The sequence below is a fragment of the Pseudoalteromonas sp. APAL1 genome, from assembly GCF_021532475.1.
Taxonomy (GTDB): domain Bacteria; phylum Pseudomonadota; class Gammaproteobacteria; order Enterobacterales; family Alteromonadaceae; genus Pseudoalteromonas; species Pseudoalteromonas lipolytica_C.
On record NZ_JAKGAW010000032.1, the window covers coordinates 1 to 53,714 of the forward strand.

Consider the following 53,714-nt stretch of genomic DNA (forward strand, 5'->3'; position numbering starts at 1 on the left):
GGTAAATGCGGTGCAGATAAAAAAGCAGCTAAAGAAGGTAAGTGCGGCGAAGGTAAATGCGGTGCAGACAAAAAAGCAGCTAAAGAAGGTAAGTGCGGCGAAGGTAAATGCGGTGCAGACAAAAAAGCAGCTAAAGAAGGTAAGTGCGGCGAAGGTAAATGTGGCGCAGACAAAAAAGCAGCTAAAGAAGGTAAGTGTGGCGAAGGTAAATGTGGCTCTAACCACTAAGCGCTCATTTAGCTTTTAAAAGGGCCGTAAAGGCCCTTTTTAGTAGGAGGTAGTATGTTAAAAGAATCAGTAGCTGATTTTGGGCAGGTTGGTTTAGGTTTGCGCCGAGAAATGCTTGATGAAATGCTCATTGATGTTCCAAAACCCATTGAGTTTTTAGAAGTTGCACCAGAAAATTGGCTCAAGCTAGGCGGGCGTTTTGGTAAACAATTTAAACAGCTTACCGAACAACATGCCTTTGTATGCCATGGTTTATCGTTATCAATTGGCTCACCTGCAGCACTTGATATTGACTTTGTGCAATCGCTAAAAGCTTTCTTTAAAGAGCATAATATTCGTTTGTTTAGTGAGCACTTAAGCTACTGTTCGGGCGAAGGGCACATGTACGATTTGATGCCTATTCCGTTTACTGAAGATGCAATTAAGCATGTCTCCTCGCGGATCAGACAAGTACAAGATATTCTTGAACAGCCAATTGCTATTGAAAATGTATCTTACTACGGTGCCCCTGGGCAGCAAATGACTGAACTTGAGTTTACTAATGCAGTTTTAGAGGAAGCTGATTGCCAACTATTGCTTGATGTAAACAATATCTATGTAAACTCTATTAATCATGGTTATGATGCTGAGCAATTCTTAGCAGCATTACCAACTAAACGTATCGCTTATGGTCATGTTGCGGGCCATTACACTGAGGCTGAAGATTTACTCGTTGATACCCATGGTGCGCCAGTCATCGATCCTGTTTGGCAATTGCTTGAAAAAGCCTACGCAGTTCATGGAGTTTTTCCTACTTTGTTAGAGCGTGACTTTAATATTCCACCTATGGCTGAGTTATTAGCTGAGCTGAAAACTATTGAAGCCTTGCAGCACGCAGCCAATAAGCAAAACCAAGTAACGGTGAAACACAGTGCATAATCATTTTACGCAAGTACAACAAGCGTTTATGGCGCATATTCGCGACCCTGAGAATAATGCTAAGCCTAGTGATGTTGAAGAGCGTCGCATGGCGATTTACCGAGATTTATTTTTTAATAATGTGGATGGTTTTGTCAGCTCTGCATATCCAGTACTTAAAAGTTTATATTCAGAGCAAGCTTGGCACAGACTCGTTAGGCAATTTTTCAGTCAGCACAACTGTAAATCTCCTTATTTTTTAGATATAGCAGGCGAGTTTTTGGCCTTTCTTGCTAATGACTATGAAATGCAAAGTGATGATCCTGCGTTCATGTTAGAACTGGCGCATTATGAGTGGGTTGAGCTCGATGTGTCGGTTGCGAAGGAGCTGGAAAACGAAACGAACTTATCGGCTCATCAAGTCACCAGTTCTGCATTGTATTTAAGCTCCCTTGCTCGCAATTTGAGTTATCGTTTTCCAGTTCATACCATCAGTGTCGATAACCAGCCGAGTGAGCCCGCAGCTGAGGCAAGCTACTTTGTGGTATATCGGGATGGCGATGACGAAGTGCAGTTTTTATCAACAAATGCGATGACCGCATTACTACTTAATATTATTGAATCTCAGCCAGGTATAAACTTAAATGATGTATGCCAAGTAGTTGCAGAGCATGCTCCTCAATTTAGCCAAGAGCAGCTTTATCAGGGAGCGCTCAATACCTTAAGTGCCATGGTAGAGCGTGGTATCGTAGTTACTAATACATTGGTTTAAAAATCGGCTAAACCCCTTTATTGATGAGGACAGTTCGACTATTATGTCCGCCTTATTTTGTCGTGCTTAAATAAAGGTAGTAACTATGTCGAATGATAAAGACTTTAAAGATCCGTTCAATGCAACTTATTTCATTGCGTTTTTAGCTGTATTCGGTGGCATTGGCTGTCTTAACGCTATTCTGGGTTGGATCACATCTTTATCTTAATCTGCGTAAGCAAATTTAAGACACTAGGCTGCACCATGCAGCCTTTTTTGTTGTAGTTAGGTGATTAATTTCGAAACTTGCTACCGACTTTCCACTAAGGTGATGTTATACTCTCGAGCTTTGTTAGATAAACTTTTTGAGCAGTATAATTATGACTCAAGCAACTTCAACGCTCATCAAACAGAGCATTGCAACGATCGCTGATTACCCTAAGCCGGGCATTATGTTCCGCGATGTAACAACTTTAATGGCTAACGCTGAGGCATTTAAAGCAACGATAGACAGCTTTATTGCGGCATATAAAGACCAAGGTTTTACTAAAATCATTGGTACTGAATCTCGTGGTTTTATTTTTGGTGCGCCACTTTCTTATGCTCTTGGTATTCCATTTATTCCAGTTCGTAAACCAGGCAAACTTCCTCGCGAAGTGATTTCACAAAACTACCAATTAGAATATGGTGAAGATACGCTTGAACTTCATACAGACGCTATCGTTTCTGGTGATAAAGTGTTATTAGTAGACGACTTACTTGCCACAGGTGGCACAATTGAAGCAACAGCAAAATTAGTTGCAAAACTGGGTGGTAATGCAACGGATGCCGCATTCGTTGTATCTTTACCTGAGCTTGGTGGTGAACAACGTGTTGCTGATATGGGCATCAAAATCTTAAAGTTGGTTGAATTCGAAGGCGAATAATTAATGAGTTATCAGGTTCTAGCAAGGAAATGGCGACCACAAACCTTTCACGAGTTAGTGGGGCAGTCTCATGTTAAACAGGCATTGGTTAATGCATTAACACAAAATAGACTCCATCATGCCTATCTCTTTACTGGAACTCGTGGGGTGGGTAAAACAACCATCGCACGAATATTCGCAAAAAGCCTCAACTGCGATAAGGGTATCTCTGCTGAGCCGTGTGGCCAATGTTCAAGCTGTACTGACATTGAAGCTGGCCGCTATATTGATTTGTTAGAAATCGATGCGGCATCACGTACCAAAGTAGAAGATACCCGCGAAATCCTTGATAACGTTCAATACGCGCCAACACGTGGTCGTTACAAGGTATACCTAATCGACGAAGTTCACATGCTGTCAAAGCATAGTTTCAATGCATTACTAAAAACATTGGAAGAGCCACCAGAGCATGTGAAGTTTTTATTAGCGACAACCGATCCGCAAAAACTGCCCGTGACGATTTTATCGCGTTGCTTACAGTTTAATTTAAATGCATTGTCGCAATCAGAAATTCATGATCAGCTTGCCCATGTTCTTAATCAAGAACAGCTAAGTTTTGATGATAAATCGCTGTCAATTTTAGCGAAAGCAGCTGATGGTAGTATGCGTGACGCACTGAGTCTTACAGACCAAGCAATTGCGCAAACCAATGGCAATATTAATCATCAAGCAGTGCAAACTATGCTTGGCTTAATGGATACCCAATATAGCCAAACCATGTTAGCAGCGTTACTATGCCAAGATGGCGATGCATTACTTCAAGAAGTAAAAGCAGTGGTTAGCCGAAACCCTAACTTTGTAGCCTTGCTCGACGATTTAATCGCCCTGACGCACCTTATTCAGCTTGTGCAACTCGTGCCTAGTGCTGCGGCACTTGATGAGACTAACCGTGAATTTATTGAGCAGGTGGCACAAACAACTGATGCACAGCAAATGCAGGTGTATTACCAGTTGCTATTAAATGGTAAAAAGGATTTGCAATGGGCACCCGATGCTAAACTTGGTTTTGAAATGATCATGTTGCGACTGCTCGCATTTCAACCAACGCAATTTGCACAAAACCAAACACCCACGAATACCCAGCAGCAGGTTAAACCAAGTGGTGCCGGAGCACTACGTGATATTTTAAAAAAATCAACGGCGCAACGTGAGCAAGCAGCTTCAGAGCAAGCATCAGTAGCACAAAGTTCAGTGCATACAACTTCTGTGCCTTCAGAGCCTCAGCCAACACAAGTTGAAGCTGAGCCTATTCAAGCAGCCAAAGCAGAAACAGCACATAGCCATGAGCCTGCCCAGCAAGTTGAAGCAACAGCAGTAGAGCAGCCTAATGCTAATCAACAGCCTCAGCAATCCGCTCAGCCAGCTGAAACTGAAGTCAAACCAGCGCCACAACAGCAGAGTAGCTCAGAGCACATTCCAGCAGCTGATTGTTCTTCACCAGAGTACTCTACATCTGACTATTCTTCGCAAGACTATATGGATGAGTACGATGCACAAATGGATTCATCACTTGCTGCGCAATATGATGATGTGATGAATAGCGCTTATGATCAGGGCTTTAGCGCAAATGAAGCACCTGCGCCTCAGCAACAGCAAACTGCACCCGCACAATTGCAACAACAGCAAAGTCAGGCGCAATCGGCCATTGCTCGTATTTTACAAGACCGCAATATCTCAGGTGCTGGTCGCTTAAGTGGTGCGGCAACGCAAACGAATGTTAAAGCAGAACAACAGCCTGAAGCTAAGCCAACATTAGAACCGCCAGCGCAACAAAGCACAGCCACGACCAATACTCAGCCTCAGCAGCAAGCAATGGCTGCTGAAGTAAAAAAGCCCATCCCCCAGCAAACGGGGGAGAGCAGCAATAAAGTAAAAAAAGTCGATTTTCGAGAAAAGCATCAAACAATCACTGAAAACCTAGCGCCTGAATTGCTTGAGCAAATTAACCCGCAAAAAGCGCCAGAGCCAGTAGCTGAAGAAGCCAGTATTCCGGTTCCAGATGATTTTGAAAGCCCGATCAGCAGTATTAAATTTGCACACGAACAAGACGAGTGGGCGTATTTAATAAAGCGTATGGGACTTGGTGGCCGCATGCGCCAATTTGCGCTGCATTCGATCTTTACCAAGCAGAATAATCAGTTACATATTGAAGTTGACTCATCACAGCGCCATTTAGACAGCGCAGTGCTTAGACAAAAGCTCAATGCTGCATTAAGTGAAATTTATGGTCATAATGTAGAGCTTAGTATCGAGTTTGCTGATGGCGTAATTGATTCACCGTATTTGATTCAACAAAAAATTGATGCGGGTCGTCATCAACAAGCGATTGATGTAATAAATAGCGATGAAAATATAGTGCAATTTCAGCAGTTATTTAGCGCTATAATCGATGAAAACAGTATTCAGGCATTGTAATTAGTTGCAATAGCCCTTATCTTCATGCCAATTAAAGTAGTTTAGAAAGAGAGACAGTTATGTTTAAAGGTGGAATGGGTAACATGATGAAGCAAGCGCAGCAAATGCAAGAGCGCATGCAAAAAGCCCAAGAAGAAATCGCAAACCTTGAAGTTGTAGGTGAAGCAGGTGCAGGCCTAGTTAAAGTAACTATGCTTGGTAACCACAATGTACGTCGTGTTGAATTAGATGAAAGCCTAATGGAAGACGACAAAGACATGATCGAAGATTTACTAGCGGCAGCGTGTAACGATGCAGTACGTCGTGTTGCAGAAGAAACACAAGAGCGCATGAGTAAAGTAACTGGCGGTATGCAATTACCACCAGGTATGAAAATGCCATTCTAAGTGATCTTGTATGCAACTATCTCCTAGTTTAACACAACTAATTGAAGCGCTAAGATGCCAGCCGGGCATAGGCCCAAAGTCGGCACAGCGTATCGCTTTTCATTTGCTTGAGCGTGACCGTCAAGGTGGTAAGCAACTTGGCCATGCATTAACCAAAGCAATGGATGAAGTAGGGCATTGTCAATCTTGTCGCACTTTCACAGAGCAAGCTGTGTGCGATATTTGTTCAAGTGTTAAACGCCAAGATAGTGGTTTACTGTGTGTGGTTGAATCACCAACCGACGTACTCGCTATTGAGCAAACTGGTCAATATCAAGGACTTTACTTTGTTTTAATGGGTCACTTGTCGCCAATTGATGGTATAGGACCAAAAGAAATTGGCCTTGATATTCTTGAAAGCAAGTTGCAACAAGGCGGTATTAATGAGGTGATCCTCGCAACCAATCCAAGTGTTGAAGGTGAAACCACTGCTCACTACATTGCTGAGCTTTGTCATAAGTATCAGGTAGGCGCATCTCGTATTGCGCACGGTGTCCCTGTCGGTGGAGAGCTCGACTTGCTCGATGGTATGACATTGATGCACGCATTTAGCGGACGACGCGCCGTAAACCAAAACTAATACCGAAAATGGTATCAAAAGCCTGCTTTAAGCAGGCTTTTTTGTGTTTGGCTCATCATGCACTTCAATAGGTAATTTTGAACATACGAGCTTCATAGGCACTCAGATGAACTATTCAAAAAGGCCTCGAGGGTAATTAGCGAATGGGAGCAGGATATTATTAAGGATATCTATGTAAAGATGGGTGATGTTGCGTAGGTTATGAATTTAAAATTAAAAATAATCACATTTTCATAGAAAAAATCATTACTCTTTGATATCAATTAAGGTGACTAAGTAATTATGGATAAAGTACATGGAACAGAAGCACCGGATCGTATATGGTTGTTATTCAGATGTTTGGCAGTACGGGCAACATGATAAAGAGCAATTAAAGGCTTTATCTGTAGAAGTTATACCTGAGGAGTTCAGTCCTCAAATGAAAGGTAAAACTTTTTGTCCTATCTGCGCTACGCCACTTTCAAGAACTCCTGACGCAGATGCTATTAGCAAGAATAATATCACTGCTCATTATAAGCACGGATCTAAGAAAAAGTATCCAGATAGCATTAAATGTGAGTGGAGAGTCAATGCTAAGCCTGGTCTTAATTATGAATCAGAGGAGATAGCAGCAAAAGCCATAGAGAATAAAGAGTTAGCTATAATTCACTCTTGGAAATCGACACCCCCTTCAGGCGATGGTAACGACATTGACGATACAGGGGAGTTCGATAGAACTGCAATTGAAGATGAAAACGGTCCTAATACCGAAGTGCCAATAGCTAGGCATAATGGTAAAAGCTTCAGCTTACCTTCTAATATCTCAACTGTTATGGCTCTTTGTATGAACTTTCCTGCAAATTTGTCCCGAGGTTTTTATTTTCCTAACTCTCAATACCCAATGTTGCTGAGCGATCAACTTTATTCAACAAGTAAATTAACTGATGATTTACCCAAGAAAGAAACTTTGTTCTTTGGAAAAATAATAGGTTTTAGAGAATTATCAGCTCGAAATGTAATTGAAGTAGAGTCAAGTAATGATTTAGTAAAGATATATACTGATAAGTCTTATGATGAGAGAAAGCATATATCGAAAAAATCAAAAGGAAGTTATTTACTTTTCTCTGCTAAATTATATTCAGAAAGTGACTCAGTTTATGCTTGCAAAGTATTGAACTGGGGTGCTTATAGTGTCCTCCCTAAAAAATACGATAAATATATTGAGGCTTTGCGCTAGTGCGCATTTGAAAGCTTATCAAGTTACTGATTTAATTTGGTTATCTATAAAATTCTAATTTACATTGCGCACAAAATGCGATTAATCGCGCAGATAATTATGTGTAAGTGGATTCTCTTGCATGAATTAAGGAGATTAGCATGCAGCAAAAACTCACCAACATAAAAGTACAGCCAGTAGGATTTGGCGATTACTGTAATTTCACATTAGCTCTAGATATCGATAATCAACATTTAGAGGCTTATTTCAATAAGAATGATACCAAAGCGACGATTGCGTATAAGCTTCGAGCGCTTTCAGAAAAAATTGAAGGGAAATCTAATGGATAAGTTTGGCAGATGGTTCCAATGTATTACCGTTGCGTACTTAATAATAATATTTATTACACTATTGGTATATGGCTGCTCAGTTAAAGGTGGAACTTGGGGTAGCTTTAGCGACGTTGTTATTGCGATTTTCACTATTTTAATATCATATTCAACAACTTTATTGTTAATAGCTGCATACCTGACTGCATCAAGTTGGATTCATGAAAAAAGATATGATTTTTCTTGGGAGCTTATTAAGAAGCTGTCAGAACTATATTTTTTGATGCACTCAAAAAAATCTACGCAAAATAAAATTGAGGTTTTAAAAGGTTTGGAAAGTACTCGACTACAAGATAAAGCAAATGTAATTCCTGAAGTAAGGGGGTTGCTCAGCAATTTAGGCTTAGATATAGACTGGAGAAATGACCAGTTTAGTGACGCTGAGTTGACTATTTACAAAAAGCAGCTTTCCGCTTACCGAAATCAATTGATTAATAAGAGCAGGACTATATATCAGAAGCAAGAAAATTTGAAGTTTGAAGTGCTAGCTGCTGCAAATATCCTCAACAATGAATTAGTAGATGGTGGGATAGATATTATGCAAGAAGTTTCCAATTTAATTAATCTTCAGGAAGATTATCACCAATTTGGATCTAAACTATTTTCCAATGTATCTAAAGCGCTAGGTTTAAAAGAACATAAAATTGTTCACATAGGAGAGCCTGCGAGTGAATATCCGCCAGTAAGAAACGCGAGCAATGATGGAAAGTAACTTTAACAAAGCCAATGACTTTAAAGATTTGCCAATTGGAGTCGCCGGTTTAATCGAGAAGAACAAAGATGCCACCTTTTATGGCATTGCTAGCGGCCGGTCAATGGAAGGAGTAGGAATTTTTGACGGTGACTTGCTAATCATTGACCGCAGCGTTGATGTTAAGCTAGGTGATGTTATTGTTGCAGCTTATAATGGCTTGTTCGTTTGCAAGATTGCAGACTTGAAGAATAATTTGCTGCTTTCAGCAAGCGAGGAATACCCACCAGTGAAAGTTACTAAGCATGATGAGTACCTTTTTGAGGGGATTGTTATAAGCTCTGTGCGAATGCATAGAGGAAGTGTCAAAAGTGTTGTTTAAGGGTTAGTTTATGGAAAATCTGGGCTTAGTTAGTAAGCACAAGAACTATCAAGAAAATGAATATGAAAAGTGGAGGTTTAGGTTTGAAATTTCTCTTTCGTTAACTTGGATTTTACCGTTACTGCTATTAGGTGCTCAGTTTGCACTTGTTGGAAATCAAATCGACTATGATGTAATGAAGTTATCTAATTGGGTAGGCATGGAGGCTGCGTTTGCATTACCCATTAGACTTTTTGTATTAATGGTAACTATAACAACGTTATTGGGTTTATACGCTAGAAGTTTGCAGTTTTCCGAGCAGCTAAGATTATCAAAGATGCAGCAAAATTTAGCTTTTGAACAATTAAAGATAGCTCAAAAACAGTCTGATAGACTTGAGAGTCAATTGTCACTTTACATGAAAAAAGAAAGTTTCTTGCTTTATCATGAGCATATACAAAGGTTTAAGGATAAATTAGATAATTTGTTAACGTTAAGTAAGAAAATGTTTAGGTATAATTCTAAAGTTGAAGGGGAGAGCTTGTTAATTTTATCTGAAAGGCTATACAAGCATGCTTTTCCTGAGAACACTCATCTCGAAATTCAAAATGCTAATTTGAAATCTATTAATGTCATCTTTAATAAAGACAACCCCATAGTAAGCTTTGATAGATTAAGCCAGTTGGATACTTCAGCATAAGGCGTTGTTTTAGAAGAGCAGCTAAGAATTGTAACTGAAAACTTTATGTTTATTGGGATACATATAAAATTACACTCAAACTCTGGTACGGATTTTGATATAGCGTTGTTTGCAATTGATTTGCAGAGGGCGTTATTTTTGATAAATATGCTAGGCTTGATGAGCGATGAACATTTCGATGAAGTCTTTTCTAAGTCTCTACCTTATTTCAAACCATTTTTTGTTGAGTCAGAAAATGACGACTCTAACTTGCAACCCCCCCAATCCTGATATAGTATTTTCCATGTTGAAGAAATCCGCTTAGTTTATGACTGAGCGGATTTTTTTGTTTTTATATTCCCACAAAGCTTTGCATGTTAATCTGACACCTATAACGCTTAAAAAGGAGAAAGCATGCAGAAGTTTAATAAAATGATTGTCTTAGCAGTTATATTGATCTTCTTAGCTGGCGTGATAATTGGTCAGGGCTTCTCACTAGAAGTAAAATTGAGTGATTTGATAGCTACTGCAGTGGCATTAATTACTTTTTTATTTGCTTGGATAGGTCTAAAGCATAACGAAAGACAGTACCTTAATTCGATTAAGCCTCTTTTGTATATTCATAAATATGAAGATCATGAAGATAAAACAGTTAAAAGAATAATAAAAAATTGCGGCACCGGTCCCGCTGTAGAAACATCTTATAAACTTTATTATGCTAAAGTTTCTATGAGTAGTGTGTCATTCAATAACATTGTTTGTAAAACGTGTCCTGGCGCAGAGGTTCAAGTCTCTACCCCTGAGGGTTATGCGCCATCGGAAAGTTTGATATTTCTTGAAATTAACTTGCCAAAAGAGTCATCAAAGTTAGAGTTTCAACAACTGCGAGAAATGATGAAAAAGGTGGAGATTGAAATAACTTACTTTTCTGTTCAGCAAGACAAATTTGTAGTTAATAGTATTAGAAAATGAATCGAAAAAAATATTGAAACTCGCACCATGCGGGTTTTTTTATACCTAAAATTTGAGAGCAAACTATGAAAGCAGGAAAACTTATAGCGCTGGGGTTTTCCGGCATTCTTGCGGCTGCAGGTGTAACAGTCGCTACTTTCGAGGGCCAAGAGTTAACTGGATATGTTGACCCTGTTGGCATTGCAACCACTTGCTACGGACAGACTGAAATAGCTTTTGTTGGCAAAGAGCACACAGGAGAAGAGAGTTTTATTTTTTAGCACCCGAAATGAACAGCAATGAGTACAATCTATATAAAACTGAGCTAAGGTGAGCACAATACTTATTTATCATTGCAATATATTGTTATAGCAATACAAACTGGCTGAGAAGTAATTATCCGTTTCACTACTTTTAATAGATCTTAAATGTCATAGGGCTCCCAAAAGCTTGCGATTTTACCTGCTAATTTAAATTTTTGCCTTGAAGTTCAAAAAGCCTACCCCATATATGAGTCATAGTGCAGATTAGACACTTTGTTAATTGGAGATTTACACAATGACTGCAGCACAAAAAGAAACATTAGGCTTTCAAACAGAAGTCAAACAACTATTAAACCTGATGATTCATTCTCTTTATTCAAATAAAGAGATATTCCTACGTGAGCTGGTATCAAACGCGTCAGATGCAGCAGATAAATTACGTTTCCTAGCGCTTTCTAATGGCGATTTATACGAAAACGATGCAGATCTAAAAGTACGTATCAGTGCCGATAAAGAAGCAAACACGGTAACCATTACTGATAACGGTATTGGTATGAGCCGTGAAGATGTGATCAATTCACTGGGTACCATTGCAAAATCAGGCACCGCAGAATTTTTCCAAAACCTAACAGGCGACCAAAGCAAAGATTCACAATTGATTGGTCAATTTGGTGTTGGTTTTTACTCTGCATTTATCGTTGCAGATAAAGTAACCGTGCGTACTCGTAAAGCAGGTGAAAGCCAAGGTATTGAATGGCAATCTGCAGGTGAGGGCGAGTACACATTACAAGAGATTGACAAGCCAACACGCGGTACCGAAATCATTCTACACTTACGTGAAGATGAGAAAGAATTTGCTGATGAGTACCGTTTACGTAGCATCGTAACTAAATACTCAGACCATATTTCTATTCCAGTTGAAATGTATAAAGCAGAAGTACCTGAATCTGAAGGCCCTGATGGTGAGAAAATCCCAGCGCAGCCGGGCGAGTGGGAAGGTATTAACCGCGCAACTGCACTTTGGACTCGCGATAAGTCAGAAGTAACAGATGAAGAGTACAAAGAGTTTTATAAGCACATTGGTCATGACTGGGAAGAGCCATTAAGCTGGGCTCACAACAAGGTTGAAGGTAAAACTGAATACACAAGCTTGTTATACATCCCGATAAAAGCACCATTCGATTTATGGAATCGTGACCGTCAAACTGGTTTAAAACTGTATGTGCAACGTGTTTTCATCATGGATGACGCAGAGCAGTTTATGCCAAGTTACTTACGCTTTGTGAAAGGTTTACTCGACTCAAACGACTTACCACTTAACGTGTCGCGTGAAATTTTACAAGACAACAAAGTAACGCAAGCGATCCGTAAAGGTTGTACATCACGCGTACTTAAAATGCTTGAGCGTATGGCGAAAAACCGTGAAGAAGATTACCAAACGTTCTGGAACGAGTTTGGTCAGGTGTTAAAAGAAGGTCCAGCTGAGGATATGGCAAATAAAGAAGCCATTGCTAAGCTACTGCGTTTCTCTTCTACACATACTGACGAAAGCACGCAAAATGTATCGCTTGAACAATACATCGAACGTATGAAGCCAGAGCAGGATAAGATCTACTATGTGGTTGCTGACTCATTTGCTGCAGCGAAAAACTCACCACACTTAGAAATCTTCCGTAAGAAAGGCATCGAAGTATTGCTATTAAGCGACCGTGTTGATGAGTGGATGATGAGCTACTTAACAGAGTTCAACGAAAAATCATTCCAGTCAATCACCCGTGGTGACTTAGATTTAGGCAACATGGATGACGAAGAAACCAAAAAAGCGCAAGAAGAGTCAGAAAAAGAAGTAGCTGGTCTAGTTGAACGTATTAAGTCAGCACTTGGCGACAGCGTGAAAGATGTGCGCTTTACGCACCGTCTAACTGATTCTCCAGCATGTGTTGTTGCCGATGAACACGATATGAGTTCACAAATGCAAAAGTTAATGGAATCTGTTGGTCAAACTGTGCCTGAGCAAAAGCCTATTTTTGAGCTTAACCCAGAGCATCAGCTTGTTAAACACTTAAACGTTGAGCAAGATGAAGACAAGTTCAGCCAGTGGTCACATGTCCTGCTTGACCAAGCATTATTAGCAGAGCGCGGTACTCTAAAAGACCCTGCTGGCTTTGTAACTCGCTTGAACAAGCTTATGCTAGATTTAAGCAAATAAGTGTTTTAGCGCAATGAGTTGGAAAAGGGAGCAGTGCTCCCTTTTTTATTGCTGCTAATATAGGCAATTGGTATAAGTTACTTGAGGTATAGCCTCAGTTGTGGAAGAATTCAGGCTCTAAGAACAAAACTCCACTGATCGACCATAATTTAAGATTAGTATCACACAGAGGACAATGATATGCGCATTATTCTTTTGGGCGCGCCGGGTGCAGGTAAAGGTACTCAAGCTCAGTTTTTGATGGACAAATACGGTATTCCACAAATTTCTACGGGCGATATGCTGCGTGCAGCAATCAAAGAAGGTACACCACTTGGTCTTGAAGCTAAAAAAGTAATGGATGCAGGTCAATTAGTATCTGATGAAATTATTATTGGTCTAGTTAAAGAGCGTATCGCTAAACCAGATTGCGAAAAAGGTTTCTTACTAGATGGTTTCCCGCGTACTATTCCTCAAGCTGATGCAATGAAAGAGAATGGTGTGGTGGTTGATCACGTTATTGAATTTGACGTTGCTGACGAAATTATCGTTGAGCGTATGGGCGGCCGTCGTGTACACCCAGGTTCTGGTCGTGTTTATCACGTAGTTTATAACCCACCTAAAGTTGATGGTAAAGATGACATCACTGGTGAAGACCTAATCATTCGTGATGACGATACTGAAGAAACAGTACGTAAGCGTTTAGGTATCTACCACGACCAAACTAAGCCATTAGTTGATTATTACCAAGCTGAAGCAAAAGCAGGCAACACTCAGTACCATAAACTAGACGGTACCCAAGCTGTTGAAGCTGTTAGCCAACAACTTGGTGAGCTATTAGGTTAATTAACCTTTTAGATTCATTAATAAAAAAACCGCCTCAGGGCGGTTTTTTTGTATCTGTTTAACTGTTTTCTGATTTTACAGTTTCTTCAATGCGGCAATAGCACCGTCATAATCAGGCTCTTTTGAGAGGTTATCGACTAGTTGCTTGTAAACGATGTTATGTTCTTTATCGAGCACAAATACTGCACGAGTTAATAAGCCCATATCTTTGATAATCAAGCCGTAGTTCTTACCAAAGTCACGCCATACAGAATCAGATAAGGTGACGACTTTGTCGATATTTTCTGCTTTACAAAAACGTTTTTGTGCAAACGGTAAATCAGCACTTAATGTGAGCATAGCTATATTCGGGTACTCAGCAGCTACTTTTTCATTAAAGTGTTTGGTTTGAATGCTACATACCCCTGTATCCAGGCTTGGTACAACGCTGAGCAAAACAGCTTGACCTTGATAATTGTCTAGTGTGACAGGTGTAAAGCTATCATCTACTACTTTAAAATTAGGTGCTTTTTGACCGACTTCAACCCCTTGTCCTAGTAGGGTAACAGGCTTTGACTGAGCTGATACCTTACCAGCATCAAGACTATTTTCTGGTAAGTCATTTGCGTAACTAAACGTACAAACTGCACTGAGTGCAAAAATAAGTGGGCGTAACATAATATAATTCCTTCAAATTAACGCATTTAAGCTGAGTGTATTATACTCATCTAATTGCTCCAAGGTTTACTCTAATTTAAAATTGTAAAAAACGAGCAGTTTGATTAACATGTGTCCGTGCCGCTATTTTTTATGAATTAAAATAAGAATAAAGTTAGCACTCTTAAAGATGGCTAGTAAAAAAGTGTGGGTTTAGAGAGAGTATATGTCAACATCGGTATTAGTTTGTGATGATTCAAAGTTAGCTCGTCGGCAATTAGCGCGCTCTTTACCCGATGATTGGGATATTAAAATTGAGTTTGCTGAAGACGGTGTGCACTGTATTGAGCAAATCAAAAAAATTCAGCCTGAAATACTATTCCTTGATTTAAATATGCCTGAGATGGATGGCTATGAAGTACTTCAAGCCATTCAAGACCAAGATCTTCATGTGCTTACCGTGGTTGTTTCAGGTGATATCCAACCTAATGCTCATCAACGTGTGCTTGAGTTAGGCGCCATTGATTTTATTCAAAAACCTTGCTCTGCAGAAAAGCTTGCTAATATCATTGAACATCATGGTATTAAAGACAAAGCCATGCGTGAGCGTCTATCACACCGGCTGGGCGAACAAGTTGACCCCGATGTACGTGATATCTATCAAGAGCTTACCAATGTTGCAATGGGACAAGCAGGGGACTTGCTTGCACGCTTACTGAATGTGTTTGTAAAGTTGCCTATCCCGAATGTTAATATCCTAGAAGTTAATGAACTAGACATGGCACTGCGTTCTATTGATGCCAATGCGACTACCTCTGGAGTTTGCCAAGGCTTTATAGGCGGCGGTGTTTCTGGTGAAGCTTTGCTGCTGTTAAATGACTCAAGCTTTAAAGAAATTGCGTCACTTATGAATTACGAAGGTGAGCTTAACAACAAGATTGAGCTTGAGTTGCTAATGGATGTGAGCAATATTCTGATCGGGGCTATTTTAAGTGGTCTTTCAAAGCAGCTTGATATGCGCTTTAGTCAAGGGCACCCTGTGGTTCTGGGTCAACATTGTGATGTGTCTGATTTGGTAAAGGCTAATAAATCTCGCTGGCAACGAACGCTGGCGATTGAGATCAGCTATGGCATCGAAAATCATAATATTAATTGTGATTTAATGCTGCTATTTACTGAGGATTCGCTCAAAACCTTAAAATACAAAGTCGCTTATTTACTAGAAGATTAAACTATGCCTGCATCTGATTTTAATATGAATGAACTCCATTGGTTAATGGATATGTTTAATACTGTTGATGTAGGTCTTGTGGTGCTTGATAGAGACTACAAAGTCTGCATTTGGAATGGGTTTATGGAAAACCATTCAGGCTTGTTACCAAGTGCCGTGAAAGACAAAGATTTGTTTGATTTGTTTCCATCAATAGACGAAAAATGGTTCCGTAGCAAATCAGAGTCAGTGTTCATTTTAAATAATCGCTCTTTTACTATCTGGGAGCAGCAGCCTTATATTTTCCGCTTTAAAAATTACCGCCCAATTACTGGTAAAGCGGATCATATGTATCAAAATGCCACCTTTATTCCTTTAACCACGACCACTGGTGAAGTGTCTCATATCTGTATCATTATTTATGATGTAACCGATGAAGCGGTAAATAAAAAAGAGCTAGAAGAAGCCAATAGTAAGCTTGAGCAAATGAGTCGAACTGATGCCCTTACAAAATTAACGAATAGGGGATATTGGGAAGAAAAACTGCGTAAAGAGTATATGCGTATCGTACGCAGTGGCGGCTGCAGTACCTTATTAATGTTTGACATTGACCACTTTAAAAAGGTCAATGATGAACACGGTCACCGTGGCGGTGATGAAGCGCTGCGTCACATTGCTGATTTACTTAGAAAAACATTACGTGAAACTGATTTGGCAGGTCGCTATGGTGGCGAAGAGTTTGCAGTAACTTTACTGGATACTGATCTCGATGGTGCGCATATTTTTGCTGAACGTCTGCGTTCAATGATTGAGAACTCGTCAATTTATTTTGGTGAAAAACAAATTCAGTTAACCGTCAGTATTGGTTTTGCTTGTTTTGACGAAAAGTTCGATCGTTATGAAAAGTGGGTTGAAGCTGCAGATAAAGCTTTATATCACTCTAAAGAAAACGGCCGTAATAAAGTTACAGCGTATTCAGATTTATAACTTAACGGAAAAGGGCGAAACTTCGCCCTTTTTTACACTCCAATTGGTGGTAATACGAGAATATCTGTTTTTAACAGTTTCATGACCTTCTCAGCGGTATTACCGATTAAATGCCCTTTTATGCCCGTGTTACCCACTGACCCCATAATTACTAAATCAGCATTAAGTTTTGCGGCGACACTAGGTATAACTTGTTCAACCACCCCAGCTTTAATTTTGAGTTGCTCTTTTAAATTATGAGCTTCAATTAGTGCACGTTGCGCAACCGGTAATTTTTCATAAGCATTAGTTACCTGCTCATCAGAAAAAACAATCCCTAAATCTCGCAAGAAAGGCGACACATGGACAGTATAGCAGGCAAAAAATTCGCTCTGATAATCCTCTGCGAAGGCAAGGCCGGTTTTTATAATTGCTTCATTTAAACAGTATTTTGTAGCTTTCTCACTACCTAAATCGAGCGCAGCGAGTACATTGGTATTGTTACGCCACTTGTTGTCAGCAGCTAGGTAAAGAGGCAGCGGGCTAAATCGAATAAGCTGCCAATCAAGCTCGCTAAATTGCGTTTGTTCATCAATATGGCGAGTTTTAATTACCATCTCATAGTCTGAGGTGGTCACTTCGTTAGCCAGCCACTGCACGGGGCTCTCGTGCCACAGTGTTTGCAATGTGTAACTACCGACTTCTAAATAGTCATTAATTAGCGGACTTAATGAAGTACGCAGTTTCGCTAACTCTTTATCTTGAATAGCCAAAGCTTCATCTGGCGGAAGAGAAAATAAAATGCTACTGGTGTCTTCATAGCTAAAAGCAACAATATCAATATGCTTAACCCCTTTAGCTTTTTGTTTAGCGTGTAATAACGACGTTTTTGCATCGTCGACAGAATCGATGATAACCAGTAACTTTTTATTCATTCGGTTCACTCTGTAGTGTGTCGGGCATCACTTTTTGGGCATTCACCCAGTAGTGACACTTCCCCTGTTGAAGACTCTTGTTCCAGTTTTACCTTAAAGCCCCATAACCTGTAAAGGTGTTTTAATACTTCATCTTTTGAGTTTGCTAAGGGGATATTGTTATGTGGCACATAGCGTAAGGTCAAAGAGCGGTCACCTCTAACATCAACATCGTAAACTTGAATATTGGGTTCGTGGTTACTTAAATTGTATTGCGCTGATAAACTTTCACGTACTTGGTGATAGCCCATTTCATCATGAATTGCACCCACATTTAGGGTGGGTTCTTTTTCATGGTCAATAATAGTAAATAACTTAAAATCGCGGATAATTTTTGGCGATAAGAACTGGCTTATAAAGCTCTCGTCTTTAAAGTTTTGCATTGCAAAGTGCAGCGTCTCTAACCAATCACTGCCGGCATACTCCGGAAACCATCTTTTATCTTCCTCAGTTGGGTTTTCACAAATACGACGAATATCAACCATCATGTTAAAACCAAGGGCGTAAGGATTAATCCCGGAATAATAATTACTGTTGTAAGGCGGTTGGTACACAACATTGGTGTGGCTTTGTAAGAACTCGAGCATAAAGGAATCAGTGAGCTTACCTTCATCATATAGATGGTTCAAAATAGTGTAATGCCAGAATGTTGCCCAGCCTTCATTCATTACTTGAGTTTGTTTTTGCGGATAAAAATATTGCGAAATTTTACGCACAATACGGATTACTTCACGCTGCCATGATTCAAGCAATGGGGCATTTTTTTCGATGAAATATAAAATATTTTCTTGCGGCTCTTCAGGAAAACGGCGCTCACGTTTTTTAGATTCTTGTTGCGAGGTAGGAATAGTGCGCCACAGCTCATTCACTTGTGATTGTAAGTAATCTTCGCGCTCTTGCTGGCGTTTTTGTTCTTCATAAAGCGAAATACGTTGTGGGCGCTTATAGCGATCCACACCGTAATTCATTAATGCATGGCATGAGTCGATGAGATTCTCGACCTCATTAATGCCATATTTTTCTTCGCATTTGGCAATGTAGTTTTTTGCAAATAATAAGTAGTCGATGATTGAGCTGGCGTCGGTCCAAGTTTTAAATAAGTAATTACCTTTAAAAAATGAGTTGTGACCATAGCAGGCGTGGGCCATTACCAAGGCTTGCATTGGCAGTGTGTTTTCTTCCATTAAATAGGCAATACACGGGTCTGAGTTAATAACAATTTCATAAGCGAGGCCCATTTGCCCACGTTTATAGTTTTGCTCAGTTTGAATGAATTTTTTACCATACGACCAGTGGCTGTAGCCAATTGGCATACCCACACTCGAATAGGCATCCATCATTTGTTCTGCAGTGATCACCTCAATTTGATTCGGGTAGGTATCGAGTTTATAAATTTTCGCGACCCGTTCAATCTCAGTTTGATACTCTGCTAATAAATCAAATGTCCAATCAGGACCGTCGCTAATACGTTTATCGGCCATACTTTACCTCACTCGCAAGGCTATGCGGCGCCTTGCTGCTGACGATTCTTTTTAAATAATTCACGGAAAATTGGGTAAATGTCCTCAACGCCACGAATATGTTGCATTGCAAAGTTGTCGTGGGTTTGTGCTATTGATTGATACTCTCGCCATAAGCTTTGGTGAGCACGGGCTGTGATTTCAATATACGCATAGTAGCGTACTGCTTTTAAAAGCTTGTTACGTAAAATTTCTCCACAATTTGGTGAGTCATCTGCCCAGTTGTCGCCATCAGACGCTTGCGCTGCGTATATATTCCATTCTTCAGGGTTATAGCGTTCAGCGATGATTTCGTTCATCAGTTTTAATGCGCTAGAGACGATGGTGCCACCCGTTTCTTGAGAATAGAAAAACTCTTGCTCATCGACTTCTTTCGCTTGGGTATGATGGCGAATATAAACGACTTCTATATTTTTGTAGCTACGGGTTAAAAATTGATAAAGCAAAATATAAAAGCGTTTTGCCATGTCTTTAGTCGCTTGATCCATCGAGCCCGACACATCCATTAAGCAAAACATCACAGCTTTGCTTGTGGGGTGTGGTCGTTTTTCATAATTACGAAAACGTAAATCGTAGTTATCGATAAATGGCACTGCTTTAATGCGACTTTGCAGCTCCTCAATTTGGCGTTCAAGCAAAGCGATAGCCGCTTTATCTGGCTGATCTTCGGCTTTTAAAAGCGCTAACTGACCTTCAAGTTCAGCAAGATGACGCTTTTTGCCAGCAGTCATTGCAACTCTTCGCGCAAGTGAGCCCTGTAAAGAGCGCACAATATCAATGTTGCTTGGCATGCCATCGTTACAAAAACCGGCTCGATGGGTTTTCATTTGCACCAGTTTATCGAGCTGGTTTTGTTGCAGGTTAGGCAGCTCTAAGTCTTCAAACAATAAGTCTAAGTATTCATCTTTTGAAATAGAGAACACAAAGTCGTCTTGTCCTTCACCCGAATCACTGGCTTCACCCTCGCCAGAGCCACCACCTTGACCGCCTCCTTGCGGGCGCTTAATTTTGTCGCCCGTAGAGAATTGGTCATTGCCTGGATGGATCTGTTCACGGTCACCACCACGTCCTTGATGAAAAATAGGCTCACTGATATCACGTTGCGGAATAGAAATACTTTCACCGCTGGTGGTATCGGTTACGCTACGCTTATTAATGGCATCAGACACCGCTTCTTTAATCTGTTTTTTGTAACGCCTGATGAATCGTAGACGATTCAAGGTACTTTTGTTTTTTCCATTCAGGCGTCGGTCAATAAAATGCGCCATAACAACCCCCTTTAAACAAACGTTTTTTACTGCGATTTTCTAACGCGTAAATACCATTCAGAAAGTAAACGTACTTGTTTTTGGGTATAGCCTTTCTCAACCATACGATTGACAAAGTCTTCGTGTTTTTTCTGATCTTCAGCTGATGTTTTCGCATTGAACGAAATAACCGGCAGGAGATCTTCTGTATTTGAGAACATTTTCTTCTCAATAACTGTGCGAAGTTTTTCGTAGCTAGTCCAAAGCGGATTCTTACCTTGGTTGTGCGCGCGTGCACGCAGTACGAAATTGACTATTTCATTACGGAAATCTTTCGGATTTGAAATTCCCGCAGGTTTTTCAATCTTTTCAAGCTCTGCGTTAAGTGCTGCACGGTCAAATAGCTGGCCGGTATCTGGGTCACGGTATTCTTGATCTTGGATCCAAAAATCAGCATAGGTGACATAACGGTCAAAGATGTTTTGCCCGTATTCTGAGTAAGATTCTAAATAGGCCGTTTGTAACTCTTTACCAATAAACTCCACGTATTGAGGAATGAGGTAGCCTTTTAAGTGACTTAAGTAACGCTCTTCAACATCGGCTGAAAACTGCTCACGCTCAATTTGTTGCTCAAGCACATAAAATAAGTGCACAGGGTTGGCAGCCACTTCGGTAGTATCAAAGTTAAATACCCGCGACAGAATCTTAAACGCAAAGCGGGTAGAAAGCCCTGTCATGCCTTCATCAACACCTGCGTAGTCGCGGTATTCTTGATACGACTTCGCTTTCGGATCGGTGTCTTTTAAGCTTTCGCCGTCATACACCCGCATTTTTGAATAAATGCTTGAGTTTTCTGGCTCTTTCATGCGTGAAAGGGTGGTAAATTGCGCCAGTGTTTTTAATGTGCCGGGTGCACAAGGGGCGTCATGTAACTCACTATTTTCGAGTAGTTTATTGTAAATTTTGACCTCTTCAGAAACACGTAAACAATAAGGTACTTTGACGATGTAAACACGGTCTAAAAATGCCTCATTGTTTTTATTGTTCTTGAATGTTTGCCACTCAGATTCATTAGAGTGAGCCAGAATCATACCATTAAACGGTAGGGCGCTAATGCCTTCTGTGCCGTTGTAGTTACCTTCTTGCGTTGCTGTAAGTAGTGGGTGTAGCACCTTGATTGGTGCTTTAAACATTTCTACAAACTCCATCAAGCCTTGGTTTGCTAAACAAAGTGCACCGGAGTAGGCATACGCATCTGGGTCGTTTTGTGCAAAGTGCTCAAGTTGGCGAATATCGACTTTACCGACTAACGCTGAAATGTCTTGGTTGTTTTCATCGCCGGGCTCAGTTTTAGCAATCGCGACTTGATTTAAAATAGATGGGTAGCGCTTAACCACTCTAAATTGACTAATGTCACCATTAAATTCACTTAAGCGTTTTGCAGCCCACGGTGACATCACCGTTTTTAAATAACGCGGTTTAATGCCATATTCTTTCTCTAAAAGCTCGGCGTCTTCATTTGGATCAAATAAGGCTAAAGGGTGGTCGTTAACAGGCGAGCCTTTAATTGAATAAATAGGTACTTGTTGCATTAAGTATTTTAGTTTTTCAGCAATTGATGATTTACCACCCCCTACAGGGCCAAGTAAATACAGTACTTGCTTACATTCTTCTAAGCCTTGCGCAGCATGTTTTAGATAAGAGACGATTTGCTCTATGGCATCTTCCATACCATAAAAATCGTGAAATGCCGGGTAGCGTGCAACTACACGATTTGAAAACAGCCTGCTTAAGCGCGCATCGGTTGATGTGTCGATAATTTCAGGTTCGCCAATAGCCATCAATAACCGTTCAGGTGCGCTGGCATAAGCTGATTTATCCTTCTTACAGATCTCGAGAAATTCCTCAATACTGTATTCTTCTTCTTGCGCTGCTTCGTATCGTGATTGGTAATGCTCAAAAATACTCATAGAGACCTCCGAAAACCCGCTAAAATGACGTGTAATTAGATTAAGAGAAAAGCAAAGGTTAATTAAAGCTTAGTCACGATTTTGAATTTTTGCGCAAGAAAATTAAGAATTTAATTGAAAAAAGCTCATCCTGATTAGGCTTTTTGGGTGAGTGGTTGGCTGCGGGTCAGAGGGGGCGTGCAAAGGACAATAAAAAAGACGCCGAAGCGTCTTTTTTGATTACTGTTTGTAACAGAAGATTAAGCGAAGTTAGCGTTCGCGAAGTCCCAGTTAACTAATGCCCAGAAACCTTTTAGGTAATCAGGACGTACGTTACGGTAATCGATGTAGTAAGCGTGTTCCCACAGATCCACAGTTAGGATTGGAGTAACACCTTCATCAGTTAATGGCGTTGCAGCATTTGACGTGTTTACGATATCAAGTGTGCCATCAGCTAGTTTAACTAACCAAGTCCAGCTTGAACCGAAGTTGTTTACTGCTTTGTCGTTTAACGCTTCTTTGAATGCGTCGAAAGAACCCCATTTAGCGTTGATCGCGTCAGCAATTGCGCCTGTAGGCTCGCCACCACCGTTTGGAGATAGGCTGTTCCAGTAGAAAGTGTGGTTCCAGATTTGTGCAGCATTGTTAAATACGCCACCTTCTGAAGAACATACGATTTCTTCTAAAGATTTGTTTTCGAATTCTGTGCCTGGGATCAGACCGTTTAATTTCACAACGTAAGTGTTGTGGTGTTTACCGTGGTGAAACTCTAGAGTCTCTTTTGAAATATGTGGCTCTAATGCATCGATTGCGTATGGTAGTGACGGTAGTTCAAATGCCATTTTTTATCTCCATCTTCTTGGTTGATAGTCCACTCAGTTATAGGTAATAGCAAGGTAAACAGCGTACTTCCCTATACCAAGTGGTATTATAGTGTTACTATAATTGTTGAGTATTTTACTCAAGTTTTAGCAAACAGCAATGCTATTGCTAAAGACTATTTTAAATTGTGGCTACGAATGCCGATTTAAGTTATATATCTGAGGCCACTGTGAAACTTTTTCAAGGCCAATGTAGTAAGCTAATGTCTTTTTTGAGGTTGTAAATGGAAACCATCGATAAAATTAAACAGCAAATTTCTGAAAATCCAATCCTTCTTTACATGAAAGGATCACCAAAGTTACCTAACTGTGGTTTTTCTTCACAAGCATCACAAGCACTTATGGCATGTGGTGAGCAGTTTGCTTACGTTGACATTCTACTTAACCCAGATATCCGTGCAGAGTTACCTGCATACGCAAACTGGCCAACATTCCCACAATTATGGGTAGAAGGCGAGCTTATCGGTGGTTGTGACATTATCATCGAAATGTTTCAACGTGGTGAATTACAGCCACTAATCACTGAAACAGCTGCAAAGTACAAAGAAAAAGACGCTGAATAATTATATTTAGTGTAGAAAAAAGCCGCAAACTGCGGCTTTTTTTATAGCCATTCGCTTAAGATTAGTAAGCGGTGGTATTACCCGGGTAATAAAACATGCACGCTCAAACCACCGTGCTCACGGTTATGTAGGCTAATTTGCCCGTGGTGCGCTTCAACTATTTCTCTGCATAGTGCTAACCCTAAACCACTGCCAGTTGCTTTGGTTGAGTAAAAGGGAATTAGTGCGTTGGCCATTACAGCCTCACTCATACCCTTGCCTTTATCACTTACTGTGATGTGTGTGCCACTTGTTTCTTGTTGCACAGTTAAGCTGACATCTTCTGGGTTTGAACCGGATTCATAGGCATTTTTTAATAGGTTTATAAGTAACTGCTCGAGTTGGGTATGATCAGCGTCAGTTGTTACACGTTCATCAAGTAAAACCTCAACCTGCCACTGACTTTTTAATTGCTCAATCAGTGTCGGCCAGTTAATCGTCGACAGTTGAGGGGGGGGTAACTTAGCAAATTTGCCATAGCCTTGTACAAACTCATTAAGGTGTTTTATGCGGTCTTCAATGGTGGTAAATACCCGTTTTAAGCGTGGCTCGTCGACTTCTTTTGTTAATAGTTGCGCGCTATGAAGCATAGATGACATTGGCCCTAGTGAGTTGTTAAGCTCATGGCTAATGATACGAATGACTTTTTTCCATACTTCTACTTCTTGGCGGCTTAGTTCGCGGGTCAGCTGTTTAAAAACAAACAGTTGGTGAAACTGATTATTAAGCAATAATCGGCCTGTTGCCATATGCCAAGTTTGTGATTCTTGATCTGATTTATCGAGGGTAAATAAGCCATCAACGCCTTTGTGAATGGCACGCGTTAATTGCTCGCAGCTTGAATCTAATAAGTTTTCGAGCTTGGCACCTTCAAGGGCTGACTTAGCATCGAGTAAGCTACGAGCACTGTGGTTGCTATACACAATAAAGCCTTGGTCGTTAGTCAAAAGCACAGCTTGTGGCGAGCTTTGTAATACTTTGTCGAGCATCAACTCGCGCTGATATATCCATTGTTTTTCTTGGCGAAGCTGTTTTGCGGTTTGGTTATAAAGCCGGCATAAATCACCTAGCTCATCGCTGCCATCATAGGCTAATAATGTAGCCAGCTCACCATCTTTAAAATTAAGCAACCCGGTTTCGAGTGAGTTCATGCCATCAATAAGCGGAGTTGATAATTGCGCGGCAAAAAGTCCGCTGATCAAAGCGCAAGCGAGCAGGGCTAATAGGCTGTAAAACAAGCTTATACCCGCAAAGTAACAAACCAACATAAGTGGCAATGCAGACGCTGCCATGCATAAGGTTATGATTTTATATCGAAACGAAAAACGCATTAGTATTCAATCTTAAATTTATCAAGCCTGCGATAAAGTGCTTGACGACTAAGGCCAAAATGGCGAGCCACTTTAGCAATCACACCTTTGTACTCGCGCATGGCAAGTTCAATCTCTTGTTTGTTAGGCTCTGCTCTTGTTTGTGATGGGCTGTTTGTTTCAACTTGTAAGCCAAAATCAGCAAGCTCAATCACCCCTGTGGGTTTTAAAACGCCAGCGCGTTTACAGGCATTTTCAAGCTCACGAACATTCCCCGGCCAACTATGGGCGAGCAGGGCTTTTTCTGTACTTAACGACAGGGTGCGCTCAGGTAAGAAGTGTGCGACCAAAGCTAAAATATCATCAGGGCGATGAGCTAGGCTTGGTAAATTTAACTCAATCACATTTAAGCGGTAGTAAAGGTCTTCACGAAATTGACCTGTTTTAATTGCATGGCTTAAATCTTCATTGGTTGCTGAAATGACCCTAACATTCACTTTACGTGTTTGTGTTGAACCTAAGCGCTCAAATTCACCGGTTTGTAAAATGCGTAATAGCTTCATTTGCCCAGAAAGTGGCAAGTTACCAATTTCGTCTAAAAATAAGGTGCCACCATCGGCCGCTTCAAATCGACCAATGCGCTGTTTGGTAATGCCTGTATAGGCGCCAGCTTCGGCACCAAATAACTCAGCCTCAATAAGGTCGCTAGGCAGAGCGCCGGCATTAACAGTGATAAAGGGTTTATCTGCTAATAAAGAATTGGCCTGAATTATGTGTGCAATGCGTTCTTTACCGCTGCCGTTAGGGCCTGTGATCAGCACCGAAATATCCGATTTAGCAACTTGAATCGCAAGATTAACAATGTGCTCCATAGCGGTACTTTTATATATCAAACCCACTAAATTTGCTTGTTGCACAGATGCGTCACGTTCTTGCTGGTGGCGGGTAAAGGTTTCGTTTTGCTGTTTTGCTTTACCCAGCTCTATTAGGTTATTTACACAAGTAAGTAGCTTGGCATCGTCCCATGGTTTTGGCAGGTAATCAGCAGCCCCTGCTTTGACAAGTTCAACGGCAGTAGAAAGCTCTGTCCATGCGGTGATCAAAATAATCGGAAGGTGAGGATTAATGTCTCGTAAGGCATAGAAAAGCGCTTTGCCTTCTTCGCCGGAAGTGGTGTCGGCGGTAAAGTTCATGTCTTGAATAACAAGTGCAATGCGTTGGTATTGTACGGCTTGAATTGCCTCAAAAGGGTTGCTTGCCGTAACAACATCAAAATCGTGAATTTCGAGTAACAACGATAACGCATCCAAAATGGCTGGGTTATCATCGACGATAAGTATTTTTTCCATATTATTGTTTTAGTTATTGTCCTAATAAGGGTGCAAGATGAATGCTACACTGTTAATCCAGTGTAGCATAGGTTGGGAGAACTAAATGGTTCGAGTTGCAATGCTCGGTGAGATATTCGCAGCCCGTTTTGCAGGTGCAAGTACCGCTAATAAGCTCATAACGAAAACAGCAAGTGCTGTTACAAGCACGTAGCTAATATCAAGCTGAGCAATTGAGAAGTGCTGCATGAGTAACTGGCCTAAATACACGGCAGCAATCACGCCAATCACTAAACCAACAACACATATCATGGCGTTTTCAACTAAGAAGTAGCTGATAATGGCTGACTTTCTGGCACCTAAAGCGCGGCGAGTACCAATTTGCTTTGTACGCTTACTAATATTGAACAGCGTTAGGCCGAAAATACCTAGGGCTGTCACCAACACTAAAATAGTAATTAGTACAATCAGCATGCGCATCATTAATGTATCTTCAGCCATGTATGACTCTTTATCGTCATCTAAGCCACGAATGCGAGAGATAACGCGTTTGTTGTAGTTTTTTAACATGGCTTCTTCAACACGGTTCATGACTGATTGACGTTGACCAGGCTCTGTTCTAACTACAAAGCGTGCATTTGTTCCAGGCTTAATAAAAGGCAGCAGTGCTACGTTATCTGGACGGCTGTCTTTAAGCCATGGGCCTTTCATTAGTTCGACAACACCAATCACTTTCATTGGAATGTCACCAAAATAGACAGTTTGACCTAAACCATTGCCGTCAGGAAACAGCTCATCGAGTAGGGTTTTAGTGACAACTGTTACTTTTGAAAGCTCATCATAGTTATCGGTTACGATCACTTCGTCTTCGGTATAGTTACGCCCAGCAATGAGTTTAACGCCATAGGTATTAATGCCATGCTCATCGATAAACATGTAAGAGCTACGTGCTGATTTACTCTCTTCAGGTGCTGGCTTTAAACTAAAATCTGACGAAGAACCACTGCCCGAAAGCGGTGTGTTACTTGAATAAGCGGCATCGACTACCCCAGGTATTTGACGAAGCATGGCTTCATCAAGCTCATATTGCTGAGACGGAGACACATCTTTGCCAAACATCATGACATTAAAAACAAAAATGTCTTGTTCAGGGTAGCCTGTTTCTTGGCTTAAATAGCTAATTCTGTCTTGAATAATAAACGCCGCGTTACTAACAATTGCAGTGGTGATGGCAATTTGGATCAGTAATAAAATAGCGCCAACTTTTGAGCGGCATAAGGCGTGAAAGATAGGTTTGATTTCTAACATGGTGTCTTCCTTATTGGCTCTTAAGGTAAATAGCAGGGTTGGTTTTACACACCAGCCAAGCAGGGTACAGACCCGCTATCACACAGGTGCTAATTGCAATCACAGGTGCGCTGAGTAACATGGTTAAGTCCATAGTGGCTAAGCTTTGGTAGTAGCTATAGCTTTGACGTACGCCTAATAAGCCCACTTGTGCCAAAATAATTCCGAAGATGCCACCTAAGAAACCTAACATGGCTACCTCAACAATATGTTGAAAGAATATTTGGCGTTTGCTGGCACCTAATGCACGGCGTACACCGACCTCAGGAGCGCGGCGTAAAAATTTCGCTAGTAATAGACCTAAAATGTTGGCAAGGCATACCGCTAAAAACATAAAGCTTAGGCCAACCAGAATTTCGTTGTCTTCGCTGACAACATTGTTGTACTTCATCCACTCATTTACATCGCGTAAGGTGGCGGTTAATTTTTCACGGTTAAAACGACCTAGCTTCTGTTGTTCTTGCATATAGGCCATTAAAAAGTCTTGGTAAGCTTGCTTTTCTGCAGGTGTTTTTAGTTCAACCCAAAACTGTAACCACACCATTTCTGAATTGAGCTTGTCATTAAAGGTATTGGTTTTTTCGTGCTTCCAACCATTGGTATTACCCCAGTTTTCAAGCTGGCGTGCTTTCATTAGGCTAAATGGTAAAAATAGTTGTTCGGTTTTATTAAATGCACCGTTATTCAAGTCATAGTATTTGGTAGTGATATCCCAATCATCAATCACGCCAATGACTTCGTAACTAGCATCATCGAGGTACACCATTTTGCCTACCGGGTTTTCACCAGCGAATAATTTGTCGTTTAATTCTTTATTGATAACCACGACAGGTGCTGCATCGGCTTCTTGTTGCGCGCTCCAAACCCCACCATAAATAAACGATAAGTTAAACATATCGAAAAAATCAGGGGTGGTTAGACGAGCTTGACCAATAAATGGTTTAACTTTATCTGAGTCTAAATAAACCGAAAAACCCGTTCTAACCATAGTGACACGCTTGCCACCTGCTTTGGCCTGGTTAAGGTTGACTGCATCTTGATAGGTTAATTGCAGTGGCATGTTATCGATTGTCCACCACGTACGGCCTTCATCCATGGTTTGTAACTGCACAGAGTAAAGATCGCTACTTTTTTCAGGAATAGGGTCTGCCGACATCATGTGATACACAGATAAACTTGTCATGGTTACGCCAATACCAATGGCAATAGCCAGCACCATTAAAAAGCTTACTAGTGGCGTGCGCTTAAAGCTGCGCCAGCTTAAATCTAAATAATGAAGGAACATGGTTACACTCCAGCCGCTTTAAGGTTTTGGGTGCCTTGATACAAAGTGAAGTCAGCGAGTTGGCCATCAACAACTTGGATATTACGAGGTGCTCTGCGGGCAAGCTCTGGATCATGGGTTACCATGATGATGGTTGCGCCATCACGGTTGATTTGCTCAAGCAGCTCCATTACCTGACGCGCCATAAGGCTATCTAAATTACCAGTTGGCTCATCGGCGAGTAAAAAGCGTGGTTCACCTGCAAGGGCTCTGGCAATAGCGACACGTTGCTGTTGACCACCAGAAAGTTGTTGCGGTAAGTGTTTAGCGCGTGAGGCTAAACCAACTTGCTCAAGGCATTGTTCAATTCGGCGTTTACGCTCAGCAGCTTTGATACCGCGATAACGCAGTGGTACTTCAATATTTTCGTAGAGGTTCAAATCTGGAATAAGGTTGAAGCCTTGGAAAATAAAACCAATTTTTTGATTACGTAAGTCAGCACGCTGGTTGTCGTTGAGCTTACCCACATCAATACCGTCTAGCATGTATTGGCCTTCGCTAAATGGTTCTAACATACCGGCGATGTTTAAAAAGGTGGTTTTACCTGAGCCACTCGGGCCTGTTACGGCAATAAATTCACCTTCTTCTACTTGTAGGTTGAAGTCGCGAAGGGCGTGCGTTTGTACCATATCTGTTTGATACACTTTGCTGATGTTGTTCATTGTAAGCATGTTGATTATTCCTTTTATTTGTTAGCGTAAAACCAGTGTGGGTGCTTTTTTAAAGCGATCGTAATTCGAGATAATTAACTTATCGCCAGGCTCTACGCCTTCAATAATCTCGACAGCATTGATACTGCTTGCACCGGTTTTTATATCGATTAAATAAGCCATGTCACCGTCAACTTTATAAGCATGGGTGCCACCTTGTTGTAAGAATGCGCCGCGTTTTACCTGCAATACATTGTCGCGATTCTCTAATAAAATACGTGCGGTTAAGCGTTGGTTTTGGCGAATGCCAGAAATCTCATTGTCAAAGCGTACGCGGGTAGTGACCTCGCGATTATTCACTTCAGGCGAAATAGCCGATAGGGTGCCTGTTACATGACGTGCGCCTAAAGTAAGTTCTACTTGCATACCAAGACCTAGCTCGTTGGCGTAGCTTTCTGGTACTTGCAGTTCTGCTTCAAAGTTACTTAAATCGACCAATGTCATTAACGGTTGGCTTTGTGTTACCGCCTCTTTTTGTTGCACTAATAAGTTACCCACAATGCCGCTTACGCTGGCGGTAATGGTGAGTTCATTTACTTGCCTTAGTAAGTCATCAACAATCAATTGCTGACGCGCCAGATCGCGCTCTGCTGCTTTTAGCTCAAATGCGAGGGTATCTTTAGCTAAGCTGACCTCTTGCTCAGCATGCTTATAAGAAAGCTTGGCACGAGCTAAATCATCAACGGCTTTTTCTAAATCTATTTGGCTAATTAAATGTTTTTCGATTGAGATTTTAGCGCGGCGGTTTTCTCTATCTGCGGCATTTAGTTCAACTTGCGCTAAATCGAGTGCTTTGGTAAGGCTCAGCTTTTGCCTGCGCGCTTCAAGTTGCTTGCGTTGTAATTCTCCTTCTAATCGCGCTAATACTGATTGTTGCTGTTTTAATTCGTTGGTTAGCTCAGGGCTGGTAACGGTTGCAATCACTTCATTTACTTCAACGCTATCACCGGCTTTTACTTTTAAATCGACAAAGCCACGTTCAGGGCTGTAAACCTTTGGCGCATTAGCTGCAACGATTTTACCGCTCGCTGCCACATCTCTGGTGAGCGTCTTTTGGCTCACTTCACTAATTTGTAGGCTTGCTGCATCAACCGAAATGCTGCCATCGTTACTGGCAAACAAAGCTTGAAAGCCAAGCGCACCAACAAGTATTACACCCGCTGCTAACATAAGTGGTTTTTTAATGGTGTTTTTCTTAGCCACGGTAATATCTTGGGCACTGGTATCCTTAATCATCATAACTCCTTACGATTCTCAAAACACACAATCATGAAGCCAACGGCAAGCATGGTAAGTGGAGAAGCCATAAACAAACTGATAGTGAACATTTTGAAATCCTCAATTTCGCTGATGTCTTATCTATACCAATAGCGTGCCAAAACTTAATATATTGATTTTTAATGTATTTTATTTTATTTGATGAGTTACTGCCTGTCCGCGGACAGAAAAAGTGTCCGCAGCGGACACTTTTAAATTGCTGTTTGTTGACGCATAGGTAAAGAAACTCAGTCATTGCGACTAAGGTAGTCTGCTCAGATACATAGTTTGTAACTATGCTAAAGCCAAGAGTAAATAATGATGCAACTGTGCTAGGTGAGACCCCATAAAAAGCTGCATTGATATTCATAAGTTGAATAATTATTCATTTGTCAGTGCAGTTTACGTTAACGTAAAGGTGCGGGTTTTTAGATTGCTTTTTACAAGTTGTTAAATTTGACACCAGTGTCATAAAAAAATAACGGTAAAAATACGTCTAAATGTAAAAAAATTGCTTAGTATTTAATATGTGCCTCCAAGTGAGAAATATTCAAGAATATGAATATGTATTCAAATCTCTATTGACTCATGGAACAATTGGCGATAGTTTTGTTCGTCTGCTAGCACTGTCGCAAAAGACTGAATCGCTAGTCGTTGTAGCAAGGGGAGGGGTCTATGTTATATGACTCAAAATTAGAAAAAGATAATTGTGGCTTTGGCTTAATAGCCCAGGTCAATGGTCAAGCGAGTCACCGCTTGATTCGAACAGCAATCACGGGCTTAGATCGCATGGAACACCGAGGCGGTATTTCTGCAGATGGTAAAACCGGTGATGGCTGTGGTTTATTAATGCAAAAACCCGATAGTTTCTTTCGTGCTATTGCCAGCGAACATGATTGGCATTTAGGTAAGAACTACGCAGTCGGCATGGTATTTTTAAATGCTGATCCTGTACTTGCACAAACATCTAAAGATGTGCTGAGTGAAGAACTTGAAAAAGAAACCTTGAGTATTCAGGGTTGGCGTGTAGTGCCAACAGATTCATCATGTTTAGGGCCAATTGCAAAAAAACAACTACCGGGCTTTGAACAAATTTTTGTGAGCGCACCAGAAGGCTGGCGTCCAAAAGATTTAGAGCGTCGCTTGTATGTAGCACGTCGTCGTGCAGAAAAGCGCCTCGAAAACGATGAACATTTTTATATTGCCAGCTTATCTGGTTTAGTTACTGTCTATAAAGGCTTAATGATGCCTGTAGACTTACCTAACTTTTATTTAGATTTAGCTGACATTCGCATGACCAGTGCGATTTGTGTATTCCACCAACGTTTCTCTACTAATACACAACCTCGTTGGCCATTGGCGCAACCATTCCGCTATTTAGCGCATAATGGTGAAATTAATACTATTCAAGGTAACCGCCAGTGGGCTCGTGCCCGTGCGTACAAGTTTGCCTCACCACTTATTCCTGATTTGCAATCAGCAGCGCCTTTCGTGAACGAAAGTGGCTCTGACTCTTCAAGCTTAGATAATATGCTTGAGTTGTTCTTAGCGGGTGGTATGGATTTATTCCGTGCTATGCGTATGCTTGTACCACCAGCATGGCAAAAGAACCGTGCCATGGATGATGACTTACGTGCATTCTATGACTTCAACTCAATGCACATGGAACCATGGGATGGCCCGGCAGGTATTGTAATGTCAGATGGTCGTTTTGCAGCCTGTAACCTTGACCGTAATGGCTTGCGTCCAGCTCGCTATGTAATCACTCAAGATGGTTTCATTACCCTTGCCTCAGAAGTAGGTATTTGGGACTACGCACCAGACGAAGTGGTTGAGAAAGGCCGTGTTGGCCCTGGTGAGCTATTAGTTATAGATACTCATCAAGGGAAGATTTGGCATTCAGATGAGATTGACCAAGACCTTAAATCACGCCATCCATATAAAGCATGGCTAGAAGCAAACGTTAAGCGTTTAACACCGTTTGAGCAACTCTCAGAGAAAGATGCGGGCAACCGTTCATTTGATGATGAAACTCTGCTTAAGTACCAAAAAATGTTTGGTTACACCAACGAAGAACTTGATAGCGTTATTCGTGTAATGGGCGAAAATGGTCAAGAAGCAACAGGCTCAATGGGTGATGACACGCCATTTGCGGTACTTTCAGAAGGTCATCGTTCACTGTTCGATTACTTCAGACAAAAATTCGCACAAGTAACCAATCCACCGATTGATCCACTTCGTGAAAATCACGTTATGTCTTTAGCTACTTGTATTGGTAGTGAGCAAAACGTATTTAATGAAACAACAGGCCATGCTAAGCGTTTACAGTTTGATACGCCAATTTTGATGTATGCAGACATGCAACAGCTTATCAATGCTGACGATGAACATTACAGCTATTGTAAAATTGATATTACTTACACCAAAGAAGAAGGCTTAGAGAAAGCGATCACCCGTATCTGTGATGAAGCGCAAGCAAAAGCAGCATCGGGCTGTGTAATGCTTATTTTAAGTGACCGTAACTTTAGTGAAACGCACTTGCCTATCCCGGCTGCAATGGCGGTAGGGTCTGTTCAAAAACGTTTAGTTGATAACAACTTACGCTGTGAATCAAATATCATTATTGAATCGGGCAGTGTCCGTGATGCACACCAATTTGCTGTATTACTAGGCTTTGGTGCAACAGCAATTTATCCGTATCTTGCGTATGAATCGTTAGTTGCGATGACTGACAAAAAGATCTTAAACAAGAGCTACTGTGAAGTAACCCTTGCTTATCGTAATGCGATAAATAAAGGTCTATATAAAATCATGTCGAAAATGGGCATTAGTACTGTTGCTTCGTATCGCTGTTCGATGTTATTTGAAGCCGTTGGTTTATCAGATGCAGTTGTAGAAACCTGTTTTAATGGCGTGGCAAGTCGCATCAAAGGGGCTTGTTTTACAGACTTTGATGATGACCAACGCAAACTACATAAGTTAGCCTTTAGTAAACGTAAATTATTAAGCCATGGCGGCTTATTAAAATATGTTCATGGTGGTGAATACCATGCGTACAACCCAGACGTTATCCAGACACTGCAAAAAGCTGTGCGTTCTGGGGAATATAGCGACTATGTAGCCTACGCTGATTTAGTAAATAACCGCCCGATCACCAATTTACGTGACATGTTGGCTGTGAAAATTCCTGAAGCTGGTGTGAATATCGATGACGTTGAGCCGGCAACTGAGCTCTACAAGCGTTTTGACTCAGCAGCAATGAGTATTGGTGCGTTATCGCCAGAGGCTCATGAAGCGCTCGCGATTGCAATGAACCGTTTAGGTGGTTGTTCAAACTCAGGCGAAGGTGGTGAAGACAAACTTCGCTACGGCACAGAGAAAAACTCGCGTATTAAGCAAGTTGCATCTGGCCGCTTTGGCGTAACACCACACTACTTACGTAGCGCTGATGTAATTCAGATTAAAGTGGCGCAAGGTGCAAAACCAGGTGAGGGTGGTCAATTACCGGGTGAAAAAGTAACGCCATATATTGCAAAATTACGTTACTCGGTACCGGGTGTGACCTTGATTTCACCTCCGCCGCATCACGATATTTACTCAATCGAAGATTTAGCTCAGCTTATTTTCGATTTAAAACAAGTAAACCCAGATGCACTGATTTCGGTGAAACTCGTTTCGGAGCCGGGTGTAGGTACTATCGCAACAGGTGTAGCAAAAGCGTATGCCGATTTAATCACCATTGCTGGTTATGACGGTGGTACAGGTGCAAGCCCACTTACTTCTGTTAAGTATGCAGGAAGTCCTTGGGAGCTTGGTCTTGCTGAAACCCAGCAAGCGCTAGTAGAAAATGGTTTACGTCATCGTATTCGTCTACAAACTGATGGTGGCCTTAAAACGGGTCTAGATATCATCAAGGCGGCTATTTTAGGTGCTGAAAGCTTTGGCTTTGGTACCGGCCCTATGGTGGCGCTTGGTTGTAAGTATCTGCGTATTTGTCACTTAAACAACTGTGCGACCGGTGTTGCAACGCAAGACGATACGCTTCGTCAAAAGCATTATCATGGTCTGCCAGAAATGGCGATGAACTACTTTAAGTTTATTGCCGAAGAAGCGCGCCAAATAATGGCAAGCTTAGGGGTTACTCGATTAACCGATTTAATAGGTCGTTTGGACCTGCTTGAAGCCATTGAAGGCAAAACAGAGAAGCAAAAGAAAGTAGATTTGTCATCTGTGGTTGCGGTACCAAATAACCCAACTGGTGAGACTCTGTATTGCAGTGCACCTAATAGTTCGCATTATTTAGGTCAGCTAAATGAAACCTTGCTTGAAAAAGCAAAACAAGCGATTGATGAAAAATCGGGCACCTCATTGGTAAGTCGTATTTGTAATACTGACCGCTCAGTGGGTGCGATGTTATCGGGCTATATTGCCTCTAAACATGGTAACCAAGGTATGGCAGCTGATCCTGTCTCTATTGAGCTTCATGGTACAGCGGGTCAATCATTTGGTGTATGGAATGCAGGTGGCCTTGAAATGACATTAGTAGGCGATGCGAATGACTATGTTGGTAAGGGGATGGCTGGCGGTAAGCTGGTAATTCGTCCACCGCTGGGTTCATCGTTCGAAAGCCACAAAGCGACTATTGCCGGTAATACCTGTTTATATGGTGCTACAGGCGGCAAATTATTTGCGGCAGGTTGTGCTGGTGAGCGTTTTGCAGTTCGTAACTCTGGTGTTCAAGCGGTTGTAGAAGGTGTTGGTGACAACGGCTGTGAATATATGACCGGTGGTGTGGTTTGCGTGCTTGGCAAAGTAGGTATCAACTTTGGTGCAGGTATGACAGGTGGTTTTGCTTATATTCTTGATGAAGGCAATGACTTTGAAAAACGCATTAACCCTGAGCTTGTTGAAATTGTCACGCTCGAAGGGTTGGCATCACACCAAGAACATTTACGCGGCCTAATTGCTGAGCATTTAGAGCTTACAGGCTCAAACCGCGCTGAGCAGATTTTAGCTAACTTTGATTTATACATTCCAATGTTTAAATTGGTTAAGCCAAAATCTAGTGATGTAAAAAGTTTACTCGGACACCGAGCGCGCAGCAGCGCAGAGCTTCGTGTTCAGGCTCAGTAAGGGGGTAGTATGAGCGAAAATGTATACCAGTTTATCGATGTACAACGTGTTGATCCGCGTAAAAAGCCAATTTCAGCGCGTAAGCAATCTTTCGTCGAAATTTACGAGCCGTTTTCTGAGACACAAGTAAACTCACAAGCGGACCGCTGTTTGGATTGTGGTAACCCGTATTGCGAATGGAAATGTCCGGTACATAACTATATTCCACAATGGTTAAAGCTCATTCGTACTGGCCGTATTTTAGAAGCGGCAGAGCTTTCTCACCGAACTAACAGCTTACCAGAGGTGTGTGGACGAGTTTGTCCACAAGATCGTTTGTGTGAAGGCTCATGTACACTTGAAGAGGAATTCGGTGCTGTTACTATCGGTAATATCGAAAAGTACATCACAGATACAGCCTTTAAGATGGGCTGGAAACCAGATATGTCGTATGTGGTTTGGTCTGACAAAAAAGTAGCAATTATTGGTGCAGGCCCGGCAGGCTTGGGCTGTGCGGATATTTTAGTACGTAACGGTGTAAAACCTGTGGTGTTTGACCGTCATCCAGAAATTGGCGGACTTCTTACGTTTGGTATTCCTTCATTCAAGCTTGAAAAAGAAGTGATGCAAAAGCGTCGTGAAATTTTCACTGAAATGGGTGTCGAGTTTAAGTTAAACACTGAGGTTGGCGTAGATGTTACCCTTGATGAAATACTCGCTGAATATGATGCCGTGTTCTTAGGTGTTGGTACGTATCAAAGTATGCGTGCAGGACTTGAGAATGAAGACGCTGATGGTGTGTTTGATGCACTACCATTCTTAATCGGTAACACCAATCGTGTTATGGGCTATGCCGAAGACAAACAAGCTTATATCGATATGGCTAACGAAAAAGTCGTCGTGTTAGGCGGTGGTGATACAGCAATGGACTGTGTAAGAACCTCTATTCGCCAAGGTGCTACAAAAGTAACTTGTGCTTATCGTCGTGACGAAGAAAACATGCCAGGCTCAAAACGTGAAGTTAAAAATGCCCGTGAAGAGGGTGTTGAATTTACCTTTAACGTTCAACCTAAAGGTATTGTGGTTGACGAACAAGGCAAAGTTGCAGGCGTAAAAATGGTTAAAACTCAGTTGGGTGAACCAGATGAGAATGGCCGTCGTCGTGCCGAAGAAGTGGCCGGTTCTGAACATGTTATTGAAGCAACTAAAGTGCTAATGGCATTTGGTTTTAAACCTCATAAAATGGATTGGTTGGAGCCGTATGGCGTTGAAATCAATCATTGGGGTGGCATTAATGCTCCTGAGCAAGGAGAATTTACTCACCAAACAACGAACCCTAAAATCTTTGCGGGTGGTGATATAGTTCGCGGTTCAGATTTAGTTGTTACAGCTATTTTCGAAGGCCGAAATGCAGCTGAAGGTATAATGGAATATCTTGGCGTATAACTACTTAACTTAATGTACGATTTTGAAAGCAAGCCGATGGCTTGCTTTTTTTATGCTTAATCAAAACAAAATCATCGCCTCAACTAATATTTGTTGAGAGTAATCCCCGATAAAGAAAATGAAAAATCAGAGCCAGCAACGTATAATTGCTCAGTAAAAATGGTTGGACTCTATTTTATCTCCACAGTTTAGTACTAGCTCCATATTTGCTCCACATTGTTACGCTTTAATATTCCAAAGAAGTTTGGATCCAGTATGGACATTTGATGCTAACAACATGGAAAAAAAGAAAATGTTTTGCGAACACATTAATCATGAGCAACTAAACTGTTTTCAACCAAGTTCAAAATCTGAAAATGATTTACTTAATGAGGTTATGAAAAGTGAAGACCTGCACGATATTCTGACTATGGTTTTATTAGACGAAACCTTATCAGACGCGTTTAAAGCGATGGTTAGGAAGCAATTAAAAATAATAAAAAATATGAAACGGAAATAAAAATGTCGCAGATATTAGTCGTTGAAGACGACTTAGATATTGCAGAACAAGTGCTGTTGTTCTTCAATGCATCTGGCTTTACTACTCATCACATTACTGATGGCAGCGCCGTAGTGTCGTGGGTCAAAGAGAATAATCCAGATGCAATAATTCTAGATGTTATGTTACCTAATTTAGATGGCGTGGAGTGCATGAAGCAGATCCGCGCTTTTTCTATGGTACCCATTATTATGGTAACCGCTAAAGTTGAAGAGGCTGATAGGTTAAAAGGGTTAGAGCATGGTGCTGATGATTATGTGTGTAAACCTTTTAGTGGCGCAGAGCTTGTCATGCGTGTTAAGGCTATTTTAAGACGATGTACACCAATATCCCAGCAGCCAACTGAGATGCCTGCTACTATTTGTCTAAACGAAGATGCCTTAGAAGTTGAAATTCAAGGTGTATCGCTCGGTTTAACTAAGGTCGAATTTGACGTGTTTAAGCTTTTATATAAAGCACCAAAACGTGTTTTCTCAAGGCAGCAGATACTTGATCATATTCAACCTAATAACTTTGACATTACCGATCGTGTTATCGATAGCCATATCAAAAACATCCGCAAAAAACTTAAGAATTTAAAGTTCTCTCCTAAGATAGTCGCTTCTGTTTACGGCGCAGGCTATCGTTATGATGAACGTCAAATCAATTGATTTGGCGTTCATCGCTTTCACACCTTATTGCAAACGGTACGTTCACCTTTTCTAACAGAATGGCTAAATACGTACACTGATAACTCTCTGGATTGAATATCCTGCCAAATTTGTTTACTAGGAAGTGGACATAATGCGTAATGTAAATATTGGCTTAACGCCTCACCTTCAAGAGCAATTGGAGTTGGCGTTTGTACATACACTTGAATTGCATTAGTTGAATATTTAATCTTGTTTAAACGCCAATGACCTAATAAAAACTGTTTTGCAAAAAACTGTGATATACGCTGTTTTGCAGATTCAGACAGTGGAGGGGACGCTACTGGCTTTTCATAGCTTACATAATAAAGCCCAGCACTTAATAGCAAGCTAGCGATAGCAGCACTGAAAGGAAGATGAGACTTTTTGGTTTTTTTAACTTTGTTTTGACGATGTTTACGCTCAACAGACTTAGCCCATTGAGCATGCTTTAATGACTCTGACATGGTTCCATTCCACAGTAGTTTATAGTGCTATTTAAGCAATAAAATGTGGTGAAAAAATGGAGAAGAAAGCGCTTATTTATTACTTATAGGCAGTAAAATCCTGATACATAAACCACCTGACTTACCCGGTAATGCGCTAATATTACCAGACATTAGCTCTACAAAACTTTGGCAGATCGAAAGCCCTAAACCAGAACCTCCTAATGCACGGCTACGAGACTCTTCAACACGATATAAACGGTCGAAAAGTTTGCCTATATGCGCTTTTCCTACCCCAGGAGAGGTATCATCAACTTGAATAAACAACTCTTGGTTGTTTGCTCTTACTTTAAGGCGAACATGGCCAGGGCTGTCTGTGTATAGGCAGGCATTAGTAAAAATATTGTTGAGAATTTGGTCAAGCTTTTGCTTATCTACCGTGATTTCAACTCCTTCAGCAATAACAATGTCAGCTAAAAATGTGAGTTGATGGCTGCAAACATAGCGGCGCATGTCTTGCTCGTATTCAGTAAAAATATGTGCTGCATTATATTGTTGAAGATTTAATGTAAGGGTTTTGTTTTCAGCTTGAGATAACTGATATACATCGGATATCAAGTTATTCAGCTGTGCTATCTTGCCATTAATTTTGCTGTAGGCTAGGTCACGGTTTTCTTGAATATCGAGTTCCAGCGCTTCGATATGCAGTTTTAATACACTCAGTGGTGTGCGTAATTCATGGGATATATCTGCAAGCATTTTGTCTTTTTCAATCAAGCTATATTGATATAGCTTGGCTTTAAATAGAGCTTTTCGATGCTTAAAGTAATACAGCACTAAGGCAAGCGTACTGAACAATAAAACAATGCCGGCTGATAACAGCCATATCTGTTTTTCTAATCGCTGATTATTCATTTGAGCTGTAGCGAGTTTGTTTTTTTGTATCTCATCATCAATGCGCTGCTGTTGCTCGATTGCTGTTAATTGTTTTTTGTTCTTTTCAACAGCTTGATTTAAATGCTCTTCAAACAACGACTCGGCAAGTGTGTTTTTAAGTTTTAGCTGCTCAGCTGCTAGTTTGTAATCACCGATAAGTTCAGCATAAATCGCGGTATAACCGTGCTGTTTTTGATTCAATAAGCGGTTATCAATATCAGCGAGTAGTTCTTTTGTGTTACTTAAATAAAGGTTAATCAATATAGGGTTTTTTAGTGCTAGATGTAGTTCGATTAAATTAAAGTAAGAGTAAATTTTGCTTAATGTCGAGCCAGACTTAAGCGCAGCATTTAACCCTGATTCAGCACTACTGAGCGCCATATGTTGGTTGTCTATTTTTAAATACAATTGCATTAGCGTATGTTTCGCGGTAGCCATATTCTCATAGGCGTTGACGTCGGCTAAACGGGTATAGGCGTTATTTAATAAGGGGAGCGCCTGCTCAAAGTCACCTCGTTTATACACTAACTTGGCAAGTTGTAAGCTGGTGTCTGCAATATTCATTTGGTTTTTGGTTTTAATATCAAACTCAAGCGCTTTTTTATAGAAGTACTCAGATTGAGAAAGGTCATCAAGTCTTTGAGCAAGGTTTGCTAAGTTATAAAAGTTAGTGGCAACCAGTTCATAATTATCGCTGTTTTCTAACAAGCCCTGTGCTTTTACTTGATGGTGCATTGATTGTTCAAGATCATTAAGTGTGTCGTATAGCGAACCTAAATTGCTATGGCTTTGTGCTTGTAGATTTTTGTCTTCAAGTTCGTTTGCAAGCGCTAAGGCTGCCATGTAGTGCTTCTTTGCTTCAATTGTTTTTACTTGGCGGCGGTAGTTGATCCCCAACTCTTTTTGGATCTGGTATTGATCCTCTTTACTCAAATTAGCAATTTTTTGTAATGGCAGTAACAGTTCAATCGCCTCGTTGTAATGACCTTTTTTACGTAAAAGTGGCGCTTGAGCCATGGCAACATCATAGGTTGATGAAGTGCTATTATGATCTTTGTATTGCTCAAGAATTGTGAGGGCTTCACTGATTTTTCCTTGGTTTTCAAGGTCAGTGACTTGATTTAATAGAGAACTTGGCAGTGTGGTTGCTACACTTGCGCATGACAAAAAATAAATAGCGATAAGTAAAGAGTATTTCATTAGAGGTTAGAATGGGCTTAATGTGTACGCATACTAACGAGAAAATGTGTAGAAATTATGGAGTTATTAGTTAACGTTTTTCGTTATTTCATATTGTTTAATGAAAAAGAATTGCTATTAATCTGTTTAAACCTTACATGTTATTATTTTTCACCTTTTTGTCTCATTATCAAAAATTTCTGATTGTTTTCAGATATCTGAAGCCTAAAATCAAGCTGAATATAATTTATACACGATTGGCATAATAATAAATAATTTATTTATCATTTTTGCTAGTAATAAAGTTTTGATTAATTCTTCAGGCGGAAATACAATGAAAAAATCTATTTTATCTATATTGGTAGCATGTGGGGTACTTGCATCACATGCCTCGGCAAATAACTGCACGGGCGAGTTATATGGTATTAACTCTGGTCGAGGTCATTTAGGTTTCGTTTTTTCAATAGATGAACAAGCGCAAAGCGCAGCTGTTCATTCAAAAGCTGCGTTTTCATCTGCAGCGATAGCATTTGATAGCACAAGAAACCGACTTTATTACGTAGCAGCTCCACGACCGCTTTCATATAAGTTAGATGTAAGTGAATTTAATTTAGCGAGCCATGAACTTGCTGACCTGCCGATACAAAGTGAAAAGTATAAATATACTCGTATTGCTTATGTAGATATGGATACAAAAGAACACACCGTTCTTAATCGATCTAATCCGATGACTCGTTTAGCGTATGATCCAAATCGCGATGTTATTTATGGCTCAAAAGGCAGTAAACTTTATGTTATTTCTCCTGAGTCAGGTGAGACGCAGTTCCTAGGTAATATGACTGACTATGGCAATAGCTCAGATATTCTTCGCGGCGATATGGTTGTAAAAAACGGTGAAGTGTATTTGGTTTCTGCAACCAGTATCTTTTCATTGGATCTTTCTACACTTGAATTATCGAAAAAGTCTGAACATGGTTTAACAACAGTAACCGGTGCTGCGCTAGACCAAAATGGAGAGTTATTAATTTCACGAGAAGTTATTAATGATCAAGGTAATTATAACATTACGAAGTTGTATAAAGCGTCGATTGAAACGGGCAAAACCTGCGCAATGGGTACATACCCAATGCGAATTAATGATTTAGCGTTAAACACACTTAAGCCAGTCGCGTGTTATAGCCAGCCAACTTGTAGTATTGCTGCTCAGCCACTAGTTATTACCAGTATTGATAAAAATAGAAAGGCAACTTGGCAAAACTATACTTTAAATGCCTATTTATTTGATAAACCAATAGCAAAACTAACTAGTTCAGCAAACTTTGGTGAAGACGGTATTGTTAATAAAACAGTTTCAATAAATCATGATTTTGCTGCTGCAAACTCAATTACAGAAGCTGCTATTGATGATTACAATACAGATATCTTTTTTATGGGAAGTTTTCATGATACCGATTTTACAGATGCTGAACTTGCAGAGCTTTACAATTGGTCAAAAAAATCTGGCAATGTAACTATTATTGCGGCTGATTCTGATATGCCGAATGAAAAAGTCTATGCCAAATGGGGTTATACAGTTACTCGTAATGGTTATGTAGATGGGCCAAATACTCAAAACCCTGATGGTGTTAATACTCAAGCTCAACAAGCTATTTTCGCTGGTCCATTTGGTGGTGTAACGAGTTTCTATCAAGCGGGTGGTGCTAAAGGATATTTTTCTGAAATGCCTGCAGGTACGCAAGTATTAGCAGTTAATCAAGATGGCTTGCCAACGATAGTAAAAGACTCAGCTACTGGTGATATTTTATTGTCTGATAGCGGTATTGTTAACTCTCAAGACAAAGCTGAGAATTTCACCTCAGGTACAGGTGTGTCTAGCATGGCAGACCGCTTATTCTTAAACTTAATTAACTACGCTAGTGATATAGAATAATTCGCTACATTTTAACCATCGTGAAGTAAATCACTTTACGATGGTTAATTATATGAAAACTTAATTTTATTAATTATTTAAACATTTAATCTTGTAGCTTCTCAATTTATTTTTTCTCTCCTTCTCTATTTTTTATTTTTACTTAATATTAATGTTTTTCTTTTTTAGTTTTTAATCATCTGTTTTTATTGTTCTCTCTAAAAATAAGGGTTTTCCTATTGTGTTGTAATGATTTAAAAGTAAATATTCTCCATTGTAGTATTTAAATAAAAATTAACATTTATTACCTTTCTTATTTTCAATGAGTAGTAAATAAGGTTTGGTTTTATTTTTTTCAGGTGAATATAAAATGAAAAAGTCTATTTTTTCGATAATGACACTTTGCAGCGCTCTCTCATCAGGTGCCTATGCAAACATGTGTACTGGTGAGCTGTATGGTATTAACTCTGGCCGAGGCCATTTAGGTGTTGTGTTTTCGCTTGATGAGCAAGCAAAAACGGCAGCAATTCATTCAAAAGCGAAGTTTTCTTCAGCGGCAATGGCATTCGATAGTACTCGTAATCGTCTATATTATGTGTCAGCACCACGGGCTTTAACTTATAAGTTAGACCCAAGTTCATTGAATTTATCTGATGAGGAATTGAAAGACTTACCGATTAAAGGCGAAAAGTATAAATACACTAAATTAGCCTACGTTGATATGCAGACAAATACGCACACAGAAGTTGCCCGAACAAGCCCAATGACACGTTTAGCGTATGATCCAGACCGTGATGTTATTTATGGCTCTAAAGGGAGTAAGTTCTATATTATTTATCCTGATTCTGGCGAGACCCAGTTTGTAGGTAATATGACTGGCTATGGAAATAGCTCAGATATTCTTCGTGGTGATATGGTCGTTAAAAATGGTGAAGTCTATTTGGTTTCTGCAACCAGTATTTTCTCATTAGATCTCTCTACACTTGAACTATCAAAAAAGTCAGAACATGGTTTAACTACAGTAACAGGCGCTGCGCTTGATCAAAATGGCGAGCTGCTTATTTCTCGTGAAGTGATTAACGATCAAGGTAATTACAACGTAACTAAGTTATATAAGGCATCTATAGACACTGGTAAAACATGTGAAGTAGCCTCCTATCCAATGCGCATAAATGATTTAGCAGTTAATACACTAAAACCAGTTGCTTGTTATGCTGAGCCAATTTGTAGCGTAGAATCAGAGTCAATCGTTATCACGAGTATCGATCAAGCCAGACAAGCTACTTGGGCTGGTTATACGCTTAATGGTTCTTTAATGGAATGGTCTTTAGAAAAATTGATAAGTACAGCAAACTTTGGCGAAAATGGCGTAGTTCGTAAGCCATTATCAATAAACCATGATTTTGCAGAGTCAAATTCAATTACTGAAGAAGCACTAGATAACTATAATACAGATATCTTTTTTATAGGCAGTTTCCGACTAAGCAATTTCACTGATGCAGAACTAGATGAAGCATATAATTGGTCATTAAAGAAAGGTAATGTAGCTATCATTGCTGGTGATGCTGATTACCCAGAAGAAAAAATATACCCAAGATGGGGTTATAAAGTAACAAATGAAGGCTACATTGATGGGCCAAATTTGCCGAATCCTGACGGGGTGAATACCCAAGCTCAGCAAGCTATTTTTGCAGGCCCATTTGGTGGTGTGACTAATTTCTATCAAGCAGGTGGTGCTAGGGGGTATTTTTCTGAGATGCCTACTGGAGCACAAGTTTTGGCTGTAAATCAACAAGGCTTACCAACTATCGTAAAAGATCCTATAACAGGTGATATCATCTTGGCTGATAGTGGCATGTTAACGAATCAGACCAAATCAGAAAATATTACAGAAGGGTCAGGTGTTACAAGTATGGCAGATCGATTACTAATGAATTTGTTTAACTATGCCAGTGAAATAGACTAACTATTTGCTGGTTATACAAAAATCGCGAAGCTATATGTGCTTCGCGATTTTTAATATAAAATTATTCACCAGCAACCAGTTAAGGTGTTTTTCACTCTATTGGTGTGCTGTTTAACTAATAAATAATTAACTCCCACCAATAATACATGGCAGCTTGCAAGCACAATTATCCATGGTGAAATACTTTGTGCTAAAAGACTGACCGTTACCAAGCTCATTAGCATCAAAAGCAATGACGAATTTAATGCAGTTTGTAATAACTGCTTAAAGCGTAAATGTTTCCAACGACTCCAAACAATCAGTAAAAATGCGGTAGTGGGGAGTATAAATAATATACATTCAATTAACGTAACGAATAACTGAGCGCTTTGAGAAGGCGGAGCAGCTGTTGCACCTTGTGAATGGTTAGAGCTTAAGGCAACCAATCCAAGCACCACAGTGATAAACATATTTTTAATATTCATTCATAAACTCTAAACTAATAAATCTTTAGCAGCTAAACACCCAAGCATTCAAATTAGGCATGCGCGTTTATGAGCTCTTTTGCATTGGCTCTTGCCATTTTACTGATGTTATCGCCAGCGAGTAGTCGGGCTATTTCATCAATACGGCCTTCTTTTGTAAGCTTATTCATTTGCGTATAGGTTTCGCCGTCTGCAATTTCTTTTGCAACAAAAAATTGTTGATGCCCAGAGCTTGCTACTTGCGGCAAGTGAGTTACACAAATAACTTGTGTCGATTTACCGAGTTGGCGTAAAAGTTTACCAACGGCTGAAGCGGTTGGGCCAGAAATACCCACATCGACTTCATCGAAAATTAGTGTTGGCGTTGTAACACGTTGAGCAATGATAACCTGAATCGCTAAACTAATACGTGATAGTTCACCACCCGAGGCCACCTTAGAAAGTGCTTGCATTGGTTGACCTGGGTTAGTTGATACTAAAAACGAAACCATATCAAAGCCCATTGAGCTTGGCGCTTTATCGGTAGCTTTCTGAATATCAATCGCAAACTTGCCATTTTCCATCGACAAGTTCGCCATGCTATCGCTAATTAATTGGTTAAGTGTTTGTGCGTAACTATGACGGCTTTCACTTAATAATTGAGCTGCCTGTTTGTATTGCTCAAGCGCATCATCAATTTCACTTTCAAGCGCACCTAAACGGTCACTGTTATAGCTGATTGATGCTAACTCTTCACTGATAGATTGATGAAACTCAACTAACTCTTCTGGTTTTATATGGTGCTTGCGGGCAAGGTCCATAATACCTGTTAACCTTGTTTCAACTTCATCTAAGCGAGCGGGGTCTAAGTCAGTTACATCGACATAACTACGAATTTCACGGCTTGCTTCTTCAACTTGTACAGCAGCCTCGCTAAGTAGCGCTGCAATGCTCGATAAACTTTCATCATAACTAGCAAGCTCAGCAAATTGCTGCGCACTGTGTTGCAACATTGAACAAGCACTTAGCTCGTCACTTTCGTATAAGTGTTGTAGCCCACGCTGGCATGACTCTAAGATAGTTTGGCTATGACTTAGTTTGTGATGCTCAGCTTCAATCTCCTCAAATTCACCCGGCTGTAAAGCAAATTCATCAAGTTCAGCCACCTGATACTCTAATAACTGCTTTTGAGCTGCTTGTTGCTGTTGCTGCTGCTCTAAATGATTAAACTCTTTAAGTAATGCTTGGTAAGCTTTGTAGCGCTCTTTAACATCAGTTAATAGCTGGTTGTGGCCTGCATAAGCATCAAGTAAATGTAATTGATGCTCAGACTTTAACAAGTGCTGATGGGCATGTTGACCATGAATTGAAATTAAATACTGACCTAACTCTTTTAACTGCGCAGCGGTTACTGAGCTGCCATTAATATAGCTTTTGCTGCGGCCATTTTTACAAATAACTCGACGCAGCAAACACTCGCCGTCGTTATTTGAAAGTAAATGCTGTTCTAAAAACTGTTGGGCGAGCGGAAGTTGGCTAATATCAAACTCAGCGCAGATCTCTGCGCGTTCAGAGCCTGGGCGAACCGCAGCTGCATCAGCTCGTTCACCAAGGCACAATGATAGCGCGTCGATGGCAATTGATTTACCTGCGCCGGTTTCACCTGTAATGGCGGTCATGCCATTGTGCCACTCAGTACTCAAGTTACTGACGATGGCAAAATTTTTAATTTCTAACCCAATTAACATACTGTTTATCCATCCAGCTAATTAACTGTTAATTTATACAGTGTTTTTGGGTTTTGCAAATTAAATTTTAAACTTTGCTTAATTCTGCGTTCTGATTTTCTTGGTTTATGTCTTTTGGATTCGATGAGTTCAGCTCTTTTGCTTGTTCATCTGAGGGCATTGTCGGCGGCTGATACTTGATGACTTCAATTAGCGACGGCAAAGATTCCTGATAAAATGACTTATTGTACTCAATGCCATTGTAAGGAAGTTCAGCCATGAAATATTGAAGACGGTCAGCTAATTGATCTAATTCTTCTGGTGTTTGCGCTTTGCTCGCTTCCATGATGATGGTGTTTATCAATAAATCACTGATGTATTCAAGGTGAGCAAGGTTTTCTTCATTATGAGCTTGAACAACAAAAAAGTTACTCGTAATTTGACTTAAACGCGAAACATTTTTCGGACGAATAAGTTTGCCTTCGCTAAAGTCAATCAACTTGCTTTTAAAGTCATTATTAATTTCTTTTACACGTTGGTTAAAACGTTTCTTTTCAGCCTCAATCGCTTTACGACGGTTGCTTTCAACCATCCAGTAACACCCTAGCAAGGTGATAAGTAATAACAGAGCAAGAAAAACGATATAGCTCATTTCGGTGAAGTATCCTTAAAAAATTACAGCATTAAGTATGATTATTTTGCGCTAATCAATCTGCCTTGGCAATTATTTAAGATAAAAATTGCTATTTAAAATAGCCGACTTCCCCAATTAAGTTTTTTTCTCAAAACATCATAGTAGGAATAGTCTTTAGGGTGAATTAAGCGCAAGTGTTTATCGGCTTTTTTGATAACCACTTCATCTCCGGGCAATACCGCCAAAACCACATGACTGTCGCAACTTACTTGCAGGCTGTCGGTATTTTCGAGGCTGAGCTTTAAGCGCACTTCGTTATCGGCATCAACCACTAGGGGACGACTTGATAAAGTATGTGGGAACATTGGTACTAATGAAATTGCGTTCAGCTCAGGTGTTAGAATAGGCCCGCCACCCGATAATGAATAAGCAGTTGAGCCTGTTGGTGTTGAGACAATTAAGCCGTCTGAGCGCTGTGAGAACACAAAATCGTTGTTAATAAAGGCTTCAAACTCAATCATATGGGCAACTTTATCGGCATGAAGAACAGCTTCATTAACCGCCAAATTCGCACTCTTAAGTTCGGCATGACGATAGACTTCAACTTCTAATAAAAAGCGTTTTTCTTCGATAAATTGTCCGCTCAGGACGTGTTCAAGACTTGCTTCAAAACCTTCTGGGTTTAAATCAGTTAAAAAGCCTAAGTTACCTCTGTTTACACCTATAACTGCAACATCAAAGCGCGCAAGAACGCGAGCAGCACCAAGCATGTTTCCATCGCCGCCAACAACAATGGCTAAATCTGCCCGCTCACCTAAATCAACTAACTTAACTAAGTTTTCTGCTGGTACGTTGTCAAGTTGGCGTCCAGTTCGTTGCTCGACGAGCACTTCAAAGCCTAAGGCAAGTAAAAAAGTATGAAGGCGTTGCAGGGTCGTGGCTGCGGCGCTGTGATTAGGTTTGCCAATCAAACCTATGGTCTTGAACGGTGAATCCATGTTAATTGCACTTAAACTTTCATGGCAATAGATTACATTAAAAATTAATGCTTTGAAAATAACTTGAAATAAACTTGCAGCGCCCAAATATCTAAGGCCAAGGAGCAAGATATATTAATTATGAAATTAAATCCGCGTGACCAACAAATATTTTCAGCAGTAATGAGCCTTTATTGTAATGGTGAAGGGTTGCCTGTTGCTTCATCACGAATTGCTAAACAAAAAGGCATGGCTGTGTGCTCAGCTACGGTGCGTAATGCGATGGCACGTCTCGAAAAAGAGGGCTTATTATATTCACCTCATACATCTGCTGGCCGTGTACCCACCAATGAAGGGTTTGAATATTGGCTGTCAGAGTTTTTTGAGTTACCGCAAATTGCAACTTATTGGCAACCACAGCAAGCCCAGCTTGTTGAATTAGCTCATGGCTTGAGTCAGCGTTACAAGGTCTGTTGTTGTGTTGGCTTGCCACAGGTAAGTTCACAACTGGTTTTTCGTGTTGAAGTACTTGATTTTGATGCTAGCAACTGGCTTATTTTGTTGCTTGATAGAGCAGGGCAAAGCCACAATATTTGTATCACTAAACCTGAGGATTCAAGTGATGCTGTGCGTTATCAATTTGCGACTTGGCTAAACACGGTGTTCAGTCAACAAACCCTGATGGAAGGATTGTATCGCATGCAGGCGATGGCCAATACTGCACCGCATAATTGTCATGATTCACTCACACAATGGACAAGACAGTTAAGTCAAAAACTGGGCTCTGATAATAGCATTGTGGTGGGCGAAAATTATCTTTATCGCCAAGTTGATTGCCAAACCAGTCTTAATATTGGAGTATCATTTTTAAATTTTGTTGAAGATAAGTTGGCATTTAAAAATGGTTTATCGGTTCTTAATACAGAACAACTACCATTTACTGATTGTGATGAGCTCATGGTTATCAGTGTTCCATACTTTAATAACCAAGAATATCAGAGTCGATTTTGTGTTATTTGTCCAAAATCAGCACAAATAGAAGCAATCATCCAAGAATTTGAGTTAATCGGCTCATCAGCCTCTTGAATCTTTTTATTCAATCCCCATAATTACCGCAGTTGTAAAGAATTGGAGCATGTAAGCTATGTCTGAGCAGACAAAATCACCAGAGCAAGAAGTTGAACTAAACGAAGAATTTGAACAAATGCAAGCGGATGTTGATGCAGCCGTTGAAGCAGCAGAGCAAGTTGAAGGCGAAGAAATGAGCCCTGAAGCAGAAATCGCGCTACTGCACAGCGAGTTAGAAGCTGCTAAGCAAACTATAAACGATCAAAAAGACAGTGTTGTTCGTGCTGCAGCAGATGTTGAGAACATGCGTCGTCGTGCCGCTCAAGATGTAGAAAAAGCACATAAGTTTGCACTTGAAAAGTTTGCCAACGAATTACTACCTGTTATCGATAACCTAGAGCGTGCAATTGAGTTTTCTGATAAAGAAAATGAACAGCTTAAACCTGTGCTTGAAGGTATCGAAATGACCGTTAAGAGTTTTAATGATGCGGTATCAAAATTCGGTGTTGAAATTGTTAATCCTCAGGGTGAACAATTTAATCCTGAATTTCATCAAGCAATGTCAATTCAGCCAAGCAATGACGTAGCACCTAACACTGTTCTTGCAGTAATGCAGAAAGGTTACACATTAAATGGCCGTTTATTACGTCCTGCAATGGTTATGGTATCGAAAGAAGCTGAATAAGCTTTAAAGAGATAGAAAAAATGCCTGTAAATTACAGGCGTTTTTTTTTTATTACAATTGTGTTCAATTTTTAACTCGATTGGTATCGTTTTCGATGCCAAAGCTGTACAAGTAAGATCAGTATCAGTGCGCTGAACATCATCGCAGAAAATGGAATAGCACTTTGTGGATGAACAAAAGCAAGGATAGGTCCAACTAAAGCACCACTACCGAATCTCAGTGTACCAATAACAGCTGTTGCAGTACCTGACTTTTCTTCAAATTGCATGAGAATCAATGAGTCTGCATTACTCGCTATAATACCTAAGCTCATCATTAATGGTGCAATGGTGGAAACGATGAAATATAGCGATAAATGCATCACACTGAATAAAAACAATGCCCCGCCAGCAACAAAGCCAATGCCAAGGCCAATAAATAAAAGTTTACGTGAGCCTAAACGCGGCACTAAACGTGTATTCATAAAGTTCCCGAACATTAAAGCCAACACGTTAAAAGCAAATAGCACACCGAACAATTGCTCATCTACTTTGAAGAAATCGAGATATACATAAGGTACTGATGTTAAAAAGCAAAAGAATGCGAATGAGGCAAACATTGAGCTGGCAATATCGGCAAGTGCGCTGCGGCGTGAAAATACCGTTTTATAACTATTGAAAAACAATGCTAAACCGCGCTGTTTACTTTTAAATATAGGAATATCGATCAAATGTATTTGGACTAAGGCTAAAATTGTAAAGCTATAGCCTGCTAGAACGATAAAAATAACCTGCCAGGTTGAGATGCCCATAATGAGTGAGCCAAGGGTAGGGGCTATCAGTGGAGCCACCATCATAATCATAGACACATACGACATACCTTTAGCGGTATTTTCGCGGTAAATATGGCGAATGATCCCAGGCACTACAACCGTCGCAGCAGCACCGGTAAAAGCTTGAATGGCTCTTAAAGACCAAAACAATTCAATATTTTGGCAAAATGCCAGAGCCAATGAGCTAATACCAAATAAACTTAAGCCTACTTTAGCAAGTAGTCGTCTGCCAAGCTCATCGGCAATTGGACCAAAAAACAACATGCCAAGGGCGTAACCTGCAAGATAAATGCTTAGTGAAATTTGCACATTTGGCATCGTAGTTTGCAAGTCGTTTGCAATTACCAGCATTGCAGGTAGGTATAAATCTATGGCAAGAGGGGTAATTGCAACAATACTTGCCAGTAACGGTAATAAAATGCGTTTATTTAAAATCTCTGGGGAAGGCATTGGTTACTCATTAATCGAAAGTTAGGTCACTATTGTAGCAGTGTGAACCCCTGTGGTGAACTTAGTTTGCCTGCTAAGTAAAAGAATTAACGAAAAAATAACAACTGATAATGAGGTCGTTCATTTTCATATAAAATTAAGCAATGCTTTGCTATATTAGCGATTATTGCACCAAGTATTTCAAGGATTCGTATGAAAAAGTTATTGATGGCAGTGTTAGCTACCGCTGTTTTAGCTGGTTGTAAAACCTCACCAACAGGACGCACGCAAATTGCGCTTTACTCTGATCAACAAATGAATCAAATGGGACAAGCCAGTTTTGCAGAAATGAAAAAAACGCAGCCAGTTAATAAAGACCCACGAGTAAATAGCTATGTTAAGTGTATTGCCGATGATGTAATTTCTGTACTGCCAAATGAGTATGCAAAACAGTCTTGGGAAGTTGTAGTATTTGAAGACGATTCTGCAAATGCATTCGCCTTACCGGGCGGTTATATCGGGGTTCATACTGGTTTATTAAAAGTAGCGGTAAACCAAGACCAACTTGCTACTGTTTTAGGTCATGAAGTTGCACACGTGATAGCTGAGCATTCAAATGAACGTGTTTCACAGAATGCACTTTTACAAACTGGCTTACAAGTTGGTGGTGCGGCACTTGATATGGGGAATGTGCAATATCGAGGCGAAATCATGCAGGCTTTGGGTTTAGGCGCACAATATGGGGTGGTATTACCATTTAGTCGCTCACATGAATCAGAGGCAGATATTGTAGGTCTAGATTTAATGGCAAAAGCAGGATTTAACCCAGAGCAATCAGTATCTCTTTGGCAAAATATGAGTGCAGCAGGTAGTAGTGGTACACCCGAGTTTATGTCGACTCACCCAGCTCCTGGTAACCGAATTAAAGAGCTTCAAAAGCACATGTCAGATGCATTAAAAGCTCAACAAGCAGCTAGAGCGAAAGGGAAAACCCCGCAGTGTAAATTATGATCAATAGAGCAAAGGTTGAATATCAACATTTTGCCAATAATATTTTTTATTCTCATAAATACACACTTTTCCTGGGTAAGTTGTCTGCTCGATTGAAGGAGCGGATAGCTGCTCAGGAATACCACATTTTTGCGCCAGACTAACCATAGCTATACCCTCAATTAAAAGAGTAATATCTATATCTTTCCAATTACAATCATTTTCTTGGCAAAAACAGGCTTTTCCGTCGTAAGTAACTTGATCAAGTTTTGGCATTGAGTAAGGTTTTGGTAAACCGCATTTTATTGCAGGTTTAAGCTCAGTTGTATTGGCTAGGAAAGAAGTAGTTAAAGCTAGTAAGCTACTAATGATAAATGATTTATTCATGAGGTTCTCCTAAAATCTAACTGTAGAACCACGATCGAATGTATGTCAAATTTTACTCTAAAATTTAAAAAGCCTGTAGTTTAGATAACTGCAGGCTTTAATTTGATAACTAGCAACTAGCAACTAGCAACTAGCAACTAGCAACTAGCAACTAGTACTCTTTCACATATATTTTGATCAGTTGCCCCTACTTAAATTCAGGTAACTGATCTTTTTCAATCAATAATTCAATACTCCTGCTTTTTCCAGTAACTGATGTTATAAATTTCTTCTTCTTA

General features: G+C 40.4%; 48 protein-coding genes. 28 read left to right on the forward strand and 20 right to left on the reverse strand.

Going from position 1 to position 53,714, the window contains the following annotated elements:
- From L1264_RS14960 to adk, 17 genes are all read left to right on the forward strand, one after another.
- On the forward strand, positions 1–228 hold a 228-nt coding region (locus L1264_RS14960), incomplete at its 5' end, for an HvfA family oxazolone/thioamide-modified RiPP metallophore (RefSeq protein ID WP_442960447.1).
- 54 nt (positions 229–282) lie between these two features.
- A complete protein-coding gene (locus tag L1264_RS14965; protein WP_199525757.1) occupies positions 283–1,146 on the forward strand; it encodes an HvfB family MNIO-type RiPP peptide maturase in 864 nt (287 codons plus the stop codon).
- Positions 1,139–1,897 (forward strand): HvfC family RiPP maturation protein, encoded by a 759-nt coding sequence (locus L1264_RS14970; protein ID WP_328256171.1) that lies wholly within the window; start codon positions 1,139–1,141, stop codon positions 1,895–1,897. Before L1264_RS14965 ends, L1264_RS14970 begins: the two co-directional genes overlap by 8 nt.
- A gap of 85 nt (positions 1,898–1,982) precedes the next feature.
- On the forward strand, positions 1,983–2,105 hold the full coding sequence (locus L1264_RS21450; protein ID WP_254907726.1) for a hypothetical protein: 123 nt from the start codon (positions 1,983–1,985) through the stop codon (positions 2,103–2,105).
- A 151-nt stretch (positions 2,106–2,256) separates the two neighbouring features.
- Positions 2,257–2,802, forward strand: coding sequence for an adenine phosphoribosyltransferase (gene apt, locus L1264_RS14975; RefSeq protein ID WP_135924222.1), 546 nt, complete (start codon positions 2,257–2,259; stop codon positions 2,800–2,802).
- A gap of 3 nt (positions 2,803–2,805) precedes the next feature.
- Positions 2,806–5,256: a DNA polymerase III subunit gamma/tau gene (dnaX, locus tag L1264_RS14980; RefSeq protein WP_199525755.1), complete on the forward strand. Its 2,451-nt coding sequence runs from the start codon at positions 2,806–2,808 to the stop codon at positions 5,254–5,256.
- A gap of 59 nt (positions 5,257–5,315) precedes the next feature.
- A complete protein-coding gene (locus L1264_RS14985; RefSeq protein ID WP_036967566.1) occupies positions 5,316–5,642 on the forward strand; it encodes a YbaB/EbfC family nucleoid-associated protein in 327 nt (108 codons plus the stop codon).
- Between the two features lie 10 nt (positions 5,643–5,652).
- Positions 5,653–6,261: a recombination mediator RecR gene (gene recR / locus L1264_RS14990; RefSeq protein ID WP_054551546.1), complete on the forward strand. Its 609-nt coding sequence runs from the start codon at positions 5,653–5,655 to the stop codon at positions 6,259–6,261.
- A gap of 295 nt (positions 6,262–6,556) precedes the next feature.
- Positions 6,557–7,477, forward strand: a complete 921-nt coding sequence (locus L1264_RS14995; RefSeq protein WP_199525753.1) for a hypothetical protein — start codon at positions 6,557–6,559, stop codon at positions 7,475–7,477.
- A 140-nt stretch (positions 7,478–7,617) separates the two neighbouring features.
- Positions 7,618–7,806 (forward strand): hypothetical protein, encoded by a 189-nt coding sequence (locus tag L1264_RS15000; RefSeq protein ID WP_199525751.1) that lies wholly within the window; start codon positions 7,618–7,620, stop codon positions 7,804–7,806.
- Positions 7,799–8,557 carry a hypothetical protein gene (locus tag L1264_RS15005; RefSeq protein ID WP_199525750.1) on the forward strand — a complete coding sequence of 253 codons (759 nt, stop codon included), beginning with the start codon at positions 7,799–7,801 and terminating at the stop codon, positions 8,555–8,557. The genes L1264_RS15000 and L1264_RS15005 overlap by 8 nt, the downstream gene beginning before the upstream one ends.
- Positions 8,544–8,918 carry a LexA family protein gene (locus L1264_RS15010; protein WP_199525749.1) on the forward strand — a complete coding sequence of 125 codons (375 nt, stop codon included), beginning with the start codon at positions 8,544–8,546 and terminating at the stop codon, positions 8,916–8,918. Before L1264_RS15005 ends, L1264_RS15010 begins: the two co-directional genes overlap by 14 nt.
- Positions 8,919–8,928: 10 nt before the next feature.
- Positions 8,929–9,597 carry a hypothetical protein gene (locus tag L1264_RS15015; RefSeq protein ID WP_199525748.1) on the forward strand — a complete coding sequence of 223 codons (669 nt, stop codon included), beginning with the start codon at positions 8,929–8,931 and terminating at the stop codon, positions 9,595–9,597.
- Between the two features lie 393 nt (positions 9,598–9,990).
- Positions 9,991–10,548 (forward strand): hypothetical protein, encoded by a 558-nt coding sequence (locus L1264_RS15020; RefSeq protein ID WP_199525747.1) that lies wholly within the window; start codon positions 9,991–9,993, stop codon positions 10,546–10,548.
- Positions 10,549–10,613: 65 nt separating this feature from the next.
- Complete coding sequence (locus L1264_RS15025) at positions 10,614–10,808, forward strand: hypothetical protein (RefSeq protein ID WP_199525746.1); 195 nt, start codon at positions 10,614–10,616, stop codon at positions 10,806–10,808.
- Positions 10,809–11,085: 277 nt separating this feature from the next.
- Positions 11,086–12,999, forward strand: a complete 1,914-nt coding sequence (gene htpG, locus L1264_RS15030; RefSeq protein WP_235404180.1) for a molecular chaperone HtpG — start codon at positions 11,086–11,088, stop codon at positions 12,997–12,999.
- A 180-nt stretch (positions 13,000–13,179) separates the two neighbouring features.
- Entirely contained in the window at positions 13,180–13,824 is a 645-nt protein-coding gene (gene adk, locus L1264_RS15035) for an adenylate kinase (RefSeq protein ID WP_036967590.1), read from the forward strand.
- A 75-nt stretch (positions 13,825–13,899) separates the two neighbouring features.
- On the opposite strand, the gene tpx is transcribed toward adk, so the two are convergent.
- On the reverse strand, positions 13,900–14,481 hold the full coding sequence (tpx, locus tag L1264_RS15040; protein WP_135924225.1) for a thiol peroxidase: 582 nt from the start codon (positions 14,479–14,481) through the stop codon (positions 13,900–13,902).
- Positions 14,482–14,686: 205 nt separating this feature from the next.
- On the opposite strand from tpx, the gene L1264_RS15045 reads away from it, so the two are divergent.
- Together L1264_RS15045 and L1264_RS15050 are read left to right on the forward strand one after the other, a co-directional pair.
- The gene (locus L1264_RS15045; protein ID WP_135924226.1) at positions 14,687–15,691 is read left to right on the forward strand and encodes a response regulator; all 1,005 of its coding nucleotides are present in this window, start codon (positions 14,687–14,689) and stop codon (positions 15,689–15,691) included.
- Positions 15,692–15,694: 3 nt separating this feature from the next.
- The gene (locus L1264_RS15050) at positions 15,695–16,657 is read left to right on the forward strand and encodes a sensor domain-containing diguanylate cyclase (RefSeq protein ID WP_135924227.1); all 963 of its coding nucleotides are present in this window, start codon (positions 15,695–15,697) and stop codon (positions 16,655–16,657) included.
- Between the two features lie 32 nt (positions 16,658–16,689).
- Here L1264_RS15050 and L1264_RS15055 read toward each other — a convergent pair whose 3' ends face one another.
- From L1264_RS15055 to L1264_RS15075, 5 genes are all read right to left on the reverse strand, one after another.
- On the reverse strand, positions 16,690–17,571 hold the full coding sequence (locus L1264_RS15055) for a universal stress protein (RefSeq protein WP_199525744.1): 882 nt from the start codon (positions 17,569–17,571) through the stop codon (positions 16,690–16,692).
- A 5-nt stretch (positions 17,572–17,576) separates the two neighbouring features.
- Positions 17,577–19,091, reverse strand: coding sequence for a SpoVR family protein (locus tag L1264_RS15060; RefSeq protein ID WP_199525742.1), 1,515 nt, complete (start codon positions 19,089–19,091; stop codon positions 17,577–17,579).
- Between the two features lie 20 nt (positions 19,092–19,111).
- On the reverse strand, positions 19,112–20,398 hold the full coding sequence (locus L1264_RS15065; protein WP_235404182.1) for a YeaH/YhbH family protein: 1,287 nt from the start codon (positions 20,396–20,398) through the stop codon (positions 19,112–19,114).
- Positions 20,399–20,424: 26 nt separating this feature from the next.
- The gene (locus tag L1264_RS15070) at positions 20,425–22,347 is read right to left on the reverse strand and encodes a PrkA family serine protein kinase (protein ID WP_135924231.1); all 1,923 of its coding nucleotides are present in this window, start codon (positions 22,345–22,347) and stop codon (positions 20,425–20,427) included.
- 239 nt (positions 22,348–22,586) lie between these two features.
- Positions 22,587–23,168, reverse strand: coding sequence for a superoxide dismutase (locus L1264_RS15075; RefSeq protein ID WP_054551537.1), 582 nt, complete (start codon positions 23,166–23,168; stop codon positions 22,587–22,589).
- Between the two features lie 263 nt (positions 23,169–23,431).
- Here L1264_RS15075 and L1264_RS15080 point away from each other — a divergent pair, with 263 nt between their 5' ends.
- On the forward strand, positions 23,432–23,770 hold the full coding sequence (locus L1264_RS15080) for a Grx4 family monothiol glutaredoxin (RefSeq protein ID WP_054551536.1): 339 nt from the start codon (positions 23,432–23,434) through the stop codon (positions 23,768–23,770).
- Positions 23,771–23,847: 77 nt separating this feature from the next.
- Here L1264_RS15080 and L1264_RS15085 read toward each other — a convergent pair whose 3' ends face one another.
- The 6 genes from L1264_RS15085 to L1264_RS15110 all read right to left on the reverse strand — a co-directional run bounded on the left by L1264_RS15085 (position 23,848) and on the right by L1264_RS15110 (position 31,064).
- Positions 23,848–25,140, reverse strand: coding sequence for a sensor histidine kinase (locus tag L1264_RS15085; protein WP_235404184.1), 1,293 nt, complete (start codon positions 25,138–25,140; stop codon positions 23,848–23,850).
- Positions 25,140–26,468, reverse strand: a complete 1,329-nt coding sequence (locus L1264_RS15090) for a sigma-54-dependent transcriptional regulator (RefSeq protein ID WP_199525739.1) — start codon at positions 26,466–26,468, stop codon at positions 25,140–25,142. Before L1264_RS15090 ends, L1264_RS15085 begins: the two co-directional genes overlap by 1 nt.
- Before the next feature lie 81 nt (positions 26,469–26,549).
- Entirely contained in the window at positions 26,550–27,755 is a 1,206-nt protein-coding gene (locus L1264_RS15095) for an ABC transporter permease (RefSeq protein WP_235404186.1), read from the reverse strand.
- Positions 27,756–27,765: 10 nt separating this feature from the next.
- Positions 27,766–29,079 (reverse strand): ABC transporter permease, encoded by a 1,314-nt coding sequence (locus L1264_RS15100; protein ID WP_199525735.1) that lies wholly within the window; start codon positions 29,077–29,079, stop codon positions 27,766–27,768.
- A gap of 2 nt (positions 29,080–29,081) precedes the next feature.
- The gene (locus tag L1264_RS15105) at positions 29,082–29,789 is read right to left on the reverse strand and encodes an ABC transporter ATP-binding protein (protein ID WP_054551528.1); all 708 of its coding nucleotides are present in this window, start codon (positions 29,787–29,789) and stop codon (positions 29,082–29,084) included.
- A 21-nt stretch (positions 29,790–29,810) separates the two neighbouring features.
- Positions 29,811–31,064, reverse strand: coding sequence for an efflux RND transporter periplasmic adaptor subunit (locus tag L1264_RS15110; RefSeq protein WP_199525834.1), 1,254 nt, complete (start codon positions 31,062–31,064; stop codon positions 29,811–29,813).
- A 696-nt stretch (positions 31,065–31,760) separates the two neighbouring features.
- On the opposite strand from L1264_RS15110, the gene gltB reads away from it, so the two are divergent.
- The 3 genes from gltB to L1264_RS15125 all read left to right on the forward strand — a co-directional run bounded on the left by gltB (position 31,761) and on the right by L1264_RS15125 (position 38,831).
- Positions 31,761–36,218 carry a glutamate synthase large subunit gene (gltB, locus tag L1264_RS15115; RefSeq protein WP_235404188.1) on the forward strand — a complete coding sequence of 1,486 codons (4,458 nt, stop codon included), beginning with the start codon at positions 31,761–31,763 and terminating at the stop codon, positions 36,216–36,218.
- Positions 36,219–36,227: 9 nt separating this feature from the next.
- Positions 36,228–37,643, forward strand: a complete 1,416-nt coding sequence (locus L1264_RS15120; protein ID WP_135924238.1) for an FAD-dependent oxidoreductase — start codon at positions 36,228–36,230, stop codon at positions 37,641–37,643.
- Between the two features lie 501 nt (positions 37,644–38,144).
- Positions 38,145–38,831, forward strand: coding sequence for a response regulator (locus tag L1264_RS15125; protein ID WP_135924239.1), 687 nt, complete (start codon positions 38,145–38,147; stop codon positions 38,829–38,831).
- A 17-nt stretch (positions 38,832–38,848) separates the two neighbouring features.
- On the opposite strand, the gene L1264_RS15130 is transcribed toward L1264_RS15125, so the two are convergent.
- Positions 38,849–39,316, reverse strand: coding sequence for a hypothetical protein (locus L1264_RS15130; protein WP_199525731.1), 468 nt, complete (start codon positions 39,314–39,316; stop codon positions 38,849–38,851).
- A 72-nt stretch (positions 39,317–39,388) separates the two neighbouring features.
- Positions 39,389–41,431: an ATP-binding protein gene (locus tag L1264_RS15135; protein WP_235404190.1), complete on the reverse strand. Its 2,043-nt coding sequence runs from the start codon at positions 41,429–41,431 to the stop codon at positions 39,389–39,391.
- Between the two features lie 313 nt (positions 41,432–41,744).
- On the opposite strand from L1264_RS15135, the gene L1264_RS15140 reads away from it, so the two are divergent.
- Together L1264_RS15140 and L1264_RS15145 are read left to right on the forward strand one after the other, a co-directional pair.
- Positions 41,745–43,340, forward strand: coding sequence for a hypothetical protein (locus tag L1264_RS15140; RefSeq protein ID WP_199525726.1), 1,596 nt, complete (start codon positions 41,745–41,747; stop codon positions 43,338–43,340).
- Positions 43,341–43,689: 349 nt separating this feature from the next.
- Entirely contained in the window at positions 43,690–45,285 is a 1,596-nt protein-coding gene (locus L1264_RS15145; protein WP_199525724.1) for a hypothetical protein, read from the forward strand.
- Positions 45,286–45,350: 65 nt separating this feature from the next.
- Here L1264_RS15145 and L1264_RS15150 read toward each other — a convergent pair whose 3' ends face one another.
- The 4 genes from L1264_RS15150 to nadK form a co-directional block, all read right to left on the reverse strand.
- On the reverse strand, positions 45,351–45,749 hold the full coding sequence (locus L1264_RS15150) for a hypothetical protein (protein ID WP_135924244.1): 399 nt from the start codon (positions 45,747–45,749) through the stop codon (positions 45,351–45,353).
- A 53-nt stretch (positions 45,750–45,802) separates the two neighbouring features.
- Positions 45,803–47,476, reverse strand: a complete 1,674-nt coding sequence (gene recN / locus L1264_RS15155) for a DNA repair protein RecN (RefSeq protein WP_199525722.1) — start codon at positions 47,474–47,476, stop codon at positions 45,803–45,805.
- A gap of 67 nt (positions 47,477–47,543) precedes the next feature.
- Positions 47,544–48,107, reverse strand: coding sequence for a hypothetical protein (locus L1264_RS15160; protein WP_135924246.1), 564 nt, complete (start codon positions 48,105–48,107; stop codon positions 47,544–47,546).
- Between the two features lie 95 nt (positions 48,108–48,202).
- The gene (nadK, locus tag L1264_RS15165; RefSeq protein WP_135924247.1) at positions 48,203–49,087 is read right to left on the reverse strand and encodes an NAD(+) kinase; all 885 of its coding nucleotides are present in this window, start codon (positions 49,085–49,087) and stop codon (positions 48,203–48,205) included.
- A gap of 120 nt (positions 49,088–49,207) precedes the next feature.
- On the opposite strand from nadK, the gene L1264_RS15170 reads away from it, so the two are divergent.
- Together L1264_RS15170 and grpE are read left to right on the forward strand one after the other, a co-directional pair.
- Positions 49,208–50,152, forward strand: coding sequence for an HrcA family transcriptional regulator (locus L1264_RS15170; RefSeq protein ID WP_135924248.1), 945 nt, complete (start codon positions 49,208–49,210; stop codon positions 50,150–50,152).
- A 58-nt stretch (positions 50,153–50,210) separates the two neighbouring features.
- The gene (grpE, locus tag L1264_RS15175; RefSeq protein ID WP_135924249.1) at positions 50,211–50,819 is read left to right on the forward strand and encodes a nucleotide exchange factor GrpE; all 609 of its coding nucleotides are present in this window, start codon (positions 50,211–50,213) and stop codon (positions 50,817–50,819) included.
- Between the two features lie 70 nt (positions 50,820–50,889).
- Here grpE and L1264_RS15180 read toward each other — a convergent pair whose 3' ends face one another.
- A complete protein-coding gene (locus L1264_RS15180; protein ID WP_199525721.1) occupies positions 50,890–52,080 on the reverse strand; it encodes a Bcr/CflA family efflux MFS transporter in 1,191 nt (396 codons plus the stop codon).
- A gap of 192 nt (positions 52,081–52,272) precedes the next feature.
- Here L1264_RS15180 and L1264_RS15185 point away from each other — a divergent pair, with 192 nt between their 5' ends.
- Positions 52,273–53,070, forward strand: a complete 798-nt coding sequence (locus L1264_RS15185) for a M48 family metallopeptidase (RefSeq protein ID WP_135924251.1) — start codon at positions 52,273–52,275, stop codon at positions 53,068–53,070.
- On the opposite strand, the gene L1264_RS15190 is transcribed toward L1264_RS15185, so the two are convergent.
- Positions 53,071–53,436: a hypothetical protein gene (locus L1264_RS15190; RefSeq protein WP_138557657.1), complete on the reverse strand. Its 366-nt coding sequence runs from the start codon at positions 53,434–53,436 to the stop codon at positions 53,071–53,073. It abuts the gene before it with no gap.
- Positions 53,437–53,714: the final 278 nt, after the last annotated feature.

What these genes read in the sequence shown, in the direction of transcription:
- L1264_RS15110 (WP_199525834.1), bottom strand. Translation starts at nt 31,064, where the DNA reads ATGATTAAGGATACCAGTGCCCAAGATATTACCGTGGCTAAGAAAAAC.
- L1264_RS15045 (WP_135924226.1), top strand. Translation starts at nt 14,687, where the DNA reads ATGTCAACATCGGTATTAGTTTGTGATGATTCAAAGTTAGCTCGTCGG.
- L1264_RS15075 (WP_054551537.1), bottom strand. Translation starts at nt 23,168, where the DNA reads ATGGCATTTGAACTACCGTCACTACCATACGCAATCGATGCATTAGAG.
- dnaX (WP_199525755.1), top strand. Translation starts at nt 2,806, where the DNA reads ATGAGTTATCAGGTTCTAGCAAGGAAATGGCGACCACAAACCTTTCAC.
- L1264_RS14965 (WP_199525757.1), top strand. Translation starts at nt 283, where the DNA reads ATGTTAAAAGAATCAGTAGCTGATTTTGGGCAGGTTGGTTTAGGTTTG.
- L1264_RS15125 (WP_135924239.1), top strand. Translation starts at nt 38,145, where the DNA reads ATGTCGCAGATATTAGTCGTTGAAGACGACTTAGATATTGCAGAACAA.
- grpE (WP_135924249.1), top strand. Translation starts at nt 50,211, where the DNA reads ATGTCTGAGCAGACAAAATCACCAGAGCAAGAAGTTGAACTAAACGAA.
- L1264_RS15055 (WP_199525744.1), bottom strand. Translation starts at nt 17,571, where the DNA reads ATGAATAAAAAGTTACTGGTTATCATCGATTCTGTCGACGATGCAAAA.
- L1264_RS15095 (WP_235404186.1), bottom strand. Translation starts at nt 27,755, where the DNA reads ATGTTAGAAATCAAACCTATCTTTCACGCCTTATGCCGCTCAAAAGTT.
- L1264_RS15130 (WP_199525731.1), bottom strand. Translation starts at nt 39,316, where the DNA reads ATGTCAGAGTCATTAAAGCATGCTCAATGGGCTAAGTCTGTTGAGCGT.
- tpx (WP_135924225.1), bottom strand. Translation starts at nt 14,481, where the DNA reads ATGTTACGCCCACTTATTTTTGCACTCAGTGCAGTTTGTACGTTTAGT.
- L1264_RS14985 (WP_036967566.1), top strand. Translation starts at nt 5,316, where the DNA reads ATGTTTAAAGGTGGAATGGGTAACATGATGAAGCAAGCGCAGCAAATG.
- L1264_RS14995 (WP_199525753.1), top strand. Translation starts at nt 6,557, where the DNA reads ATGGAACAGAAGCACCGGATCGTATATGGTTGTTATTCAGATGTTTGG.
- L1264_RS15070 (WP_135924231.1), bottom strand. Translation starts at nt 22,347, where the DNA reads ATGAGTATTTTTGAGCATTACCAATCACGATACGAAGCAGCGCAAGAA.
- L1264_RS15005 (WP_199525750.1), top strand. Translation starts at nt 7,799, where the DNA reads ATGGATAAGTTTGGCAGATGGTTCCAATGTATTACCGTTGCGTACTTA.
- htpG (WP_235404180.1), top strand. Translation starts at nt 11,086, where the DNA reads ATGACTGCAGCACAAAAAGAAACATTAGGCTTTCAAACAGAAGTCAAA.
- L1264_RS15085 (WP_235404184.1), bottom strand. Translation starts at nt 25,140, where the DNA reads ATGCGTTTTTCGTTTCGATATAAAATCATAACCTTATGCATGGCAGCG.
- L1264_RS15145 (WP_199525724.1), top strand. Translation starts at nt 43,690, where the DNA reads ATGAAAAAGTCTATTTTTTCGATAATGACACTTTGCAGCGCTCTCTCA.
- L1264_RS15160 (WP_135924246.1), bottom strand. Translation starts at nt 48,107, where the DNA reads ATGAGCTATATCGTTTTTCTTGCTCTGTTATTACTTATCACCTTGCTA.
- L1264_RS15190 (WP_138557657.1), bottom strand. Translation starts at nt 53,436, where the DNA reads ATGAATAAATCATTTATCATTAGTAGCTTACTAGCTTTAACTACTTCT.
- L1264_RS15180 (WP_199525721.1), bottom strand. Translation starts at nt 52,080, where the DNA reads ATGCCTTCCCCAGAGATTTTAAATAAACGCATTTTATTACCGTTACTG.
- L1264_RS21450 (WP_254907726.1), top strand. Translation starts at nt 1,983, where the DNA reads ATGTCGAATGATAAAGACTTTAAAGATCCGTTCAATGCAACTTATTTC.
- apt (WP_135924222.1), top strand. Translation starts at nt 2,257, where the DNA reads ATGACTCAAGCAACTTCAACGCTCATCAAACAGAGCATTGCAACGATC.
- L1264_RS15120 (WP_135924238.1), top strand. Translation starts at nt 36,228, where the DNA reads ATGAGCGAAAATGTATACCAGTTTATCGATGTACAACGTGTTGATCCG.
- L1264_RS15090 (WP_199525739.1), bottom strand. Translation starts at nt 26,468, where the DNA reads ATGGAAAAAATACTTATCGTCGATGATAACCCAGCCATTTTGGATGCG.
- gltB (WP_235404188.1), top strand. Translation starts at nt 31,761, where the DNA reads ATGTTATATGACTCAAAATTAGAAAAAGATAATTGTGGCTTTGGCTTA.
- L1264_RS15105 (WP_054551528.1), bottom strand. Translation starts at nt 29,789, where the DNA reads ATGCTTACAATGAACAACATCAGCAAAGTGTATCAAACAGATATGGTA.
- L1264_RS15140 (WP_199525726.1), top strand. Translation starts at nt 41,745, where the DNA reads ATGAAAAAATCTATTTTATCTATATTGGTAGCATGTGGGGTACTTGCA.
- L1264_RS15185 (WP_135924251.1), top strand. Translation starts at nt 52,273, where the DNA reads ATGAAAAAGTTATTGATGGCAGTGTTAGCTACCGCTGTTTTAGCTGGT.
- L1264_RS15065 (WP_235404182.1), bottom strand. Translation starts at nt 20,398, where the DNA reads ATGGCGCATTTTATTGACCGACGCCTGAATGGAAAAAACAAAAGTACC.
- L1264_RS15020 (WP_199525747.1), top strand. Translation starts at nt 9,991, where the DNA reads ATGCAGAAGTTTAATAAAATGATTGTCTTAGCAGTTATATTGATCTTC.
- L1264_RS15135 (WP_235404190.1), bottom strand. Translation starts at nt 41,431, where the DNA reads ATGAAATACTCTTTACTTATCGCTATTTATTTTTTGTCATGCGCAAGT.
- recR (WP_054551546.1), top strand. Translation starts at nt 5,653, where the DNA reads ATGCAACTATCTCCTAGTTTAACACAACTAATTGAAGCGCTAAGATGC.
- L1264_RS15000 (WP_199525751.1), top strand. Translation starts at nt 7,618, where the DNA reads ATGCAGCAAAAACTCACCAACATAAAAGTACAGCCAGTAGGATTTGGC.
- L1264_RS15150 (WP_135924244.1), bottom strand. Translation starts at nt 45,749, where the DNA reads ATGAATATTAAAAATATGTTTATCACTGTGGTGCTTGGATTGGTTGCC.
- L1264_RS15050 (WP_135924227.1), top strand. Translation starts at nt 15,695, where the DNA reads ATGCCTGCATCTGATTTTAATATGAATGAACTCCATTGGTTAATGGAT.
- L1264_RS15170 (WP_135924248.1), top strand. Translation starts at nt 49,208, where the DNA reads ATGAAATTAAATCCGCGTGACCAACAAATATTTTCAGCAGTAATGAGC.
- L1264_RS15060 (WP_199525742.1), bottom strand. Translation starts at nt 19,091, where the DNA reads ATGGCCGATAAACGTATTAGCGACGGTCCTGATTGGACATTTGATTTA.
- recN (WP_199525722.1), bottom strand. Translation starts at nt 47,476, where the DNA reads ATGTTAATTGGGTTAGAAATTAAAAATTTTGCCATCGTCAGTAACTTG.
- nadK (WP_135924247.1), bottom strand. Translation starts at nt 49,087, where the DNA reads ATGGATTCACCGTTCAAGACCATAGGTTTGATTGGCAAACCTAATCAC.
- L1264_RS15025 (WP_199525746.1), top strand. Translation starts at nt 10,614, where the DNA reads ATGAAAGCAGGAAAACTTATAGCGCTGGGGTTTTCCGGCATTCTTGCG.
- L1264_RS15015 (WP_199525748.1), top strand. Translation starts at nt 8,929, where the DNA reads ATGGAAAATCTGGGCTTAGTTAGTAAGCACAAGAACTATCAAGAAAAT.
- L1264_RS15100 (WP_199525735.1), bottom strand. Translation starts at nt 29,079, where the DNA reads ATGTTCCTTCATTATTTAGATTTAAGCTGGCGCAGCTTTAAGCGCACG.
- L1264_RS15010 (WP_199525749.1), top strand. Translation starts at nt 8,544, where the DNA reads ATGATGGAAAGTAACTTTAACAAAGCCAATGACTTTAAAGATTTGCCA.
- L1264_RS15080 (WP_054551536.1), top strand. Translation starts at nt 23,432, where the DNA reads ATGGAAACCATCGATAAAATTAAACAGCAAATTTCTGAAAATCCAATC.
- adk (WP_036967590.1), top strand. Translation starts at nt 13,180, where the DNA reads ATGCGCATTATTCTTTTGGGCGCGCCGGGTGCAGGTAAAGGTACTCAA.